The 57,671-nt window shown below is 61.7% G+C and carries 50 protein-coding genes and 1 pseudogene (1 of these 51 running past the window's edge); 13 read left to right on the forward strand and 38 right to left on the reverse strand.

The genetic code is table 11. From position 1 onward, the window contains the following. Positions 1-127 (forward strand): annotated as a pseudogene (locus tag GVL04_RS19545) (lipoyl synthase); the annotation flags it as partial. A gap of 53 nt (positions 128-180) precedes the next feature. Here the strand turns inward: GVL04_RS19545 and GVL04_RS19550 are convergent. The 3 genes from GVL04_RS19550 to GVL04_RS19560 are packed head-to-tail and all read right to left on the reverse strand — an operon-like array spanning position 181 to position 4,938. Further along, positions 181-1,038 carry a hypothetical protein gene (locus GVL04_RS19550; protein WP_159707623.1) on the reverse strand — a complete coding sequence of 286 codons (858 nt, stop codon included), beginning with the start codon at positions 1,036-1,038 and terminating at the stop codon, positions 181-183. Next, on the reverse strand, positions 1,022-2,914 hold the full coding sequence (locus GVL04_RS19555; RefSeq protein WP_159707625.1) for a hypothetical protein: 1,893 nt from the start codon (positions 2,912-2,914) through the stop codon (positions 1,022-1,024). Before GVL04_RS19555 ends, GVL04_RS19550 begins: the two co-directional genes overlap by 17 nt. Beyond that, positions 2,914-4,938 carry a CDP-glycerol glycerophosphotransferase family protein gene (locus tag GVL04_RS19560; RefSeq protein WP_159707627.1) on the reverse strand — a complete coding sequence of 675 codons (2,025 nt, stop codon included), beginning with the start codon at positions 4,936-4,938 and terminating at the stop codon, positions 2,914-2,916. Before GVL04_RS19560 ends, GVL04_RS19555 begins: the two co-directional genes overlap by 1 nt. 313 nt (positions 4,939-5,251) lie before the next feature. On the opposite strand from GVL04_RS19560, the gene GVL04_RS19565 reads away from it, so the two are divergent. Continuing rightward, complete coding sequence (locus GVL04_RS19565) at positions 5,252-6,013, forward strand: DUF4191 domain-containing protein (protein ID WP_159707629.1); 762 nt, start codon at positions 5,252-5,254, stop codon at positions 6,011-6,013. A gap of 85 nt (positions 6,014-6,098) precedes the next feature. Here GVL04_RS19565 and GVL04_RS19570 read toward each other — a convergent pair whose 3' ends face one another. Beyond that, the gene (locus GVL04_RS19570) at positions 6,099-6,536 is read right to left on the reverse strand and encodes an RDD family protein (RefSeq protein WP_159707631.1); all 438 of its coding nucleotides are present in this window, start codon (positions 6,534-6,536) and stop codon (positions 6,099-6,101) included. A gap of 322 nt (positions 6,537-6,858) precedes the next feature. Between GVL04_RS19570 and glnA (GVL04_RS19575) the strand changes: the two genes are divergently transcribed. Then, positions 6,859-8,283, forward strand: a complete 1,425-nt coding sequence (gene glnA, locus GVL04_RS19575; protein ID WP_159707633.1) for a type I glutamate--ammonia ligase — start codon at positions 6,859-6,861, stop codon at positions 8,281-8,283. Positions 8,284-8,995: 712 nt separating this feature from the next. Here glnA (GVL04_RS19575) and GVL04_RS19580 read toward each other — a convergent pair. Further along, complete coding sequence (locus tag GVL04_RS19580) at positions 8,996-9,196, reverse strand: AsnC family protein (RefSeq protein WP_235036368.1); 201 nt, start codon at positions 9,194-9,196, stop codon at positions 8,996-8,998. A gap of 72 nt (positions 9,197-9,268) precedes the next feature. Further along, entirely contained in the window at positions 9,269-9,838 is a 570-nt protein-coding gene (locus GVL04_RS19585) for a GNAT family N-acetyltransferase (RefSeq protein WP_159707637.1), read from the reverse strand. Between the two features lie 61 nt (positions 9,839-9,899). Here GVL04_RS19585 and GVL04_RS19590 point away from each other — a divergent pair, with 61 nt between their 5' ends. Next, entirely contained in the window at positions 9,900-11,387 is a 1,488-nt protein-coding gene (locus GVL04_RS19590) for an arylsulfatase (protein WP_159707639.1), read from the forward strand. Here the strand turns inward: GVL04_RS19590 and GVL04_RS19595 are convergent. Together GVL04_RS19595 and glnA (GVL04_RS19600) are read right to left on the reverse strand one after the other, a co-directional pair. Further along, complete coding sequence (locus GVL04_RS19595; RefSeq protein WP_159707641.1) at positions 11,384-14,395, reverse strand: bifunctional [glutamine synthetase] adenylyltransferase/[glutamine synthetase]-adenylyl-L-tyrosine phosphorylase; 3,012 nt, start codon at positions 14,393-14,395, stop codon at positions 11,384-11,386. The two genes, GVL04_RS19590 and GVL04_RS19595, sit on opposite strands and share 4 nt — an antisense overlap. A 9-nt stretch (positions 14,396-14,404) precedes the next feature. Beyond that, positions 14,405-15,745, reverse strand: coding sequence for a type I glutamate--ammonia ligase (gene glnA, locus GVL04_RS19600; protein ID WP_090825698.1), 1,341 nt, complete (start codon positions 15,743-15,745; stop codon positions 14,405-14,407). Positions 15,746-15,935: 190 nt separating this feature from the next. Between glnA (GVL04_RS19600) and panB the strand changes: the two genes are divergently transcribed. After that, a complete protein-coding gene (panB, locus tag GVL04_RS19605) occupies positions 15,936-16,841 on the forward strand; it encodes a 3-methyl-2-oxobutanoate hydroxymethyltransferase (RefSeq protein ID WP_159707643.1) in 906 nt (301 codons plus the stop codon). Here panB and GVL04_RS19610 read toward each other — a convergent pair. Then, the gene (locus GVL04_RS19610; RefSeq protein ID WP_011774435.1) at positions 16,838-17,002 is read right to left on the reverse strand and encodes an SPOR domain-containing protein; all 165 of its coding nucleotides are present in this window, start codon (positions 17,000-17,002) and stop codon (positions 16,838-16,840) included. The genes panB and GVL04_RS19610 overlap by 4 nt on opposite strands. Before the next feature lie 108 nt (positions 17,003-17,110). Between GVL04_RS19610 and map the strand changes: the two genes are divergently transcribed. From map to GVL04_RS19625, 3 genes are all read left to right on the forward strand, one after another. Continuing rightward, entirely contained in the window at positions 17,111-17,989 is an 879-nt protein-coding gene (gene map / locus GVL04_RS19615) for a type I methionyl aminopeptidase (RefSeq protein ID WP_159707645.1), read from the forward strand. Between the two features lie 71 nt (positions 17,990-18,060). Continuing rightward, positions 18,061-18,864: a polyphosphate--glucose phosphotransferase gene (gene ppgK, locus GVL04_RS19620; RefSeq protein ID WP_159707647.1), complete on the forward strand. Its 804-nt coding sequence runs from the start codon at positions 18,061-18,063 to the stop codon at positions 18,862-18,864. Positions 18,865-18,870: 6 nt separating this feature from the next. After that, positions 18,871-19,638 (forward strand): SDR family oxidoreductase, encoded by a 768-nt coding sequence (locus GVL04_RS19625; RefSeq protein WP_200846908.1) that lies wholly within the window; start codon positions 18,871-18,873, stop codon positions 19,636-19,638. Positions 19,639-19,701: 63 nt separating this feature from the next. Here the strand turns inward: GVL04_RS19625 and nrdR are convergent, their stop codons facing one another. The 3 genes from nrdR to GVL04_RS19640 all read right to left on the reverse strand — a co-directional run bounded on the left by nrdR (position 19,702) and on the right by GVL04_RS19640 (position 22,281). After that, the gene (nrdR, locus tag GVL04_RS19630; RefSeq protein ID WP_159707649.1) at positions 19,702-20,205 is read right to left on the reverse strand and encodes a transcriptional regulator NrdR; all 504 of its coding nucleotides are present in this window, start codon (positions 20,203-20,205) and stop codon (positions 19,702-19,704) included. Between the two features lie 173 nt (positions 20,206-20,378). Next, the gene (hisD, locus tag GVL04_RS19635; protein ID WP_159707651.1) at positions 20,379-21,743 is read right to left on the reverse strand and encodes a histidinol dehydrogenase; all 1,365 of its coding nucleotides are present in this window, start codon (positions 21,741-21,743) and stop codon (positions 20,379-20,381) included. A gap of 4 nt (positions 21,744-21,747) precedes the next feature. After that, positions 21,748-22,281 carry a hypothetical protein gene (locus GVL04_RS19640; protein WP_159707653.1) on the reverse strand — a complete coding sequence of 178 codons (534 nt, stop codon included), beginning with the start codon at positions 22,279-22,281 and terminating at the stop codon, positions 21,748-21,750. A gap of 111 nt (positions 22,282-22,392) precedes the next feature. Here GVL04_RS19640 and GVL04_RS19645 point away from each other — a divergent pair, with 111 nt between their 5' ends. After that, on the forward strand, positions 22,393-22,893 hold the full coding sequence (locus GVL04_RS19645; protein WP_327785620.1) for a flavin reductase family protein: 501 nt from the start codon (positions 22,393-22,395) through the stop codon (positions 22,891-22,893). Positions 22,894-22,912: 19 nt separating this feature from the next. On the opposite strand, the gene dnaE is transcribed toward GVL04_RS19645, so the two are convergent. The 23 genes from dnaE to dinB form a co-directional block, all read right to left on the reverse strand. After that, positions 22,913-26,470, reverse strand: a complete 3,558-nt coding sequence (dnaE, locus tag GVL04_RS19650; protein WP_159707655.1) for a DNA polymerase III subunit alpha — start codon at positions 26,468-26,470, stop codon at positions 22,913-22,915. 56 nt (positions 26,471-26,526) lie between these two features. Further along, positions 26,527-27,453, reverse strand: a complete 927-nt coding sequence (locus tag GVL04_RS19655) for an RluA family pseudouridine synthase (protein ID WP_159707657.1) — start codon at positions 27,451-27,453, stop codon at positions 26,527-26,529. Beyond that, complete coding sequence (lspA, locus tag GVL04_RS19660) at positions 27,446-28,054, reverse strand: signal peptidase II (protein WP_159707659.1); 609 nt, start codon at positions 28,052-28,054, stop codon at positions 27,446-27,448. The genes GVL04_RS19655 and lspA overlap by 8 nt, the downstream gene beginning before the upstream one ends. Before the next feature lie 99 nt (positions 28,055-28,153). Further along, positions 28,154-28,852: a DivIVA domain-containing protein gene (locus GVL04_RS19665; protein WP_159707661.1), complete on the reverse strand. Its 699-nt coding sequence runs from the start codon at positions 28,850-28,852 to the stop codon at positions 28,154-28,156. Between the two features lie 156 nt (positions 28,853-29,008). Next, positions 29,009-29,296, reverse strand: coding sequence for a YggT family protein (locus GVL04_RS19670; protein ID WP_017200850.1), 288 nt, complete (start codon positions 29,294-29,296; stop codon positions 29,009-29,011). A 105-nt stretch (positions 29,297-29,401) separates the two neighbouring features. After that, positions 29,402-29,938: a cell division protein SepF gene (locus tag GVL04_RS19675; RefSeq protein ID WP_159707663.1), complete on the reverse strand. Its 537-nt coding sequence runs from the start codon at positions 29,936-29,938 to the stop codon at positions 29,402-29,404. 85 nt (positions 29,939-30,023) lie between these two features. After that, the gene (locus GVL04_RS19680) at positions 30,024-30,782 is read right to left on the reverse strand and encodes a YggS family pyridoxal phosphate-dependent enzyme (RefSeq protein ID WP_159707665.1); all 759 of its coding nucleotides are present in this window, start codon (positions 30,780-30,782) and stop codon (positions 30,024-30,026) included. Next, the gene (locus GVL04_RS19685) at positions 30,775-31,485 is read right to left on the reverse strand and encodes a polyphenol oxidase family protein (RefSeq protein WP_159707667.1); all 711 of its coding nucleotides are present in this window, start codon (positions 31,483-31,485) and stop codon (positions 30,775-30,777) included. Before GVL04_RS19685 ends, GVL04_RS19680 begins: the two co-directional genes overlap by 8 nt. Before the next feature lie 25 nt (positions 31,486-31,510). After that, positions 31,511-32,731, reverse strand: coding sequence for a cell division protein FtsZ (gene ftsZ, locus GVL04_RS19690; RefSeq protein WP_159707669.1), 1,221 nt, complete (start codon positions 32,729-32,731; stop codon positions 31,511-31,513). 216 nt (positions 32,732-32,947) lie between these two features. Next, a complete protein-coding gene (locus GVL04_RS19695) occupies positions 32,948-33,886 on the reverse strand; it encodes an FtsQ-type POTRA domain-containing protein (protein ID WP_159707671.1) in 939 nt (312 codons plus the stop codon). Further along, entirely contained in the window at positions 33,879-35,249 is a 1,371-nt protein-coding gene (gene murC, locus GVL04_RS19700; RefSeq protein ID WP_159707673.1) for a UDP-N-acetylmuramate--L-alanine ligase, read from the reverse strand. The genes GVL04_RS19695 and murC overlap by 8 nt, the downstream gene beginning before the upstream one ends. Further along, the gene (gene murG / locus GVL04_RS19705; protein WP_159707675.1) at positions 35,246-36,364 is read right to left on the reverse strand and encodes an undecaprenyldiphospho-muramoylpentapeptide beta-N-acetylglucosaminyltransferase; all 1,119 of its coding nucleotides are present in this window, start codon (positions 36,362-36,364) and stop codon (positions 35,246-35,248) included. The genes murC and murG overlap by 4 nt, the downstream gene beginning before the upstream one ends. Positions 36,365-36,370: 6 nt before the next feature. Then, positions 36,371-37,672: a putative lipid II flippase FtsW gene (gene ftsW / locus GVL04_RS19710; protein ID WP_159707677.1), complete on the reverse strand. Its 1,302-nt coding sequence runs from the start codon at positions 37,670-37,672 to the stop codon at positions 36,371-36,373. 2 nt (positions 37,673-37,674) lie between these two features. Beyond that, positions 37,675-39,264: a UDP-N-acetylmuramoyl-L-alanine--D-glutamate ligase gene (gene murD, locus GVL04_RS19715; protein ID WP_159707679.1), complete on the reverse strand. Its 1,590-nt coding sequence runs from the start codon at positions 39,262-39,264 to the stop codon at positions 37,675-37,677. Next, on the reverse strand, positions 39,246-40,355 hold the full coding sequence (gene mraY / locus GVL04_RS19720; RefSeq protein WP_159707681.1) for a phospho-N-acetylmuramoyl-pentapeptide-transferase: 1,110 nt from the start codon (positions 40,353-40,355) through the stop codon (positions 39,246-39,248). Before mraY ends, murD begins: the two co-directional genes overlap by 19 nt. Continuing rightward, complete coding sequence (murF, locus tag GVL04_RS19725; protein ID WP_159707683.1) at positions 40,352-41,842, reverse strand: UDP-N-acetylmuramoyl-tripeptide--D-alanyl-D-alanine ligase; 1,491 nt, start codon at positions 41,840-41,842, stop codon at positions 40,352-40,354. The genes mraY and murF overlap by 4 nt, the downstream gene beginning before the upstream one ends. A 6-nt stretch (positions 41,843-41,848) precedes the next feature. Next, positions 41,849-43,486, reverse strand: coding sequence for a UDP-N-acetylmuramoyl-L-alanyl-D-glutamate--2,6-diaminopimelate ligase (locus GVL04_RS19730; protein WP_159707685.1), 1,638 nt, complete (start codon positions 43,484-43,486; stop codon positions 41,849-41,851). 102 nt (positions 43,487-43,588) lie between these two features. Then, positions 43,589-45,385 (reverse strand): penicillin-binding protein 2, encoded by a 1,797-nt coding sequence (locus GVL04_RS19735; RefSeq protein ID WP_159707687.1) that lies wholly within the window; start codon positions 45,383-45,385, stop codon positions 43,589-43,591. A 42-nt stretch (positions 45,386-45,427) separates the two neighbouring features. Next, positions 45,428-46,093 (reverse strand): hypothetical protein, encoded by a 666-nt coding sequence (locus tag GVL04_RS19740; RefSeq protein ID WP_159707689.1) that lies wholly within the window; start codon positions 46,091-46,093, stop codon positions 45,428-45,430. Beyond that, complete coding sequence (gene rsmH, locus GVL04_RS19745) at positions 46,090-47,088, reverse strand: 16S rRNA (cytosine(1402)-N(4))-methyltransferase RsmH (protein WP_200846909.1); 999 nt, start codon at positions 47,086-47,088, stop codon at positions 46,090-46,092. Before rsmH ends, GVL04_RS19740 begins: the two co-directional genes overlap by 4 nt. Positions 47,089-47,255: 167 nt before the next feature. Further along, positions 47,256-47,687, reverse strand: a complete 432-nt coding sequence (gene mraZ / locus GVL04_RS19750) for a division/cell wall cluster transcriptional repressor MraZ (RefSeq protein WP_159707693.1) — start codon at positions 47,685-47,687, stop codon at positions 47,256-47,258. A 451-nt stretch (positions 47,688-48,138) separates the two neighbouring features. Then, positions 48,139-48,516 (reverse strand): DUF3040 domain-containing protein, encoded by a 378-nt coding sequence (locus GVL04_RS19755; RefSeq protein ID WP_159707695.1) that lies wholly within the window; start codon positions 48,514-48,516, stop codon positions 48,139-48,141. 238 nt (positions 48,517-48,754) lie between these two features. Beyond that, on the reverse strand, positions 48,755-50,017 hold the full coding sequence (dinB, locus tag GVL04_RS19760) for a DNA polymerase IV (RefSeq protein ID WP_159707697.1): 1,263 nt from the start codon (positions 50,015-50,017) through the stop codon (positions 48,755-48,757). A gap of 72 nt (positions 50,018-50,089) precedes the next feature. Between dinB and GVL04_RS19765 the strand changes: the two genes are divergently transcribed. Together GVL04_RS19765 and GVL04_RS19770 are read left to right on the forward strand one after the other, a co-directional pair. Continuing rightward, positions 50,090-50,656 (forward strand): hypothetical protein, encoded by a 567-nt coding sequence (locus GVL04_RS19765; RefSeq protein WP_159707699.1) that lies wholly within the window; start codon positions 50,090-50,092, stop codon positions 50,654-50,656. Beyond that, positions 50,653-51,747 (forward strand): polyprenyl synthetase family protein, encoded by a 1,095-nt coding sequence (locus tag GVL04_RS19770; RefSeq protein ID WP_159707701.1) that lies wholly within the window; start codon positions 50,653-50,655, stop codon positions 51,745-51,747. The genes GVL04_RS19765 and GVL04_RS19770 overlap by 4 nt, the downstream gene beginning before the upstream one ends. A gap of 123 nt (positions 51,748-51,870) precedes the next feature. On the opposite strand, the gene GVL04_RS19775 is transcribed toward GVL04_RS19770, so the two are convergent. Next, positions 51,871-52,224 carry an Rv2175c family DNA-binding protein gene (locus GVL04_RS19775; protein WP_017200830.1) on the reverse strand — a complete coding sequence of 118 codons (354 nt, stop codon included), beginning with the start codon at positions 52,222-52,224 and terminating at the stop codon, positions 51,871-51,873. Positions 52,225-52,483: 259 nt separating this feature from the next. On the opposite strand from GVL04_RS19775, the gene GVL04_RS19780 reads away from it, so the two are divergent. Both GVL04_RS19780 and pknB read left to right on the forward strand, forming a co-directional pair. Then, positions 52,484-53,824: a LysM peptidoglycan-binding domain-containing protein gene (locus tag GVL04_RS19780; RefSeq protein ID WP_159707703.1), complete on the forward strand. Its 1,341-nt coding sequence runs from the start codon at positions 52,484-52,486 to the stop codon at positions 53,822-53,824. Between the two features lie 74 nt (positions 53,825-53,898). After that, a complete protein-coding gene (pknB, locus tag GVL04_RS19785; protein WP_159707705.1) occupies positions 53,899-55,965 on the forward strand; it encodes a Stk1 family PASTA domain-containing Ser/Thr kinase in 2,067 nt (688 codons plus the stop codon). Between the two features lie 61 nt (positions 55,966-56,026). Here pknB and GVL04_RS19790 read toward each other — a convergent pair whose 3' ends face one another. Next, positions 56,027-57,430 carry a class II 3-deoxy-7-phosphoheptulonate synthase gene (locus tag GVL04_RS19790; RefSeq protein WP_159707707.1) on the reverse strand — a complete coding sequence of 468 codons (1,404 nt, stop codon included), beginning with the start codon at positions 57,428-57,430 and terminating at the stop codon, positions 56,027-56,029. Between the two features lie 66 nt (positions 57,431-57,496). Further along, a protein-coding gene (locus tag GVL04_RS19795; RefSeq protein WP_159707782.1) for a 1-acyl-sn-glycerol-3-phosphate acyltransferase crosses the window boundary here: on the reverse strand, positions 57,497-57,671 show its end. Its footprint extends 617 nt past the window's final position; only the last 175 of its 792 coding nucleotides appear in the window; its start codon lies beyond the right edge, outside the window — the gene reads right to left on this strand; it ends in the stop codon at positions 57,497-57,499.

Below are 57,671 nucleotides of genomic sequence, written 5' to 3' on the forward strand. Positions count from 1 at the left end.
GGCCGGGCGTCTTTGGGCCACCGCGATGCGGAAGAAGGGCTGGGAAATCCCGGCCGCCCTGGCCCACATCGAGTCCTCCGGCACCACCCGCCAGGAAGCCTCCACCATCCTCGCCGCCCACGGCTAGAAATCCGGTGCTCAGCCGCGCCGCGAACACTCAGATGGCGCGGCTGAGTTGATTCACTCGATATAGAAGCGGTTTTTGCCGTCCATCTGATCCAGCTGGAAGCACCAAGCCGCCCTTCCTATGCCGGAAGTGGCCGCATCCAATTCGCGCTCAAGCCCGTGTACGTCGGCCACGTGCTCGTCGGCGCCGAAGACGAAATCATCACCGGAATGGATAAGGTTCTGCTCGGTCTGGGCCTTGGTGTAGCCATGCACGGAGGGTCGTGTCCAGAAGATCCCCTTGCTGACTATGCGGCCCGGCACGCCCGCGGCCGTCGAGTTGGACGGAATCTTCTTGGTAATCAAGGCCCGGGCAGCAAGAATGCTGCCTGAACCAACCTTGGCGCCTTTGAGCAGAAGCGTATCTTCCCCCAGCCACACGTGGTCCCCCACCCAGATCGAATCGCTGGGGTTTACCCGTTCGCGGCTTTCCACGGAGTAGATCAAATGGGGATCAGCTGTTCTGAAAGCAACCCGCGACGAGAACATTGCGTCCCGGCCGACGATCACGTGCTTGCGCTCGGTAGGCAGAACCCGCGCTTCCGACGTGAACGTTGCTCCTGGTCCCAGATAGAAGACGGACTCTTCGAACACGGTGGCAATCAACCTGAGGAATCCATGGGACTTTCGCAGGTGGATGACGGCATCGTTCCCCAGGAAGCGCAGCCTCGTATTCCGCAACCGGGTGCCGTCCTCGACGAACAGGACGTTTCCGGTTCCGGCGAATTCAACGGTGGATGAAGAGAATTCGGAGCCGGGCGTGTCCTGTAGATGCACCACGTTGTCCTGAATACCGGATACGTCCGCATAGGAGCGGATGACCTGGATCTTGTTTACCTTGGTTTTGCTTGTCGAATTAGTGCTGTCCGGCAAAGCTGCTGGCCCCCTCTGATTCACGGATGACAATGCTGGTGTCTTCCCATTCCACTGCGGACAGGACTTCGGACGCTGCGGAGTCGTCGGTGTCGTCGGTGTCGTTGGTGTCGTGGACAACGATCAGCAAGCGCTGAACCCCTGCGGCGACAACGAATCGCAAGGCGACAAGATCAGCCATGGACCAGCCGTCAAGGGGTTGGACCACTGCCCTGTAGGAAATCCGCCTGCTGCCGTCCTCGATACCTGCGACGTCCGCTTCGGCGTCGGACACGAAGTGTATTTCCATGGTGTCGCCATCAGCGGCCACGCCGCTGCACCGATAGCGGAATCGGGCAAATGAATCGTCGTTAAGCACCACATAGTCCCGCGCTGTTTCCGCGTGGAGAGTCAGCGTTTGGGAACTCAGCTCCTGTTTTGGTACCCGCGATCCAGGTTTCACGCGTTCAGGCAAGGATCCGGTCCATGTGGTGCCGTTGGCTTCCATGGCGATCAGTTGTGTGAGCTGGCTGATCGGATCGTAGGCCGGAAAGAGGCTCTGCTCGCCGGCAGTGTATTTAACGAAGTCGTAGGAGTGTTCAGTCATTAGCTGCAGGAACTGTGTTCTGCCCGCGCTTCCTCCTATGAACCAGTTGGCCCCGGTCACCCCGGACGCAGCAGGATCTACACGTACTTGCACTTGGAGGTTCTGGCCATAGCGGAAGGTGCGCATCTCTTCGCACTCGAACTGTTCATGAACCGGGCCGCTGAGGAACCTCCGGATGATACCCAGCATGGCAGGCAGAGCCGCCCGGGCAACATCGGAATGCTGGCCGTTGATGCGGTACTTGGAAAGGTTGGCTACGTCGCTAACCAGCTCGATCAGCGAGTGGTTGCTGAGCTCGTCCGAATTCGTATAGAAGTAGTCTATTTTGCGTCCTTCCGCGAAATATCCGCGGAGTCGGTCCTCTGGTTGTTCCGTATTCCGCAAGGCTTGGTTCCGAAAGAGGTTGTCCTTGAAGAACGGCTTGCTGAAGTAATAGGGCAGGTTCATTTGCGGCACTGCAAGCAGCAAGCCGGCGCCGGGATAGTCCTTGGCGTACTGGATGGCGATCGTGCCGCCCTTGGAAGCGCCGAAGAACAGCATTCCCGCCTGATCGATGTGGAAACGGCTCCGAAGCCCTTCAATTGCTCCAACAACGCGGTCGTAAAGCAGCCTCCCCGCGTTGTCTACCATCATGTACGAACCGGCAACCAGGTAGCGGTCCTGGAAGCAGACCATCATGGTGTCCTGCAGATCCGTATCCGTGAGGTCCTTGAGGTAACTCACCGCGTATGAAATCCGGGTGGTTGAGGGACCAAACCCCGGAAAGGTGATGAGCATCTTCTTCGGGTTGGTTGTATTGCCACGCAAGGAGTAGAAGACGTCGCCGTGCTGCTCCACTCCGTACTGGTCATCGTATTTGAGCTGCTGCGGCGTGGTGACGGCCCCTCGTCCGATCTTCAACTCATAGGGGGCGTCGATATCTACGGCGAAGCGGGAGATGTCGTCCGAAGTGACCATGATGTTGCGGTACTCAAGCGGGAAGCCCCGCGCCGGCGGCTCAACCATGTTTCCGTAGACCACTTTGCCATCCTGGAAGAGTCGGAACTGCTTACCCTTCCACCGCTCCCAATCATTGATGGTCAGTTTTGCAAAGTACATACCCTGCGGGAGGCTTTCAGAGGCGATCCGGCGTATCTTCCCCTCCAAGCCCCTTGCTTTGATGAGCCTTCGCAGTGGCGAATCAGTGCGGGATGCCAACAGCGCCCTGGCGAACTCCGATCCGGCCGGCGAGTAGGCAGCCACGCGGCCCGCTTCCGTGATGGTCCGTTTGAATCCGTGTATCAACGTCATCAGAGACTCAACATCCTTTCCACAATTTTTTCGTTGATGCGTGCCGGATCCACGCCCTCGAAGAAGCGTTCGCGCCGGTGCATGAACCGTGGATCGGGAACGGCAAACCTTTCCTGGACAATGTGGTCCACCACCTCGGAGTGCTCGCTGAACACGGGACCCAGGCCGTCGTCGACATAGTCCACGCGGCTTTCGTAGGGCTGATCCCTGAAGAAATCGGCCGCGTCCCAGTGGTAGTACGCGATGGGGGTCCCTACGAAGGCAGCGTCAAGGGCGGCAGAGCTGTAATCCGTCAGGACCAGTTCAGCGGACCGTATGGCCTCCCGGTAACTCAGTTCAGACTTCACAACCCGTTCTGAGAACCTGAACTGGCTGGCGCGCTTTTCCACATTGGGGTGGAGTTTTACGTGCATGATGCGGTCCGTATCCTCGAGGAATTTCAGCAGCCCGGGATCCGAAAGCAGCTTGTCAATGGCACGGAAGTACGCGGACTGGGCAAAGTGCTCCGACGATGACTGATGCAGGTTGAACCGCCACGTGGGCATGAAAAGGAGATGCTGCCCTCCGTGCTCGTCGCGGGACAAGGACTCGTAACGGGGCAGGCCGGAGTTCAGGGTCTCCACCGGTGCCAGCTTGCTCATGTAGTCTGCTTCGATCCGGCCCGTCGCTATGAAGACGTCGAAGTACTTGGAGAGAACCCAATCGGACATGTCATTGAGCTGGATGCCATGCTGGAGGTAGACAAAGCGGGAGTTGGCGAACGACTTTCCCCTGTATCTGATGTTGTAGATCTGTGAAGACACCACGAGGTCCGAAACCAGGAATTTCTCGTAGAACTCCTTCGTGAAGATGGAGATCAGCTTGAAGCCCTTGGCCTCGAGCCGTGCCCAATCAGGCGACTTGGGGTTGATAGCGAAGTACGTGTTGCTGAATTCGGGATGCTTGGTTGTGAAGTACTCGTAGAGGTGCTCGGCATTGTCGTCGGCTTGAAGAGGCCGGTCGAAGAACAAAATCGTGGAGGAAGGATTGATCCTCCGGTTGTAGAAGTTGTAGCTGCCGGGCCTGGCGTGGCCGGACCTGAGGTTGCGTGCCAGATAGCACTTTCCAATCGTGAGAATCTCTTCGTGGAAGAGCAACTCGTACAGGGGCAACTCGATTTCGGCGCTTTCCGTTTTTTGCCGGAACACCAAGTACGCGTCCTTGTCGCTTAGTTGCTTGTAGAACTGTTGGTTGGCGGCGGGTTCATCCAGCCAGCGGATCCAGGCCGCCTCGAATGGTTGCAGCGGTTCCGCCATTCCCAGCAGCTCAATCAGTTCGAAACTGCGAATCAGATCCCGGAGATGGCTCAAGCTGACGGATGTAGCTTTCTGTCCCCGCATGCCTCGGAGGAAGAGGACAACGTAGCGCAGGACCTGTAGCCTGATTTCCTTTGATTCAACGGGGATCACGGGCATCAAGCGGCTTGCGTCTCCAGAAATCTGGAGTCCTGTCGCTGCCTTGGTGTCCGATGCCATGGAGAAGCCCGTGGTCAGTTGCCTGACCTTTGCTATGGACCAGTACATCCGGTAGCTGGTGTAGATGGCCGAGCGATCCAAATCCCCCAGTGCCTCCAGCGCGTCGGACAATCTCCTCGTGTTGTATGCGCTGCCAAAGACGTCGGTATCCCGGCCATAGTGGTAGGCGTCGTCGATCTTGGTTCCGGCAACGTTTTTCGGGATAGCTCCGGTGTAAATCACGGGCTCAGCGAGATAAACCGTCCGCGTCTTGAGGTATTCGAAGAGGGTAGCGACGTAATTCGCGGACAGCAGATGGGAGGTCCGCATGAAGATGACGTACTTGCTTCCGATCTCCTGGCAAAGCCTTGCGATGACAGCCGTCGTCAGCGGCTCCCCTATGTGGAGGACGGCAAATTGCGACTCAAGGCGCAAACGAGCCGCTATCAGGCGTCGATACATGGCTGACTCGCGATCAAGCTGTCCGGTTTCCTCAAGGACGATAGTGAGCAGTGGCGGCAAATCGGGCATTTGGTTCCTATGGGGGTCGAACGTGTAGAAGGCGCGCTGAGGGGGAGGACCCCAACTGGTTTCCTCAACGAAGGGTGCGCATCGCCGAAGCAATTAGTGGCACACAGGATCGAGTCTTCGGCGCGAGGGGACTCACTAAAGGCAAGTGCCGCACGGGGCGGAATCATGACGGGAAATCAAAAAAAGAATCACCATCACTTTGGATTCCCTGCCGGCAACTCCCGTAGTGAGGTCGAACTCCTGCCACCGCGGCCCGATGGCATTGAGCAACGCGTCCAGTGTCCGGGCGTACATCACGTAGAATTGAGGCACTATGGCGAACTCCCCTGATTCCAGCAAATCGACCCCCTCGGCCGACGCACCCAAGCGTGGGCTGTTCCAGCGCAAGCCCAAGGAAGCCAAGGCAAAGAAGCCTAGCCAGCTGAAGCAGATCGCTGAAGTCTTCAAGATGACGCGGCGGAACGATCCTCAGGTCGTGTGGATCATGGTGCTCGCCTTCCTTGCCGTCGTGGCCGTGGCCTTCCTCATCGGCTTCCTCCTGGAAAACTGGGTCACCGGCCTGATCATTGGTATTCCCCTTGGCCTGTTGGCCGCGGTGTTCATTCTTTCCCGCCGCGCGGAAAAGGCGGCTTTCGCGCAAATTGAAAACCAGCCAGGCGCCTCAGGTGCAGCGTTGGGAACCCTCCGCCGCGGTTGGGTCACACAGGACCAGCCTGTGGCCGTCAATCCACGCACTCAGGACGCGGTGTTCATGGCCATTGGCCGAGCCGGCGTGGTCCTGGTGAGCGAAGGACCGACGCACCGTGTCAAGCCCCTCGTGGATGCAGAGCGCAAGCGCTTGGCCCGGATTCTCCCGAACGTCACCATCCACGTTCTCGAATCAGGCCGCGGAGAGGGACAGGTGCCGCTGAACAAACTGGCCAAGACCATGGGCAAGCTCAAGAAGGAGCTCACCAAGATCGAAGTCAACGCTGTCAGCAAGCGCATCAACTCCCTGGGTAACCGCCTCCCCATCCCCAAGGGCATTGACCCCTACAAGGCCCGCCCGGACCGCAAGGCAGCACGCGGACGCTGACGCCCATAACGAAAAAACCGCCCCTCCTCTCATACAGAGGAGGGGCGGTTTCTGTTTGCCGTGCTTGGTGTGTGGACAAAGGACGCTACATCCGGATAAGAATCGTGTTCATGGCTTTGTCATGCAGGCCTCGTTGATCGGGATCGAACACGACGGCCGGAATGACCAGGCACAGGAGGAGTGTCCGCACCACTGCAGCCACCGGGCCTGCCGGGCCGCCGCCCAACCGGACCACATGGATACCCGCGATCCTGTGCCCGATGCTGTAGCCCAGGGTGCCAATCAAAAGAATCTGTTCCGCAGCGAAAATGGCGAGCGTAGCCCACTGGTTTCCGCCGAAGGCAAAGTTGCTGATCACCAGTGCGATCGTCCAATCCACCATGATGCCCAGGATGCGGCGACCAGCCCGTGCAATGGAGCCGGGGCCAGACTCAGGAAGGCCAAGTCGTTCGCCGGGATATTTGGAGATTCCGGATGTGTCCGGACCGCTCAACCAGGAGCCAATGTCTTTTCGATCAACCACACCTCAAGCCTAACGGCTGGCCTGCCTGCTGTCCGACTCACCGCAAACAGGCGCCGGCAGCCAGCGCCCTTGGGACGCGCGCAGTGTTCGCCCATCGGACCGGCTTGGACCAGACACAGGAAAGCCGACTACCGTTTACACAACAGATGATTCTGTAACCTGCCGGAAACAATACTGACACCCCCGGGAAATCCCATCTCCCTAAGGTGGTATGAGTTGCCAGCCACCATGGCAAGGGGACCTTTTGTGTCTCCGGAGCTTTGGTATGGGCTGCACCACGCGGCCTTCCGGGCCTGTTACTTGATATGCATAAGGAGCATAGATGTTCAAGACTGCGGACGAAGTCCTCAAGTTCATCAAAGACGAAGACGTCAAATTCGTCGATATCCGCTTCACCGACCTTCCTGGTGTCCAGCAGCACTTCAATGTGCCGGCCAAGAGCGTTGACCTCGACTTCTTCGTCAATGGTCAGCTTTTCGATGGGTCTTCCATCCGCGGCTTCCAGGGCATCGCTGAGTCCGACATGCAGCTCATCCCGGATGTGACCTCGGCCTTCATCGACACGTTCCGCATCGAGAAGACGCTCGCATTGAACTTCTCCATCGTGAACCCGCGCACCGGAGACCCTTACCACCGCGACCCCCGCGGCGTGGCTGAGAAGGCTGAAGCGTACCTGGCATCGACCGGTATTGCCGACACCGCATTCTTCGCTCCGGAAGCCGAGTTCTTCGTCTTCGACAACATCCAGTACGAGTCCTCCCCGCAGGGCAGCTTCTACAAGATCGATTCCGAGGAAGCACACTGGAACACCGGCCGCAAGGAAGAAGGCGGAAACCTCGGTTACAAGACCCCCATCAAGGGCGGTTACTTCCCGGTCTCCCCCACCGACAAGCAGGCTGACCTTCGCGACGCCATGTGTGTCGAGCTGGACAAGGCCGGCCTTGAGGTCGAGCGCTCCCACCACGAAGTTGGATCTGCCGGCCAGGCCGAGATCAACTACAAGTTCACCACCCTGACCGCAGCTGCCGATGACCTGCAGAAGTTCAAGTACGTCATCAAGAACACCGCTGACGCCTGGGGCAAGTCCGTCACGTTTATGCCGAAGCCGGTCTTCGGTGACAACGGTTCGGGCATGCACTGCCACCAGTCCCTGTGGAGCAACGGCGACCCGCTGTTCTACGACGAGAAGGGCTACGCAGGCCTCTCGGACACCGCACGCTGGTACATTGGCGGCCTGCTGAAGCACTCTTCGGCAGTTCTGGCCTTCACCAACCCGACGGTGAACTCCTACCGCCGCCTGGTCAAGGGCTTCGAAGCCCCCGTGAACATGGTCTACTCGCAGGGCAACCGCTCCGCCGGTATCCGTATCCCGATCACGGGCACCAACCCGAAGGCCAAGCGCATTGAATTCCGCGCTCCGGACCCTTCCTCCAACCCTTACCTGGCGTTTGCTGCCCAGCTGATGGCCGGCATCGACGGCATCCGCAACCGCATTGAACCGCCGGCTCCGATCGACAAGGACCTCTACGAGCTCCCCGCCGAAGAAGCCAAGGATATCCCCAAGGCTCCGGGCTCCCTGGAAGAGGCACTCGAGGCCCTTCGCGAGGACAACGAGTTCCTGCAGGCCGGCGGCGTCTTCACCCAGGACCTCATCGATACTTGGATCGACTACAAGTACGAGAATGAGATCCGCCCGCTGTCACTGCGCCCGAACCCGTACGAGTTCGAGCTCTACTACGGCGTCTAAGCACCAACGCTGCGTTATCAAAAGGCCATCCCCGATCCATATGGACCGGGGATGGCCTTTTTGTCTGCGATGCCCAACGGGTCCAGCCGGAAGTAGACCTTGTGCTCCATGAAGGTCGCATCATCCTTCAGACGAAGTCATTGGGCTGAAAGCTCAATGACCGACCCACGTGGCGCCGGTCCAATGGACCACCGGGCACACTGCCTACGCCGGACCAGCTTGAGCGGTCAGTGTTTGGTTCTGGGTGTTTGACCGGTTACTTCCGGCGCTGCGCAGTCAGCACAAAACACCCGGTCTGTTTCTTCACCGCAGCACTGGCAGCGATGGAGCAGGGCCGCTGGTTCAATCACATACGTTGTCATACCGACAATGCTGCCCTCGCGGCACTGGAGGGGGCACGAGTAGCGTGTACTCGTTTTTTCGGCTGCCGGACGCCCCGACTACTTGGATTCGAGGAATCGTAGCCCCTCAGCGGATGCCGAACCATGGCTATCGATTCCCCCAAGGCCCGCCCCAGGTTCGTGGTCTGAGAAGGTGGCAAAGCAACGTCGACAGGCAAAAGTGCCGGCGCGGCCATGCCGCGAGGACCAGTGAGGCCCCGCCTGCTCACAGCGGAAGCAGCACACATTGGAGAAAGCGGCACCGTCCGAATCCACCATGATTGTCACGGGAGAATCGTAATCGACAGCGCCCGCCGGGGAATAGACCCCTTCTACTGCTTTCCATACTTCTTGTGCACGGCCTGCTTGCTGACGCCGAGGCAAAGAGCTATGGCCTCCCACGACAGGCCTGACTGGCGCGCCGCCCGCACCAGGGAAGCCTCCCGCCGACCCACTTCTTTCTGCAGCTCCGCCACGGCATAGAGTGCTTCGGCCGGCCCCATTTCACCCATTGATCCCACCAGCGTTTTCATTCGGTCCACCTCCATGTCGTCAACAATAGTTGACGCCGGAAGTCTCGTCAACCAAAGTTGACGCGGCCATCGTTAGGCGAAAGCCTTGTGCATGATTCGCTGCGGACCGGAACTCCCACCCTGATACCGACCCGCGTCCACGAATCCGGCTCTGCGATAGGCGGCCTGGCCCGCCGGATTGCGTTCGTTGACGGAGAGCACGACGCCGGCCTGGCCGCCACCCAGCCGGGCCGTCAGCTTGCGCGCTTCCTCCACTGCCGCGCGTGCCGCCCTTGTGCCGAGGCCTCGCCCTTGGCTTCCTGAGTCGATGAGGAACCCCCTGAGAAGCCATGCAGAATTGTCGTCAGGCCACCCGGCCAGTTTCGCAGCGCCGGACTGGAGGGTCAGTACGCCAACGGCCACTCCCCCGGACTCAACGACATACGGCAGCCGAAATTCTTCCTCCAAGCCGATCAGCATCATGCGGAGTGGGTCGCCGACGAACTCACGCTGCCCCTCCTCCACGGACAGCGTAGCCACCGCCCCAAGGTGAATGGCGCGCGAGTCATGGTCCAGAAGTTTGAGCGGGATAAGCCATACGTCACCTACGTCGATCTGATCAATGATGATCGAAAACTCTTCACCTGAGTCATATTCAAGCATTGCAGGGCATCTTCCTACTAAGGTTGTCACAACAGTTCCCTACGTCGAAGGAACCTCCGCGATGAGCCAGCCGAACGTCATACTGATCTGTGTCGATGAATGGAGGGGTGACTGCCTTTCCTCGGACGGCCATCCCCACCTGGAGACGCCCCACCTCGACGAGTTGGCCCGGAACGGTGTCCGGTTTTCCAAGGGCTATTCTGCTACGCCGTCCTGTGTTCCTGCCCGTGCTGCATTATTCACCGGTCAATCGCAGGAACGGCACGGCCGGGTCGGGTACAACGACGGCGTGCCGTTTCACGCAGTCCACCCGGTGACAATACAGGACGAGTTCCGAAAAGGCGGCTACCACACACAGGCCATCGGCAAGATGCATGTGTGGCCGGAACGCTCCCGGCTGGGCTTCGATGACGTCATCCTGCACGATGGCTACCTGCATCACGCCCGGCGGGAACACCAGCAGCACTTTGCCATGTTCGACGACTACGTCCCGTGGCTTCGGCGGCAACCCGGCATGGGTCCGGACGCGGAATACTTCGACCACGGCGTCAACTGCAATTCAATAGTCGCCCGCCCGTGGGACAAGGCGGAGAACCTGCATCCGACACACTGGATAGGTACCCAGGCCATCGAATGGATGCACCGACGCGATCCCGTGAAGCCATTCTTCCTCTACCTTTCCTTCCACCGCCCCCACCCGCCGTACGATCCGCCGTCGTGGGCTTTTGAGCAGTACCTCAACATCCCGGCTTATGAAGCTGTGGAAGGCAATTGGGAACATCACTGGGACGACCACCGGCAGGATGGCGATTACCAGGCCAGCTACGGGAGGATGCCGGATCAGGTGGTCCACCGGGCCAGGGCGGGATACTACGGCCTGATGGCGCAGATCGACCTGCAGATCAACCGGATCAAAGAGTCGTTGGCGGACTTCGGCCTTGCTGACAACACCGTCATCGCCTTTACCAGCGACCACGGTGAAATGATGGGCGATCACCACATGTTCCGCAAGGCCGTCCCCTACGATGGATCAGCCCGCGTACCATTCATCATCGCCAATGCACCCGCAGCCAAGGACTCAGCCCGTGGAACTGTGGTGGACCACGTAGTGGAACTCCGGGACATCATGCCCACGCTGCTGGACCTTGCCGGGCTGCCCATCCCGGACTCCGTAGATGGAAAGACCCTTGCACCACTGGTCCGGGGCCATAGCACCGAAGCAGTCCGGGAAGTCCTGCATGGCGAACACGTGTACTGGGGACAGAACCTGCATTGGTTGACCGACGGCCACCACAAATACATCTGGGGATCCGGCAAGGGGACCGAAGAACTCTTCAACCTCGACGCCGATCCCCAAGAGTGCACAAACCTCGCCGAAGACCCGGCCAGTGAAGTGGAACTGCAATTCTGGCGCGAACGGATGGTGGAAGCGTTAACGGGCCGCGAAGAAGGCTACGTAGTTAACGGCTCGCTCGTGACGGGGGTGCCTGTTGTTGCCATGTTGCAGCATGCCCGGGAAAAGGCCGCCACGGCCATGTCCGACGCCTAGTTTCCGTAGAAGATCTTCTCGAAGACTCCCCTGGCGCGGCGACTTAGCCTCAAGTAGTCCTCTTCGAACTGGCCCGCATGTCCCGGAGCGTAACCGCACCAACGCGCTGCCGCCTCAAGGTCCTTGCGTGACGACGGGAGAAGGTCGGATGCCCGCCCCGTCACGATCACGTTCGCAGAGCGGATACGGCTGGCGAGCCGCCATGCCTCCCGCAAGAGCGCAGCGTCGTCTTCACTGATGAAGTCCAGTTCCACCGCGGCGGCCAATGCCTCAAGAGTCGAACTGGTCCGAAGCTCCTGATGCTTCCCTGCGTGCTGCAGCTGAATCAACTGGACCAGCCATTCAACATCGCTCAGTCCACCGCGCCCAAGCTTGACATGCCGTGCAGGGTCAGCCCCGCGCGGCAAGCGTTCGGATTCCACCCGGGCTTTGATGCGACGGACTTCCCTTACATCCTGCTCGGCCAACTCTTCGGGGTATCGGATGGGATCAATGAGTTTCACGAAATCGGCGGCCAACTCGTCCGAACCGGCCATGGGGCGTGCCCGCAGAAGTGCCTGGGCCTCCCAGATCAGGGACCACCTGCGGTAGTACTCCGCGTATGACTCCAAGGACCGGACCATGGCGCCGTTCTTACCCTCGGGCCGAAGGTCAGCGTCGACCATAAGGACCCGTTCGGCCATGATCGCGGGCTTGAGGGGCTGGGTCAGGAAGCTGGAGACTTTGGAAACGATCGCCGTCGCCTGTTCCTGGGCCTCGGCGTCGGTGAATCCTGGCCGCGAGCGGTGCACGTAGATGACGTCCGCGTCCGAGCCGTACCCTATCTCGCGCCCGCCCTGCCGGCCCATGGCAACAACCAGGACGTCGGTTTTCAGCGGACCATCGGAGGCAATGACGGATTCCGCCACATGTAATGCCCCCAGGACCGCAGCCCGATCGGTCTCGGCCAAGGCGAGTCCCACTGCATCCTGATCGAGCAAGCCGGAGCTGTCCGCGATTGCGGTCCGCAGGATTTCGCGTCGCCGGATCAGCCGGATCAGCCGCATGGCACTTTCGGGTTCCGGATGGCGGGAAAGCTTGGACTGGATTTCCTGCCACTGGGCCTCGAAGCGGATGGGTACCAGTTCTTTGTCGCTGCCCAACCACGCTACGGACTCCGGAGATACCTCCAACAGGTCCGAAATAAGCCGCGAGTTGGCCAGTACCTGGCACAGGCGTTCCGCAGCGGCCTGGGAATCCCGAAGCAACCCCAGATACCAGTGCGTGGTCCCAAGCGCCTCGCTGACCCTACGGAAGGCGAGCAATCCGGCGTCGGGGTCTACGCCTTCGGCGAGCCAGCCCAGCAGGATGGGAAGCAACTGGCGCTGCAACGCCGCACGGCGGCTGACACCCGCTGTCAGCGCCTCGATGTGCCGCATGGCGCCTTGCGGATCCTGGTAACCAAGCGCGGCGAGGCGCCCCTGCGCTGCCTCGGGGCTGAGTTTGGCATCCTCGCTGCTCAGCATGGCCGCTGTATTGAGCAGCGGCCTGTAGAAGATCCGCTCGTGCAATTCGCGCACGGATTTCTTAGTTTTTTGCCACGTCCCCATAAGTTGGTCCGGATGGGGCCGCTCCAGCGAAAAAGGCCCCAGGACGGCTTTGGCAAGGAACCGTTGTGCATCCTCGGTCGCGGGCATGAGGTGGGTACGCCGAAGCTGGAAAAGCTGGATCCGATGTTCCAGCAGGCGCAGGTAGCGGTAGGCGTTATCGAAGGCGGCAGCGTCCGCACGGCCGATGTAACCTCCGGCGGAAAGAGCCGCAATGGCTGAGGTGGTATCCCTGCACCGAAGGGATTCGTCGGATTTGCCATGAACAAGCTGCAGCAACTGCACCGTGAACTCGACGTCGCGAAGGCCACCGCGACCCAATTTGATCTGGCGCTGCTCCTCGGCCGCGGGAATGTAATCTGTCACCCTGCGGCGCATAGCCTGCACGGACTCAACGAAGCCCTCGCGCCCTGCGGAAGCCCAAACGAGCGGCTCCACTGCCTTCTCGTAACGCTGCCCCAGCTCCCGGTCGCCTGCAATGGTCCGGGCCTTGAGCAGCGCTTGGAACTCCCAGCTTTCAGCCCAGCGCGCGTAATAGCTCAGGTGCGAAGGCAGCGTACGGACCAACGGCCCTGACTTGCCTTCCGGACGCAGGTTTGCATCCACCTCCCACAGCCCGGGTTCAGGTGCGGAGGAAGAGATCGCCCGCGAAATCCCTGAAGCAAGCGCTGTGCCGATAGTGGAGGCGCGTGCGTCCTCCAGCTCCCCCGCTTCGATGACGTAGATGACATCGACGTCGGAAATGTAGTTCAGTTCGCGGGCACCGCATTTGCCCATGCCGATGACGGCGAGCCCGACGTCGGCGATTTCCTCAGCAGCGTACTGAACTGCCGCTTCGGCCCGGGATACCGCAAGGGCAGCCTCGATGGCCGCTCCTGCGAGATCGGCCAGCTCCGCTCCGACGGCCGGCATGAAGTCCTGGGGCGAGGCCGCACAAAGGTCCTTGATGGCCAGCTCAGTCAGTCCCCGGCGGTAAGCGGTCCGCAACGCCGCGTAAGCCGGCATTCCGGTGATTCCGGCGACCGGTCGCTGCGCGCCCGGTTCAGCTTTTACCGAGCGGAGAAGCGTTGCCCGGAGCTCCTCGTTGGAGGCCTGAAGAGGCTCCGGACTGACCCGGACATCGAAGACATCAAGATGCTCCGGCCGACGCATGAGGAACTCCCCCAGTGCCTCGGAGGCTCCCAGCAGGCGGTACATGGGCTCGCTGGAGTCCTGATCGGCCGCGGCCAGTTTCTTCAGCTCTGGATTCTTCTCCATGAGCCGCACCAGTGATTGCAGGGCTGTATCCGGGCTGGCCGACATGGACAGTCCGGCAAACAGTGCGTCCTCGTCAATCCCCTCAAGTTCAGGGGCGGCAAGGAAGCGTTCGCCTTTTTCGAGGTCACTGAATCCGGCTGAGATGAGCCGACGTGCAAGGCTCACTGGCCCTGCCTACAGAATGCCGAGGTTGCGCTGCAACTCATACGGCGTGACCTGGAGGCGGTAGTCCTGCCATTCCGCACGCTTGTTGCGCAGGAAGTGCTCGAACACCTGCTCGCCCAGGATTTCAGCTACGAGCTCGGATTCCTCCATTGCACGGATGGCGTCGTGAAGGCTGGCCGGCAGGGGTGCGTGTCCCATGGCCTTGCGCTCCGCGGTAGTCAGCGACCAGATGTCGTCCTCGGCAGCAGCGGGAAGTTCGTAGCCTTCCTCGATGCCCTTCAATCCGGCGCCCAGCAGGACGGCATATGCGAGGTACGGGTTGGTGGCGGAGTCGATGCCACGGTACTCGATGCGGGCCGACTGGCCCTTGCCGGGCTTGTAGAGCGGAACCCGGACAAGTGCGGAGCGGTTGTTGTGGCCCCAGCTCAGGTAGCTCGGTGCCTCGCCGCCACCCCAAAGCCGCTTGTAGGAGTTCACGAACTGGTTGGTGACGGCCGTGAATTCCGGCGCGTGCTTCAGGATTCCAGCGATGAACTGGCGTGCCGTCTTGGACAGCTGGAACTCGGCTCCTGCTTCGAAGAACGCGTTGGTGTCGCCCTCGAACAAGGAGAAGTGGGTGTGCATGCCCGAACCGGGGTGGTCCGTGAACGGCTTGGGCATGAACGTCGCGTAGGTGCCTTGCTGGAGGGCGACTTCCTTTATGACGGTGCGGAACGTCATGATGTTGTCCGCGGTCTGCAGGGCATCGGCGTAACGGAGGTCGATCTCGTTCTGGCCGGGGCCGCCTTCATGGTGGCTGAACTCCACGGAGATGCCTACGGATTCAAGCATGGTGACGGCAGTGCGGCGGAAGTCCTGGGCAACGCCACCGGGAACGTGGTCGAAGTAGCCACCCTCGTCGACGGGAACCGGGGAGCCATCGGGTCCGAGATCCTTGGACTTGAGCAGATAGAACTCGATCTCGGGGTGGGTGTAGCAGGTGAAACCCATGTCCGCGGCCTTGGCGAGGGTCCGCTTGAGGACGTTGCGGGGGTCTGCAGCGGAGGGCTCACCGTCGGGAGTCAGGATGTCGCAGAACATCCTGGACGTCTGTTCCGTCTCACCGCGCCAAGGCAGGATCTGGAACGTCGACGGGTCCGGCTGGGCGAGCATATCGGACTCGAACACGCGGGCAAGGCCCTCGATTGCGGAACCGTCGAAGCCAAGGCCCTCTTCGAAAGCACCTTCAACCTCGGCAGGGGCAAGTGCCACCGATTTGAGCGAACCCACGACGTCGGTGAACCACAAGCGTACGAAGCGCACGTCACGCTCTTCGATCGTCCGCAGAACGAACTCTTGCTGGCGGTCCATAGGGCCTCTTTTCCGATTCAGTGTCCATGCCGCTGGTTCCAATGTTGTGAAGCCACGACAACTCAGCCTTCACTCTACTAAGAGTTCGGTGCTAATGCCGCAGCAGTACTTGCCCGTAACACAGCGTTTACATTCCGTGACGCCGGGCACACTGGTGGCAGGTGCCCCCGGCACCGCTTAGGCTCTACCCATGGCCCCGAGCAACCTTCCTGAGTCCACCACGCCCGCCGAAGTTCCCGCACCCTACGGAACAGGTCCTGCTGCCTCCGCTGCGACGCCCCCGGCGGACGGCAGGAAGCCGATCAGCCGGGTCAGGATTCACCACCTTCAGCAAGCCAAGGACAACGGCGGGCGCTTTGCCATGCTGACTGCCTATGAGCAGTACACCGCGGAAATTTTCGACCAAGCCGGAATCGAAGTCCTCCTGGTTGGCGACTCGGCATCCAACAACGTCTTCGGCAACGAGACGAGCCTTCCCGTCACTGTGGACGAGCTCCTGCCCCTGACGCGGGCAGTGAGCCGGGCAGCCAAGCGGGCCCTGATCGTGGCCGACCTTCCGTTCGGCAGCTACGAAGTTTCGCCCGGACAGGCGGTTGCCACCGGTGTCCGGTTCCTCAAAGAAGGGCTGGCACACGCCGTCAAGATCGAGGGCTCCGCTTACTACGCGGACACAGTCAAAGCCATGGTTCAGGCCGGCATCCCGGTCATGGCCCACATTGGCTTCACCCCGCAAAGCGAACACTCCCTCGGTGGTTACCGCGTCCAGGGTCGCGGAGACGACGCACAACGCCTCATCGATGACGCAGTTGCCCTTCAGGACGCCGGCGCATTCAGCGTGCTGATGGAGATGGTTCCAGCGACAACTGCTGCCGCCGTCGATGCCGCATTGCGGGTCCCCACGGTGGGGATTGGTGCCGGCAACAGCACTACGGGACAGGTTCTCGTATGGCAGGACATGGCAGGATTGCGCGGCGGCAAGATGGCCAAGTTCGTCAAGCAGTACGCCGACCTTCGCACCACCTTGAGCGATGCTGCCGCAGCCTACGGTGAGGACGTCAGGTCCGGGCAATTTCCCGGCCCTGAACATTCCTTCTAGTCGTCGTCCTGGGCATCCCAGGCATCGTTGCGCGCTTTAACCTTCTCCAAGGCGTGCTCGGCTTCTTCCCTGGTTTTGTAAGGGCCAATCAGCTGGGTCCAATCAGACATGGCGTCCTCTTCGATCTCGTGCGTCTTGACGTTGTACCAGTACTCCGTCACGTCTCCTCCTCCATCATTCGTACGGTGGACGCGTAACGTTGGCGGGGTCACAGAAACCGGGCCACGCTTTGTTACTTACGTCTCTTGTGTGCCTTATATGATCAATCTATGCCTTCTCTAGCTTCGACTGCACCCATTGGCGCCCTCACCCCGGGAACCATCAGCCCCGAAAGGCCCGTCCCGGCCTCCATTCCCCGGCCCGAGTACGTCGGCAAGAAGGCACCCGCCAAGTTCACCGGCTCCGAGGTGAAATCAGCCGAGACCATCGAGAAGATCCGGATCGCCGGCAAAATCGCCGCACAAGCGATCGTCGAGGTTGGAAAGCACCTCCAGCCCGGCGTCACCACCGACCAGCTGGACAAGGTCGGCCACGAGTTCCTGCTGGACCACAACGCCTATCCGTCCACACTGGGTTACCGGGGCTTTCCCAAGTCCCTGTGCTCGTCACTGAACGAGGTCATCTGCCACGGCATCCCCGACTCCACGGTGGTCCAGGACGGCGACATCCTTAACATCGACATCACCGCTTTCATCGGCGGCGTGCATGGGGATACCAACTACACTTTCCTGGTTGGCGACGTGGATGAAGAATCCCGTCTGCTGGTTGAGCGTACGCAGGAGTCGCTCAACCGGGCCATCAAGGCCGTGGCCCCGGGCCGCGAAATCAACGTAATAGGCCGTGCCATCCAGTCCTACGCCAAACGCTTCGGCTATGGCGTGGTGCGGGACTTCACGGGCCACGGCGTGGGTGAGGCCTTCCATACGGGCCTCATCATTCCGCATTACGACGCAGCCCCGGCGTACAACACCGTGATCGAGGCTGGCATGGTCTTCACCATCGAACCCATGCTGACCCTCGGCACCATCGAATGGGACATGTGGGCCGACGACTGGACAGTTGTCACCAAGGACCACAAGCGCACGGCCCAGTTCGAACACACCCTGCTGGTCACCGAGACCGGCGCGGAAATCCTTACCCTTCCCTAGCACTTCGGAAGGTCCAAGCAGCCCGGGCGGCTGCGCCTTGCCCATCCCCTCCTGCCATGATCGGAATTGCATTGTCCAAGAAGGATGAGAAGACCCACAAGAACGCACCGCTGATCGGTATCGACATCGGCGGCACCGGCATCAAGGGCGGCATCGTCGACCTGAAGAAGGGCAAGCTGATCGGTGACCGCTTCCGCGTTCCCACCCCCCAGCCCGCAACTCCGGAGGCGGTGGCCGAGGTCGTCGCCCAGATCGTCGAGGAACTCTCCAGCCGGCCTGATGCCCCGGCTGCTGATTCTCCGGTGGGTGTAACCTTCCCTGGAATCATTCAGCACGGCGTGGTCAACTCGGCAGCCAACGTGGACAAGACCTGGCTCGAAACCGACATCGACTCGACGTTCACCAAGCGCCTTGGCCGTCCTGTGGAGGTCATCAATGACGCCGACGCAGCCGGCCTGGCGGAAGCCCGCTACGGCGCCGGCGAAGGCGTGGACGGCACGGTCCTGGTCATCACGTTGGGCACCGGCATTGGTTCGGCTTTCATCTTCAACGGACAGTTGGTCCCCAACGCCGAGCTCGGCCACCTTGAGGTGGACGGACACGACGCCGAAACAAAGGCCTCCGCCGTGGCCCGCGAACGCGATGGCCTGAGCTGGGACGAGTACGGTGTCCTGCTCAACCGATACCTCCAGCACGTGGAGTTCCTGTTCTCACCCGAACTTTTCATCGTTGGCGGCGGCATCTCCAAGCGGTCCGACGAGTACTTCCCGCATCTTGAGCTGCGAACCAAGATCGTCACCGCAAAATTGAAGAACGACGCCGGCATTGTTGGCGCCGCGCTTGAGGTCGCCCTGCACCACAAGCTCGCCAAGTAGGCGCGGTTGGATCACGGCAGAGTCCCGGACATCGGAGTCGCGATCGTCACGGGAGCCAGTCGAGGTATCGGCGCTGCCGTGGCCTACGCTGCTGCACGCGCCGGGTACGCAGTGGTGGTCAATTACTCCGAGGACAGCGCGGGCGCCAAAACCGTTGTCGAGGAAATCATCGGCGGGGGCGGCAAGGCACTGGCTGTCCAGGCGGACGTCAGCCGCCCCGCCGACGTCGTGCGTTTGTTCGACGAAGCTGTAGCCCTTGGGCCGCTGGCAGCAGTGGTCAACAACGCCGCCATCACCGGCAACTTGATCGGCACGCTGGTTGAGGTGCCCGCAGAGACTGTTCAACGGGTTGTTGACGTCAACGTGTCCGGAATGATTTTCATGTGCCAGGAAGCAGTTCGCAGGCTCTCAACGGACAACGCCGGGAGCGGCGGATCCATCGTCAATATTTCCTCCACAGCTACAAAGGCAGGCTCCCCTGGGACGTGGGTTCACTACGCCGCGACCAAAGGTGCCGTGGATGTGTTGACTGTGGGCCTGGCGGCCGAGGTGGCCAAGCAGGGCATACGGGTAAACGCTGTGGCCCCCGGCAGCACCAACACCGGCCTGCATGCAGCGGCCGGAATGCCGGACCGCGTCGAACGACTGAACCCCACCATTCCCATGGGGCGCGGGGCTGAGCCCGAGGAAGTGGCGGCGGCTGTCATGTGGCTGATGTCCACCGATGCCGGGTACGTCACCGGAGCTGTGCTTCCCGTGTCCGGAGGACGCTGACCGGGATAAATGCAGTTCGGTGCCGGTGGCGGTTGCGGCTTCCCCTCCGCACCGCCACCGGGGCTAAAGTTGGCTCTTCTCTGAGCCCTTGGCTTCCTTGGCGCCGGATTTCGCGTGCTCTTCATGCTCGTGACGAAGCAACGAGATAGCCGATTCGAAGTCTTCCAGGGATTCAAAGGCCTGGTAAACGCTGGCAAAGCGGAGGTACGCCACCTCGTCCAGTTTTCGCAGAGGGCCAAGAATAGCCAGGCCTACCTCGTGTGCATCAATTTCCGCTGCGCCGGACGAACGGATGTTCTCTTCGACTTCCTGGGCCAACATGGCGAGGTCGTCCTCGGTGACCGGGCGCCCCTGGCAAGCTTTGCGGACGCCGCTGATGACCTTGATCCGGCTGAAGGGCTCACCGACGCCGGACCGTTTGATGACAGACAGGCTGGTGGTCTCCACCGTGGTGAAGCGTCGACCACATTCGGGGCACTGACGACGGCGGCGAATGGAAGAACCGTCATCAGCCATGCGGCTGTCAACGACGCGGGAGTCGGGATTCCGGCAGAACGGACAATACACGCTGGGCCTCCCTTAACTGCTCCGGCACAAACCGTGCCCGGCGGGTTGCCGGAGACGCAAAAGGTGCCGGAAGTTTCACTTCCGGCACCAGTTTACGTTCGTTTACACCGTAATGACAAGCGTGTAACTACTACATGTAGTGGTGGGCACCCTTACATGTAGTGGTTGACCCCTTATGCGAAGCGGATCCGGACCGCATCTCCGTGCCCAGGAAGGTCCTCAGCACCGGACAAGCTCACGATGTGGCCGCTGACCTGTTCCAGCGCAGCGCGGTCGTAGTTGATGACCTGCACGGCACGGAGAAACGTGGTGACATTCAGGCCTGATGAGAAAGCCGCAGTCCCGCTGGTGGGCAGAACGTGATTGGAGCCAGCACAGTAGTCACCCAAGCTGACCGGGCTGTAGTCACCTACAAAGATTGCGCCGGCATTGCGGATCCGTGATGCAACAGAAGCCGCATCCGCTGTCATGACTTCCAGGTGTTCGGCAGCGTAGGCATTACAGACTGCGATCCCCTGCTCAAGATCATCCACCAGAACCACGCCCGACTGCGGCCCGGACAACGCCTCCAGGACCCGGGCGCTATGTTTGGTTCCGGCCGCCTGCCGTGCCAGTTCAAGCACGACGGCGTCAGCCAGGTCCGCGGAGTCCGTCACCAGGACCGACGCCGCTTTGGGATCGTGCTCTGCCTGGCTGATGAGGTCGGCCGCCACAAGGGGCGCTTGGGCGGTGGCATCGGCAAGGATGGCGATCTCAGTCGTGCCGGCCTCCGAATCTATGCCGACCACGCCTTTGACGAGCCGCTTGGCCGTGGCAACGAAGATGTTTCCAGGTCCTGTGACCACATCCACGGGTTCGATAGGCAACTCCCCGCCCGAACCCGGGATGCCATAAGCAAAGGAGACGATGGCCTGCGCGCCACCGATGGCGTACACCTCATCGATGCCCAGCAGCTTGGCGGCGGCCAGGATGGTGGGGTGCGGCAGACCGCCGAAGTCCTTCTGCGGAGGAGAAGCCAGCGCAATGGACTCAACGCCGGCCGCGACTGCGGGCACGACGTTCATGATCACAGAGGACGCCAACGGAGCGAGTCCACCCGGAACATAAAGACCAACGCGGCCCACCGGAATCCAGTTCTGGCTGACAACGGCGCCGTCGGCCAAGGCCACGTCAACGTTGACCGGGCGCTGCTGATCAGCAAACTGCCTGGCGCGGCTGATCGACTCTTCCAACGCGGCACGAACCACCGGATCCAACCCGGCCAATGCCTGGGTGAGTGCCTCGGCCGGAACGCGCGGGTGCGACTGATCCACGCCGTCGAACTTCTTTGCCAACTCCGCCAGTGCAGCAAAGCCCTGGCTCCGAACGGCGGAAATGATGTCCTGGACCTTCTGCTCAGCGTCGGCCATCGTCTGATGGCGCGCCCTGGGCACGGCAGCACGCAGCTCCGCCAAAGAAAGATGGCGGCCCCGGAAATCGATGCTCCGGAAGTCGAGGGAAGCGGCGGCGCGGGCGGAGGTATCCGAAGAAGTGGTCACCTGACTATTTTACGGGCTTCTTCGATAGAACCCCGAACAGCGCCAGGACGAAGGTGATGAACGATGTGGCAGCGGGCCACAGAACCAGGACAGCATAGGAGCGGAGCGTGAAGCCAAAGCCCGGACCAAGCGCCGGGTCCGGCGCCGGGCCAAACAGTTGCGCTGCCAGCAGGCCGACCAGCCAGGCAATGACGCCGCCCAACGCGCCACCAACAAGCGCGAATACCAACCGCCGCCCCACGCTGGGTCCCTGCAGTTTTCCGTCAAGGGTGACGCCGGTGAAGCACCCTGCCAGCAGCATGAGCGCAGCGAGGACCAAGTCCCGTGGGAGCCAGGACTCGGGATTGGCTGCATTTGCAAGCTCGGGGTTGCCTGAGACCAGGTTGAGCCCTCCGGGCGCAAGCAGCCACCAGACCACCCCGAGAAGGACACCGGAAGCCGCCGGAAGGGCAAGCCAGCGAACCTCCCGGAAACGGCGGGGGCGAGGGGCCGGAGCCGGTTCGGCAACAGCTGGGACGTGCACGGTTGGCTCGGTCATACAACTCACATTAACAAAGGTTCACGCACGCTCAACAAAATGAGGGTCCCACAGTCCTTGAGGAATACCCTGAGGTGAGACGCAGACCCCCAGTCCAGGAGATAGACCCACGTGGCAAGCGAACCAGCCGGCTTTGAACAGACTTTCAGGGAAATGTTCCGCAGGCATGCCGCCGGAGTAGCCATCATTACGGCAAACCTCAATGGGAAGCCCTTCGGCTTCACCGCGACGTCCGTGGCCTCACTGTCCGCCGAACCGCCCCGTTTCACGTTCAATATGGCCAGAAGTTCAAGCTCATGGCCTGCCGTGGCCAACGCCGAATACATCGGAGTCCATATGCTGGGGCTCGAGAACCAAGCACTCGCCAATCGATTCGCACGGACACGCGACCGGTTTGAGGGCGACCACTGGGAGCCGGGGCCCCATGACGTGCCGATCCTCAAGGATGTCAGCGGCTGGCTCGTGGGAAAGATCCAGATGCGCCTTTCGTTCGAAAACAACGCCGTGGTGGTGGTCGAGGTCGTAGATGGACAAGTCGGCGAGGACGGCACTCCCCTGCTCTACCACAGCGGTGGTTACAGCAAGCCGGCGCCGCTCGACTACGAAATCTGAGCGAGCGGCGTCGAGCCTGCTAGTTGTCCAGGCAGGCCGGACCCAACAGGACCTTCAGATCACCAAACAGTGAGGGACTGGGGTTGACCCGCATATGGACCGGCAGGCCCATGACCTCCACCTTGGTATCACCCATCAGCTTCAGCCGGACCTCCGAATTCCCGCGGTGCGTCCGGAGGACATCACGCAGGTCCGTCACCACCGCCTCCGTTGCCTTGAACGTAGGAATGGTGATGACCACCGGTCCGTTCACGCTCTCGCTGAGGTCCGGAACCGAGAGCTCCATGCAGTTCAGTGTCACAGCCCCGTCATCCCGGCGCTGCAGCCTGCCCTTGACCACTACGATCAGGTCTTCCGCCAGGACGGAGGCGATGGGCCCATAAACCTGGCCGAAGAACATGACTTCCATGGAGGCGCCAAGGTCTTCGATCTCCGCGCGGGCATAGGCGTTTCCGCTGGCCTTTGCGATCCTGCGGCTCAACGAGGTGATCATGCCCGCAATGGTGACAATTGCGCCGTCGTGCGGTCCATCTTCAGCGATGATCGAGGTGATGGACTGTTCAGCATGCTGGCTGAGGACGCCTTCCAGTCCTTGCAGCGGATGGTCTGAAACATAGAGACCCAGCATGTCCCGCTCAAAGGACAGCTTGTCTTTCTTCTCCCATTCGGGAAGGTCCGGTATTTCCGTGGTCAGCGATGCTTCCGGCTCCTGGTCCTCAAAGCCGGCAAAGAGATCGAACTGGCCGATCGCCTCGTTGCGCTTCAGGGTGATCACCGAATCGATGGCTTCTTCGTGGATCATCGCCAATGCACGCCGATGGTGGCCCAGGGAGTCGAACGCCCCGGCTTTGATCAGCGATTCGATGGTGCGTTTGTTGCACACCACCGCGGGTACCTTCAAGAGGAAGTCCTTGAACGACGTGTAGCTTCCCTCAGTGCTGCGCGTGGAGACCATGGCATCGACAACGTTGACGCCGACATTGCGGATGGCGCCCATGCCGAAACGGATGTCCGTTCCCACAGGGGTGAAGTTCAACGACGATTCGTTGACATCCGGCGGGAGCACCGTGATGCCCATGCGTCGGCACTCATTGAGGTAGATGGCGGACTTGTCCTTGTCATCACCCACCGAGGTGAGCAAGGCAGCCATGTACTCCGGCGCATAGTGAGCCTTCAAGTATGCGGTCCAGTAGGAAATGACTCCGTATGCGGCCGAGTGCGCCTTGTTGAAGGCGTAGTCGGAGAACGGGAGCAGGATGTCCCACAGTGTTTTGACGGCAGCCATGGAGTAGCCGTTGTCCTGCATGCCCTGGGAGAATCCGGCGAACTGTTTGTCCAGCTCCGATTTCTTCTTCTTGCCCATGGCCCGGCGGAGGATGTCTGCTTGTCCGAGTGAGTAGCCAGCCAATTTCTGCGCCACGGCCATGACCTGCTCTTGGTACACGATCAGGCCGAAGGTGCCGCCAAGGATTTCCTTGAGCGGTTCTTCCAGCTCCGGGTGGATGGGAATGACCTCTTGGATCCCGTTTTTGCGCAAGGCGTAGTCGGTGTGGGCGTTGGCGCCCATGGGGCCGGGCCGGTAAAGAGCCAGAACAGCGGAAATGTCTTCGAAGTTGTCGGGCTTCATGAGCTTGAGCAGGGACCGCATGGGGCCACCGTCCAGCTGGAACACACCCAGGGTGTCGCCGCGGGCCAGGAGCTCGTAGGACGCGGCGTCGTCGAGTTCCAGGTTTTCCAGGTCCAGGTCGACGCCACGGTTCATCTGGATGTTCTCAAGGGCATCCGAAATGATCGTCAGGTTTCGGAGACCCAGGAAGTCCATCTTGATAAGGCCGAGGCCTTCGGACGTCGGGTAATCGAACTGGGTGATGACCTGGCCGTCCTGGAAACGGCGCATGACGGGAATGACATCGATGATGGGGTCCGAGGACATGATGACACCGGCCGCGTGGACACCCCACTGCCGCTTCAGCCCTTCGATACCCAGGGCTGTCTCGAAGACCTTGGCGGCCTCGGGGTCGGTGGCAATGAGCTGGCGGAAGTCCCCTGCTTCGCTGTAGCGCTTGGATTCCGGGTTCTGGATGTCCGACAACGGGATGTCCTTGGCCATGACGGCCGGCGGAAGGGCTTTGGTCAGGGTCTCGCCCATGCTGAACGGATAGCCCAGCACACGCGAGGAATCCTTGAGCGCCTGCTTGGTCTTGATGGTGCCGTACGTGACAATCATCGCCACGCGCTCGTCACCGTACTTCTTCGTGACGTAGTCGATGACCTCGGAGCGGCGGCGATCATCGAAGTCGACGTCGAAGTCGGGCATGGAGACGCGGTCCGGGTTGAGGAAGCGTTCGAAGATCAGGCCGTGCTGCAGGGGGTCGAGGTCGGTAATGCGCATGGCGTAGGCCACCATGGAGCCTGCACCGGAACCACGGCCGGGACCCACACGGATTCCGTTGTTCTTGGCCCAGTTGATGAAGTCCGCGACCACCAGGAAGTAGCCGGGGAATCCCATGGACGTGATGACACCCAGTTCATAGTCCGCTTGCTTACGGACCTTGTCCGGGATGCCTTGGGGATAGCGGTATTTGAGGCCCGTGTCTACTTCCTTGACCAGCCAGGAGGTCTCGTCTTCTCCGGGCGGGCAGGGGAAGCGTGGCATGTAGTTGGCGCCGGTATTGAACGAGACTTCGCAGCGCTCGGCAATCAGCAGCGTGTTGTCGCAGGCGTCCGGGTGATCGCGGAACAGTTCACGCATTTCCTGCGGCGACTTCAGGTAGTAGCCGCTGCCCGAGAAAGCGAAGCGGGATCCGCCGTTGTCGTACGTCGGCTCCAGGAGCGTGGAGCCCGACTGGATTGCCAGCAACGCCTCGTGGGCCTTGGCATCGTGTTCATGGGTGTAGTGGAGGTCGTTGGTGGCCACCAGCGGGAGGTTGAGCTCCTTGGCCAATCGCAGGAGGTCGCCGGTCACACGCCGTTCGATATCCAGGCCGTGATCCATCAGCTCACAGAAGTAATTTTCTGCGCCGAAGATATCGCGGAACTCAGCGGCAGCCTCCACGGCTTCCCGGTACTGTCCGAGTCGCAGCTTGGTTTGAACCTCACCGGACGGGCAACCTGTGGTGGCAATCAAGCCTTCCGAGTAGGTATTCAGCAGCTCACGGTCCAGCCGCGGCCACTTTCCAAAAACAGAATCGAGGGAGGCGATGGACGACGCACGGAACAGGTTCCGCATGCCTACGTTGTTGTAACTGAGCAGCGTCATGTGGGTATAGGAGCCACCGCCGGAGACGTCATCTTTGCGCTGGCTTTCCTCGCCCCAGCGTACGCGTTCCTTGTCGCCCCGGGCAGTCCCCGGAGTGACATAGGCTTCGACGCCGATAATCGGCTTGATGCCCTTGTCCGTGGCCTTGCGCCAGAAATCGAAGGCGCCAAACAGGTAGCCGTGGTCCGTGGTGGCCAGTGCCGGCATCCCCAGCCGTTCGGTTTCGTCGAACAACTCGCCCAAGCGGGCCGCTCCATCCAGCATGGAGTACTCGGTGTGGGTGTGCAGGTGGACGAACGAATCATTGCTGGAAGTCACCACGACAGTCTACCGTCCCGGGTCCGACAGAATTGGGCCACGGACGGCGCAGCTCCCTAGGCGGAGCCGGTGGCGAGCAGGTCCAGGGCGTACTGGAGGTCCGCCGGGTACTCGCTGCTCACTTCCACCCATTCGCCGGTGCGGGGATGGGTGAAGCCCAGCTGGCGGGCATGCAGCCACTGCCGGGTGAGCCCCAGGTTCGCCGCGAGCCGCGGGTCGGCGCCATAGGTGAGGTCTCCGGCACAGGGGTGTCGGAGCGCCGAAAAGTGAACACGGATCTGGTGGGTACGGCCGGTCTCCAGATGGACTTCCACGAGCGTTGCCTTACCGAACGCTTCCAGGACCTCATAGTGAGTCACGGATGGACGGCCGTCCTCTATCACCGCGAACCGCCAATCGTGCCCGGGATGTCGGCCAATCGGGGCATCAATGGTGCCCTCAAGTGGATCAGGCAGTCCCTGCACCACTGCGTGGTAAACCTTCTCCACGGTGCGCTCCTTGAAAGCCCGCTTCAGCACCGTGTACGCGTGTTCGGTCTTGGCTACCACCATGACACCGGACGTGCCGACATCGAGGCGGTGGACGATTCCTGCCCGTTCAGGCGCGCCGGAGGTCGAGATCCGGTATCCGGCGCCGGCGAGACCACCTACCACAGTTGGTCCTACCCAACCGGGAGACGGATGGGCAGCGACTCCCACCGGTTTGTCGATGACAACGAAATCCTCGTCATCCAGCAGGATCTTCAGGCCTTCCACAATTTCCTCCACGACTTCCAAGGGGTCCCGCCGCTCGGGAACGGTAATGTCCAACACCGCGCCTGCGGCAAGCTTTGCCGACTTGCCAAGTGGCACACCACCCATCGTGACGTTTCCTTCTGCAATCAACAGCGCCGCTGCTGACCGGGAAATATCCATCAGTTGTGCGAGCCCGGCGTCTGCCCGTAAGCCTGCCAGCTCTTCAGGTATCACTACGGGATCACTCACCGGCAGTCTCCCCCGTTGAACCGCCGGCAGGCTTGGCCTCATTGGACGCCTTCGGCCCGGCAGGCTGCCGCCTTCCGTCCATGCCGATACCGCGCAGGGTCAGCAGGCAGATGATGACGACGCCGGATACCACCGCGGAGTCTGCGATGTTGAAGATGGCGAAGTTGGGCAACTGGATAAAATCCACCACGTGTCCCATGGCGAAAGACGGTTCCCGGAACAAGCGGTCGGTCAGGTTGCCCAAAGCTCCCCCCAGCAAGAGTCCCAGTGACAAGGCCCACCATGCAGACCCGAGCCGGCGCAGCTGGAACAGGATTGCCACGGAAACGGCCGCCATGACAATCGTGAAGATCCATGTCACATTCTCGCCAATGGAGAAGGCCGCCCCGGAGTTCCGGATGTAATACCAGTGCAGCAGCGGTGGCAGAACAGGAATCCGCTCACCCTCCGTCATGGTGCTGGTCACCCAAAGTTTGGTGAGCTGGTCAAAGGCGTAGGCAAACACGGCGAAGCCGGCAAAGAGCCAGAGCATGGCCGGACGCCACTTACGGCGGGCGGTGGGCGCCGGCTGCGAGGCGTCATCGGTGAAGTCGTCGGTCATAGTGCTTTCATTCGGGAAGCGTGGCGGGGCGCTGTCAGGGTTTTAACAGCAAAAGCCGGTGGCCGAGGAGTCCTCAGCCACCGGCTTTCAGAATACTTGCTAAACGTCTGCGGTTGCTTCGCCGACCTCAGGGGCAGCGACGGAACCACGGGCATCCAGGTCGCGCAACTGGCCTTCGATGTAGGCCTTCAGGCGTGAACGGTAGTCGCGTTCGAAGCCACGGAGCTGCTCAACCTTGCGCTCAAGAACGGAACGCTGCTGCTCGAGTGCACCAAGGATCTTGCGGGACTTTTCCTGGGCATCGTTGACGAGGCTGGAGGCCTCGATCTGAGCCTCGGCGATGATCTTTTCCTTCTGCTGCGCACCGTCGGAGACGTGCTTGTCGTGCATCTGCTGCGCCATGGCCAGCAGGCCTGCAGCGGATTCAGCGGACGGGGTAACGCTGTTGCTTGCAGCGGGAGCCTTGGCAGCTGCAGCAGCGGCTGCGGCCTGCTCGGCTTCCTTCTTCTTGGCAGCGTCGGCAGCTTTGGCTTCGGCTTCCGCCTTGGCTTCGGCTTCCTTGTCGACCTTGACGGGAGCAGGAACCTTCTCAACGACCGGAGCCGCAGCAGTAGCGGCAGGCACAGCCGAACCGGCTTCTCCGAGCTTCTTGCGAAGTTCGTCGTTCTCCTGGTTCAAGCGGCGAAGTTCCACCACGATCTCATCGAGGAAGTCATCTACCTCGTCCTGGTCGTAGCCTTCGCGGAACTTGGTCGGCTGAAAGCGCTTGTTGACAACGTCTTCTGGCGTCAAAGCCATCTGGTCACCTCGTTGGTCTAGTTAGTCAGTAGGCCTTCCGGCCGTTCAAAACTACGGTACCTAAATATCATCTGGTTCCTCCAATTCAACACCATCGTGTTGATTTGGAGAATTTGCGGCCTTTGAACCATCGGTGGTCCGGGTTCCGCTCAGCAGCTAGGCCAAGCTGCTGGTTACTGCCATGGCAATACTGACCGCAATGATCAGGATCAGAAAGCCTAAATCCAAAGAGATTCCGCCTAGTTGGAGGGGCGGTATCAGCCTGCGGAGCCTGCCAAGCGGAGGGTCCGTGACGGAGTAGACCACATGCGCTGTTACCAATGCCACACCCCGGGGCCGCCACTGGCGGGCGAACATCTGAACCCATTCAAAGATGAGTCTGATGATCAGGGCAATGAAGAACAGCAACAACACAATATAGATAAGGCCGAAAACAATGCCCACGAGTTAGCTCAGATCTCCCACTTGTTCCGGAATGCCGATCGGTCCCTACTATTGCAACACAGATGCCAGGCGGGTTGACCCGCCTGGCATCCGCAAAGATCGGTGTCAGCTCTGGTTGAAGAAGCTGGCCTGCGTTTCGCTGGCCTTTTTGTCGTCTCCGATGACCTCGACGTACGACGGCGACAACAGGAAGACCTTGTTGGTCACCCTCTCGATACTGCCATGGAGGCCGAAGACCAGGCCGGCGGAGAAATCCACAAGGCGCTTGGCATCGGCTTCGCCCATGTCGGTGACATTCATGATGACGGGAATGCCATCCCTGAAGCTCTCACCAATGACCTTGGCGTCGTTGTACGAACGGGGATGAACGGTGGTGATCTGCCTCAGGCCCGAGGCATCTTCGCGGCTGGAGGCCGCACGCTTGATGGGTGTCACGGGTGCGCGGTATTCCTCTTCGGCGTCTACAGTGGGCATTTCGCGGACAACTTCCCGGACGGGAGCGGGCGCCCGGCGCTCTTCCCGTTCCTGTGCCTGGGGGCGTTCTTCGTCGTGGTACGAGGCGACGGCCTGCTCAGATTCGTAGTGTTCATCGCCGTCGGCGAGCCCAAGATAGATCATTGTCTTGCGCAGAGCGCCAGCCATGGTGCACTCCTATCGTTTCTGCAGTAGGCGGGCCGCCATGACTTGACATATTGGAACCCCGGCCCGTCATTCCAATACTTTGACGCTACCCCACGGCCGGACGGGATCCGAGAATATCGGAGCCAATTCTCAGGTGTGTCGCCCCGAACTTCACGGCGGCTTCCAGGTCCTGGCTCATGCCGGCAGATATTGCCGCCGCGGCCGGATGAATGGCGCGGAGAGCCTCGGAAATACCGGCAAGCTTCTCGAATGCCGCTTCCGGATCGGCCCCCAAGGGCGCCACGGCCATCAGACCCGAGAGCTGCAGCCCGGCAGCGGATTCGATCTGCGCAGCAAGTACCTCGACGTCGGCCGGGCTTGCGCCGCCGCGATGCGCACCGGCGTCGTCCTCCAAGCTGACTTGAATGAAGCAGTCGAGGTCGGCTCGGCCGGTGGCCCCTTGTTCCCGCATGATGGCCTTGGCCAAAGCGTCAACGACTTGAGGCCGGTCTATCGACTGCACGGAGGCAGCATATTTCGCGACAGACTTTGCTTTGTTGCTTTGGAGCTGCCCAATGAAATGCCAACGGATATCAACGTCGGTAAGCCCGGCACTCTTGGTGGCTGCTTCCTGATCGCGGTTCTCGCCGATGTCGGTAACTCCAAGGGCAGCGAGGCGGCGCACATCCTCCGCCGGATGGAACTTGGTCACCACGATCAGCCGTGGCGGGTCGTTGCGTCCGGCTGCAGCAACCGCTGTATCGATCCGGCGCCCAACCCTACCGAGTCGTTGGGCGAGAACTGCCGTGCGGGCATCGCCTGACAGGCTTTCCTGCTCTTCGTCGCCGTGTCCAAGGCTAGTCATGCGTCCACACCAAACCTGCAAATCGACCGGTCCGGGAGTTCCGGCGGTATGAGAAAAGGGAATCGTTCTCCAGCGTGCACTCTCCCGAGTACTCCACGGGAACATCCAATGCTGCCAGTTGTGCCCGCACACCGGCAGGAAGGTCCAGGGCCGGAGTTCCCCAGGATGTGGTGGACCGTGTGGCCGGGACACGCGCAGCGACGTCGGCCTGCAGTTGCTCCGGCACCTCATAGCAGGACCCACAGATGGATGGACCAAGCCAAGCGCGGATACCCACCGCTCCCCGGCTCCGCATTTCCTCCACGGTGGCTGGAACGATAGCTGACGCGACGCCAGGGCGTCCGGCATGTGCCACCGCGATGACGGGCTCGTTTCCGGCGCCGCTCCCCACGAACACCACCGGCACACAGTCGGCCACCATGACAGCCAGTGGCTGTGCTGCAACGCGGGACGCTGCGGCAGACACCATGGCATCAGCAGTGGGCCCGGGACCGTTGGCGTCGATAAACTCCACAGTGTTGCCATGGACCTGATCCATGTATTGGAACTGATCGGCCGCCAGCCCGGCTGCCCGGTTCAATAGAACGCGGCGCGCCATTACCTCGGCGGGGTTGTCCCCCACATGGAGAGCCAGGTTCCCGGCGTCCGCATCCGTGAAGGCTACGGAAACACCGGGACTAACTTCATTGCGCCACCAAAACACCTGGTACTGACTCTCCGAACGTGGCTTACTTCAGGAAGTCGGGGACGTCGAGGTCATCGGAACGGCTGCCAGAGAGATCCGGCTCGACTACTGCGGGGAGGTCGACGTCGAAGCCGGAGTCGGCAGGCAGAGCCGAGGGACGCTGCTGGCCCCAGTTGCTCAAGCCAGCGGCGCCGATGCCTGCCGTAGCGTGCTGCGGTGCAGCAGCGTTGGACGGTGCACTGCTTGGCTCGGCGGGACGATCCGAGGGCACGGGGTTCTGGGCGGGACGCGACTGGTCCATTGAGGGCGAGGTTGCCTTGACGTCGTCAAAGCCTGCAGCAATGACAGTCACGCGGGCTTCGTCACCCAGGGCGTCATCAATGACGGCGCCGAAGATGATATTTGCCTCGGGGTGGGCTACTTCCTGCACCAATCGTGCAGCCTCATTGATTTCGAACAGGCCCAGATCCGATCCACCCTGGATGGAGAGCAGGACGCCGTGGGCGCCGTCGATGGAGGCCTCGAGGAGCGGGGAGGCAATGGCCAGTTCGGCTGCCTTGACGGCACGGTCCTCACCGCGGGCCGAGCCAATGCCCATCAGGGCCGAGCCAGCACCCTGCATGACGGACTTGACGTCGGCAAAGTCCAGGTTGATCAGGCCGGGAGTGGTGATCAGGTCCGTGATGCCCTGGACGCCTGAGAGGAGCACCTGGTCCGCGGAACGGAAAGCGTCCAGGACGGAGACGTTGCGATCACTGATGGACAAGAGGCGATCGTTGGGGATGACGATCAGGGTGTCGACTTCATCGCGGAGCGCGTCGATGCCGGCTTCGGCCGAGCCTGCACGGCGACGGCCTTCGAAAGTGAACGGGCGCGTAACAACGCCAATGGTCAGCGCACCCAGGGAGCGGGCGATGCGCGCGACCACGGGGGCCCCACCAGTACCGGTGCCACCGCCTTCACCGGCGGTAACGAAGACCATGTCAGCGCCTCGGAGAACTTCTTCGATCTCGTCGGCGTGGTCTTCTGCGGCCTGCTTTCCGACCTCGGGGTTCGCGCCGGCGCCAAGGCCGCGCGTGAGTTCACGCCCAACGTCGAGCTTGACGTCGGCGTCGCTCATGAGCAGCGCCTGCGCGTCAGTGTTGATGGCGATGAACTCGACGCCCCGAAGGCCGACCTCGATCATGCGGTTGACTGCGTTCACGCCACCGCCGCCGATGCCGACGACCTTGATGACGGCCAAGTAATTCTGCGGTGCTGCCACGTTTCGTGCCCCTTGCTTGTGTCCTATAGCGAAACTGATCGAGTCCAACTTGAATCCTTGGACCTTAACCCTCTAGTTGAAGGTTATAGTTATGTCAAGTAACTCTACTGCGACGGTATTTCCTATGGTTCGCACATGCAATCTCCGCTTGCGCGTGTCGTGTGATTGTCCTGAAATAAGGCCACCGCCGGCCGTAGTTTACGTTCTCAAAGCTGCTTATTTTGTGAATGGATGCCGCGGCACGCTGACGTCGTACACGCTGACGGGAACCTTCGGGTCTGCAGGCATCTTGAGCAGCGCTTCCAGTGCCTTCGCCTTCAGCTCCCTGTCTTCGGCATTGCCCCACACTACCGTCTTTCCGTCCACCAATTTCAGTTCCACGGCATCCACGGAGGCCGCCGAAGCTGTTGACATCCTCGCGCGGACGTCGGCCGGCAACGTATCCAGGACGGCGGCAATTGCCTTGAACAACTCCGTGTTGGTTGCCCCGGCTCCCGCGTCGATCAAGGGCAGCGCCACCGCCGACTGGTCCTTCGTAGCCCCTAGCTGCACCCCGTCCACATCCACCATCACGAACGAGTCGCCCTGCTTCAGCAGCGCCACCGGAACCCGCTCGTTGACATGCACCAGCAACTCCGACGGCGGCCTTGCCTCCATAGTGGCGGAGCGGACCTGGACCAGCGGCTTCAAGAGCTCGTTGATCTCCTGTTCGCTGACCTGCGGCAGCGGTTTGCCCTCAAGACCGGCCAAGGCTTTCTGCACGGCCTCAGGCGTCAACAGTGTGGTGCCGTCCACGGTCACGGTCCTGACTGCCAAGACCGGCGAGAAAACCGCCCCGGCGATCAGGGCCGCCACAACGGCGGCCACGATGGAGAGCGTCCACACGATGACCCTGCGCTGGCGTCGGCCCTTGGGCTCCGGAAAGATAATGACGTTATCCGACGCCGAGGCCTTTGTGGACGTGGTGGCCGCGGCCGGCTGGGAACGGGACCCCCGCTTAATATCCGGCTCGATGGAACGCTGCGCGCTGATGACTTCGCCTGATCCGTCAGCCGGGCCTTTGTCCGGCACCGCCTTGGATCCTCCAGAACGGGCGGCGTCGGCCGGGCGCGAGTCCGCTCCCGGCCTGTACGTCGGCTTGCGGGTGCTAGCCACCCAACGCCTCCACGATCACTGGCCCGTAAGCGGTAACGTCCCCGGCTCCGACGGTGAGGACAACGTCTCCGTCGCTGGCGACGGCCATCAGGGCGCCTACGGCCTCCCCTGCCCCCACCAGCCTGCCAGTGGCAAGCTGATCGGCGATCAAAGCGCTGGTGACACCGGGAATGGGATCCTCGCGCGCAGGATAGATGTCCAGGATCAGGGCCGTGTCCGCCGCGTCCAACGCAGCCGCAAATTCCCCGGCGAACTCGCGTGTGCGCGAAAACAAGTGCGGCTGGAACAAGACATGAACCTTTTTGCCCCCGGCTACCGAGCGAGCTGCAGACAGGGCGGCACGAACCTCCGTGGGGTGGTGGGCATAGTCGTCGTAGACCCGTACGCCCCTCCCCTGGCCTTTGAGCTCAAACCGCCGTGACGCTCCGGTGAACTGGCCCAGCGCTGCCGCCGCGTCGTCGGGTTTCACACCAAGTTCGACGGCGACCGCGAACGCGGCTGCCGCGTTCAGAGCATTGTGGCGCCCCGGAACCTGCAGTTCCACCCGGTGGACGTCCGCACCAATGGCCACCGAAACGTCGCCGGGACCGCCGTCGAAAAGGCGGACATCGGCGTCCTCCGATGTCCCGTACGTCAGAACGCGCGTAGTTCCCAGGGACGCTGTCCGCGCGGCCAGGGCGCGGGCACCGGCGTCGTCGGCACAGGCCAGGAGAACGCCGTCAGCGGGAAGGAGCGCCGCAAAGTTGTCAAAGGAGGCGAAGACGGCTTCCGGTGTCCCGTAGTGGTCAAGGTGGTCGGCTTCGACGTTGGTAACAACGGCAATCAGCGGACGGTAATTGAGGAAGGATCCGTCCGATTCATCGGCCTCGGCCACGAAGATATCCGACTCCCCATGGGCCGCATTCACACCCAATGCCGGGACGTTCGCGCCAATGGCAAAGGAAGGGTCAACGCCGGCTTCCTTGAGCAGGACGGCAATCATGGAAGTTGTAGTGGACTTTCCGTGTGTACCCGCCACTGTAACTACGCGATGGCCCGCCATGGTGGCAGCCAATGCTTCGGACCGATGCAGCACGGGCAGCCCGGCGGCCCGCGCCGCCGTGAGCTCGGGATTGTCGGCCCGGATGGCAGAGCCGGCCACAATCGTTTGGGCGTCAGCCAGGTTGTCTTGGTCGTATCCCACCGCGATGCGGGCTCCAGCTGAGGAGAGATCGTGCATGACCGGCAGGTCCTTGGCGTCGGTTCCGCTGACGGGGACACCCCGTGCCACCATGATCCGGGCGACTGCGGACATTCCTACACCGCCAATGCCAATGAAGTGGACGCGGCCCAAGGATTCGAGGGGGGCGATGCTGATGGTCATGCGGATACCGCTTCCAAGACAAGATCAGCCATGCGCTGATCGGCGTTTCTGATACCAAGGGCTTCGGTTTTACGGGCCATTTCGAGGAGCCTGGCCTGGTCCGTCAGGAGCGGAATGAGCTCCCGCTCAAGCCATTCAGGGCTGAGGTCCTTGTCATCAACCAGGAGTGCGCCACCTGCATCGACCAACGCCGCAGCGTTCAGCGCCTGCTCTCCGTTACCGATGGGCAAGGGAACAAACACGGCCGGGACTCCTACAGCTGCCACTTCGCTGACTGTTCCTGCGCCGGCGCGGGCAAGGAGGACGTCGGCAGCCGCATAGACGTTCTCCATCCCATCCACATACTCAACCTGGCGATACCCATCGGCGGTGAGCAGGCCGCCGTCGTCATTGAGAACAGCCTTCCCGTTGCCCGTGATGTGCAGCGTCTGAATCCCGGCCGACGCGAGGGCAGGCAAGGCGGCACTGATGGAACGGTTAATACTGAGAGCGCCCGAGGAACCGCCGGTGACGATCAACGCGGGGCGTTCTGGAACCAGGCCCAAGGAAGCCTTGGCAGCAGGAGCCGCCGATGCCCGGTGGAGCCCCGAGATGGCACGCCGCATGGGCATGCCAACGTGGCGTGCACCCCGTAGCCGGGTACCGGCGAATGCCACGGCAACATGATTGCTGAAACGGGCACCGACGCGGTTGGCCAGGCCGGCCTTCATGTTGGCCTCGTGGATCACGATAGGGATACCGAGTTTCCGTGCGGCGAGGTACATCGGCGTACAGACGTAACCGCCCACGCCCACCAGGACATCAGCGTTGGCATCCTCAAGGATGCGGCGGGCCTGACGGACTGCTCCCATCAAACGGCCGGGAAGCTTGACCAGGTCGACGGACGGACGTCGCGGGAAAGGGACACGGTCTATGGTGGCGAGCCGGTAGCCGGCGGCCGGTATGAGCCGAGTTTCCATGCCCGACGGCGTTCCGACAGCCAGGATTACAGCCTCCGGACGCTTGTCCTTGATGGCATCGGCGATGGCGAGCAGTGGGCTCACGTGCCCGGCAGTACCGCCGCCGGCGAGGACAACGGACAAAGGCATGGACGCGTTGCGGGAGTCAGAAGTCATGAAGTGCTATGTACGCTTTCGTGCGGTTTTCGGAGAACGGCGCGGCAGGAAACGGGGGCGTTGCTGGGGCGGCAATTGGCCTCGGGCCAAGGACAACACTACGCCCACGCCACAGAGGGACATCACGAGGGCTGAGCCTCCGTAGGAGATGAACGGGAGCGGCACTCCGACCACCGGAAGGAGCTGGGTGACCACAGCCATGTTCATACTGGCCTGGCCCAGGAGCCACACCATGATGCCACCGGCCAAGGTTCGCTGGAACGGGTCTGTTTGCCTGACCACCACCCGGAAAATGGCGATACCCAGGATTGCGAAGAGCACCAAAACCACCAGGGTTCCCACAAGTCCCAGCTCTTCTCCGATGATGGCGAAGATGAAGTCATTGTGCGCTTCGGGAAGCCAGTTGTACTTCTGCCGGCTTTGGCCAAGGCCCAAGCCGGTCCAACTTCCCTGAGCCAGGCCGTACATGCCGTTGGTGGACTGGAAGTCGAAGTCGAAGTTTTCGGTACATGAGGCCGACGCTGTGCCCAACCATGACGTGATGCGGCAGATACGGTTCGCACTGCTGATGGTTCCCAGCACGGCACCCACTGCCCCAACAGCACCGGCTATGGCCAGCATCTTCCCCGGCACTCCCGCGAAGTAGAGTCCTGCCGCCGTGATGGCCGCAATGACGATCACTGTCCCCAGGTCGTTTCCGAGCATTACCAGCGCAATCACCAGGCCGGCTCCGGGCACCACGGGAATGATGACATGCCACCAACGGTGCAGGAGCTTTTGCTTGCGGGCGAGTACGGCGGCAATCCAGACGCACAGGACCAGTTTGGCCATCTCCGACGGCTGGAGCGTTATTCCGCCGATGTCGATCCAGTTCTTGTTGCCGTTGACGGTGTTGCCCATGACCTGGACGAGGACCAGGAGCAGAACGACGCCGCCGAGGGCCCACCAGGACAACCTCTTCATCCAGTTCACGTTGGTTCGCGAGATGACATACATGGCTGCTGCTCCGAGCACCCCGAACATCGCCTGCTTCAGGGCATCTGCGTACGGCGACTTCCCTTCGGAGATCGCCTCGACACTCGAGGCCGACAACACCATCATGATGCCAATGGCAGTCAACGCCAGGGCACAGCCCAGGATGAGGTAGTAAGTGGAGCTGTTGGGGGCTTTGCTCTTGCCTTCAAGGCTGTCCCAGAAGCCGCGCAGGTGTCTGCGGAGCCCGGAAGGCTTTTTGGGCGCCCGCACCGGAGCCTTGGGCTTCCCCTCCCGTGGGTCTTTGCCGCGGGTGCGGGTGGGCGTGCTGACCATTGTTACTCCTCGGTGGTCGGTGCCTGCCCTTCCACAAGCTCGCGAACTGCCTGGACGAAAGCATCGCCGCGGTGAGCGTAGGAAGAGAACTGATCCATTGATGCAGCCGCGGGTGCCATCAGGACGGTGTCCCCTGGCGTGGCCATTTCGGCCGCCGACGCCACGGCCTGGCCCATGATGGCCTCGCCGTAGATGGGCGAGGCGGCGTTGCCGGCTACGGTCTGCACCTTCCCAGTGTCGCCCTTGGCTTGCGCTATCACGGGGACATCCGGTGCGTGTCGCTGGAGGGAGCCTTCCAGCGCCTCGGTATCGGTCCCAATAAGGACCACGGCTTTCAGCCGGCGTGCGTGCTCCTTGACCAGGTCGTCGTAGTTGACGCCCTTGGAAAGGCCACCGGCAATCCACACCACCTGTTGGAATGCAGAGAGCGCAGCGGACGCTGCGTGGGGATTCGTGGCCTTGGAGTCGTTGATCCACAGGACGTCGTTGTGGTTGGACACCAGCTGAATGCGGTGGTCGCCGGGCAGGTAGTTAGCCAAACCCTGCTTCACCGCCGATGGCTCTATCCCGTACGCACGCACCAAGGCTGCGGCCGCGAGGGCGTTGGCCACCATGTGGCGCGGCGCCACAGGCCCGAGGTCGGACATTGCGGCGAGCTCCGCGGCGGAGTCTTTGCGCTCGGCAATGAACGCGCGGTCAACCAGCAGGCCGTCCACTACACCGAGCATGCTGATGGCCGGCGTGTTGGTGGTGAACCCAATGGCGCGGCAACCCTCCACGACGTCCGCGTTCTCCACCATGCGTTCGGTTTCGATCTGTTCGGCGTTGTAGATGGCTGCCTTTTGGGTGTTCTCATACACCTTGGCCTTATCCGCAAGGTACGAGGCATAGGATCCGTGCCAGTCCACGTGGTCTTCGGCCACGTTGAGGCAAACACTTGCCACCGGTGACAGGGAATGGCTCCAATGCAGCTGGAAACTGGAGAGTTCAACAGCGAACGCGTCGTAGTCCACCGGATCCCGGAGCGCGTCAAGGATCGGTGTTCCCACGTTGCCGACGGCAATAGCCTTGAGTCCGGCTGCCTGGAGCATGGATTCGGTCATACCCACCGTGGTGGTCTTGCCGTTGGTCCCCGTAATGGTGAGCCAATCAGCTGTCTTGCGTCCGGCGCGGACGCGCAGGCGCCAGGCAAGCTCAACGTCGCCCCACACGGGGATGTGCTTGCGCTTGGCGGCAGCCAACAGGGCCTGGTCCGGACGCCATCCAGGCGACGTGACAACCAGTTCGGGCAAAGCGTCGTCGATCAAGGGAAGGGCATTGACCGCGTCCTCACCCAACAGCACCTCAACGGCGCCCACAATTTTCAGGGTGTCAGCTTGCGCCTTGGCCTTGGGCGTGGTGGCGGCGTCCACCACCACCACTTTGGCACCGAGTTCGATGAGGGTGTCGGCTGCCGAAAATCCGGATACGCCGATTCCCGTCACCACGACGCGCAGGCCGTTCCAGTCAGCGTCCCAGCTGGTGAGTTCGCTGAGCCTGTCGGCGGCCGACGGCATTGTCTCCGGGCTTCCGTTCACAGCAGTACCACCCATTCAGCGTAGAAAATTCCGAGGCCCGCGGCCACGAACAAACCGGCGAGGATCCAGAAGCGGACAACCACTGTTACTTCCGCCCAGCCCTTCAATTCAAAGTGATGTTGAAGCGGCGCCATCTTGAAGACCCGTTTGCCGCCACTGAGTTTGAAGAAGCCCACTTGGATGATGACCGAAAGGGTGATCAGGACGAACAGGCCGCCGATGAAAGCCAGCAGGAGTTCCGTGCGCGACAAAATGGCGAAGGCTGCCACGGCACCGCCGATCGCCAGGGATCCGGTGTCCCCCATGAAGATCTTGGCAGGGGAGGTATTCCACCAGAGGAAGCCAACCAGTGCTGCACTGAGGATCGCTGCCAGCAGGGCAAGGTCCATGGGGTCGCGAACCTGGTAACAACCGCTTCCTGCTTCCCTTGGTGATCCGCAGGCTTGGTTGTTCTGCCAGATTCCCATGATGGTGTAGGCGCCGAAGACCATGATGGACGCTCCGGCTGCAAGTCCGTCGAGGCCGTCGGTCAGGTTCACGCCGTTTGTGGCAGCAGTGATGATCAGGTTGGACCATACGACGAAGAGGATCGCACCGAGCACTGTTCCGCCGAAAGCGAGATCCAGCCAGGGAATGTCCCGCACCAGTGAAATCTGGGTGGATGCAGGCCGAAGTCCGTCCTCGTTGGGAAACTGCAGTACCAGCACCGCGAAGATGATTCCCACCGCAGCCTGGAGGATCAGTTTTGCGCGGGCATTCAGGCCCAGGCTGCGCTTGTTGGAAATCTTGATGTAGTCGTCAAGGAAGCCCACAAAGCCCATGCCCACCATGAGGAACAGCAGCAGGAGTCCTGACGCGGAAGGCCCGGGGGAACGCGGGTTCATCATCCACATGATCAAGTGCGTCACGAAGTAGCTGATGAGCACGGCCGCAACCACCACGGTTCCGCCCATGGTGGGCGTTCCACGCTTGGTGTGGTGCGATGTAGGACCGTCGTCGCGGATGAATTGCCCGTAGCTCTTGGCTACAAGGAACTTGATGAACAAGGGTGTCCCAATCAGGGCCACCAGAAGGGCGACGCCGGCGCCGATCAAAAGTGCAATCACAGCAGCTCGTTCCCTTCGCTTGCGGCAGCTTCGGCCGCGTTGTCTCCGGTGGGCTCGGCCCGTGGAGGTAATGCTATCCGATCACCCAAATGCCGCAGCCCTACCCCATTGGAAGACTTGAACAACACCAGGTCGCCGGGTTCGAGCTCGTTCTGGAGGAGCTCGTAAGCTTCTTCCACATTCTCGGTGAAAGAACATTCGTCGCCCCAGGATCCTTCCTGGATGGCCGAGACGTAGAGGGCGCGGGCTTCGCGCCCCACCACCACTAGTCTGGAGATGTTCAACCGGACTACCTGCGTGCCCACTGCAGTGTGCTCGCGGATGGAGTCCTCCCCGAGTTCGAGCATGGCTCCAAGCACAGCCCAGGTCCGTCGGCCTTGTCCAAGGTCTGCCAGTGTGCGCAGCGCTGCACGCATTGATTCCGGGTTCGCGTTATAGGCGTCGTTGATGATGGTGACGCCGTCTTCGCGTTCAGTCCGTTCCATGCGCCAGCGGCTGGCCGCCGACTGTGAGCTGAGGGAGGACGCAATGTCGGCGGCCGGGATGCCGGCGGCGAAAGCAGCTGCGGCGGCGGCCAGCAGGTTTGTCACATGGTGCCCACCGATCAGGCGGCTTCGCACTTCAACGGCAGGGCCGCCGTCGGGCAAGACGAGATCAAAGTCCGGGAAACCCTGGGCATTGACCACCACGTTGCGCGCTTCGACCTCTTCGGTGGTGGCGGGCGAGGCTGTGAACCCCAGAACCTTGGCCTTGGTGCGTGAGCGCATGGCAGCAACGCGGCCATCATCCAGGTTGATCACAGCCGTGCCGTGCTCGCTAAGGGCTTCAACCAGTTCGCCCTTGGTGGTGGCGATATTCTCAACGCCGCCGAATTCTCCGGCATGTGCCGTGCCAACCACCAGGACAACGCCGATGTCCGGCTTGACCATATCTGCGAGGTACTTGATATGGCCGAGGCCTGTGGCACCCATCTCGATGACCAGGTAGCGGGTATCGGCATCGGCGGCGAAAACCGTCAACGGCACGCCCACCTCACCGTTGTAGGAACCCTGTGGCGCCACGGTCTTACCCGCCACGGCGAGCACACCGGCGAGGAGATCCTTGGTGGTTGTCTTCCCGGCCGACCCGGTGATGCCAATGACCGTAAAGTCCTCGCCGCGCTCTGCGCGTTCAGCGCGGACGCGACGGACGCTTTCCGCTGCAAGGGCACCCATTGCCAGGACAGCGTCATCGACTACGACGGCGGGAAAAGGGCTTCCGCCGGAGTCGGTCACTTCACGTTCGGCCAGGACCAGGACGGCGCCGCGTTCGAAAGCGGCCTCCACGAAGTCGTGGCCATCGGCGTGCTCGCCGGGCTTGGCAACGTAGAGCGAACCGGGCGTCGCTTCCCGTGAATCAGTGACGACGGAGGTTGGCACGACGTCCGTTGCTCCGGTCAATCGGCCATGGGTGATGTCGGCGATCTCCGCCGCAGTAAGTGCAATCATCTCGGTTTAGGACTCTATCCGCTGGTCCGATGAAACGCTGAATCCCTTGGATGTCAAGGCGGCCCGCAACTCGACCCTGTCGTCCAGTGCAAGGTTCACGCCTTTGACCTCTTGCCACACTTCGTGGCCACGTCCGGCGATAAGGATGGTGTCTTTGGCGGTGGCCATCTCCACGGCCAGCCGGATCGCGGCATCCCTTGGGTGGGACTCGATGATGTCGCTGCCCAGTTTTTCGGCATCCCGGGCTGCCCGGGCGCCTTGCAGGACTTCAGCGCGGATTGATGCCGCGTCTTCGTCGTGGGGATCGTCATCGCTGACGATAACCACGTCGGCAAGTCGCGCCGCGATGGCACCCATAGTGGGCCGCTTGCCTTGGTCGCGCTGGCCCGTAGCTCCAAAGACCACGATGACGCGGGACCCTTCCTGAGGCGAGCGTACGGCTTCCAACGCACGCGCCAAAGCATCAGGATTGTGGGCAAAATCAACAACTGCTGCTGGCTCTGTTGAGACCAACTGCATGCGACCGGGAACGGCCACCGTGAAAGGATCGTGGGCGTCCAAGGCCGACTGAAGCGTCAGTTCATCGACACCCGATGCCAGGACCATGATGGTGGCCAGGGCGGCGTTGGCCACATTGAAGGCTCCAGGCAGGCCGGTGTGGACGCGCAGCAACCGTCCGTCGGTGTGCCTGAGTTCGAATGCGGAGCCGAGCCCGCGGGCAGTGATTTCCGCGACGTGCCAGTCAGACCCGCCGGTGGCCTCTTTGGCCGAGAGGGTAGTGACCGGGATATCGGCCAATTCCGCGAGCTTGCGCCCCCAGTCATCGTCCACCGTGACAACAGCGTGACGGGCCCTCCTGGCGGTGAAGAGCTCCGCCTTGGTCCGGAAATACTCGTCCATGCTGCCGTGCAGGTCCAGATGGTCCTGGGTGAGGTTGGTGAAACCCGCGACGTCGAACATCACACCGTCCACGCGGTGGTAGGAGATCGCATGGGACGAGACTTCCATGGACGCGGCTTCCAGGCCGCGTTCGCGCATCAAGGCCAGCAGGGCATGGACGTCCGTGGACTCCGGGGTGGTCAGGAGGCTCGGGATAGGCTCACCGCCCGCCACGATCTCAATGGTCCCTATGAGTCCCGGAGTCTTGCCCAAGGCACGCAGCAGCGAGTTGATGAAGTAGGTGGTGGTGGTCTTTCCGTTGGTTCCGGTGACACCGTAAAGGGACGGGAACCCGCCTTCCGCCGGCTGGCTGCGGTAGATCAGCGCAGCCAAAGGTCCGACGGCGGTACGCGCCTCTTCGACGATAAGCACCGGAACCGGTTGCTCGCCGGCAAGCGCCAGTTGGCGGGCCCCGGCGTCGTCCGTCACAACAGCCACCGCACCGGCGGCGACCGCTTGGGGAACAAAGTCGGCACCATGGCGGGAAGCGCCCGGCAAGGCCATGTAGAGGTCGCCGGCTTCGACGGCCCTGGAGTTGAGCGTTATGCCTGTCACTCCCCTGCCGTGGTTGCCCTCCGGAGCGGCAATTCCAAGTGCCTCCGCAATAGTGGCCAAGGGCACCGCGGCCACGGATTCGGGGCGGAAGACGGACCTGCCGGTATCCGGCGTCGTGGCGCTGTTAGCTGCCTCATTGTGCTCTGACACGTGGTTCTCCGTTGGTGCTCGTGGAACGACCGGCTTGGGGCCAGCGGCGCCCGGGCCGTTAGTGGTTGATCGATTTTTGGCCGAAACAGACGCCCAAGAAGCTTACTTGACGAACTGGGGCAGCCGCGCGGGAGTTCCCGTGGACGGCGCCACGTTGTAGGTCCGCAGCACTTGTGCCATGACCGAACGGAACACGGGCCCGTTGGTGAGTCCGTAGATGTTTCCTTTGGGTCGTTGAAGCACCACCTCGACGATGAAGCGGGGGTCGTCCATGGGTGCCATGCCCACCATGGAGGCCGTGTAGCCGTCGAATCCTGGCAGCCCGTCCTCACGGGGCGCCTGCGACGTTCCTGTCTTCGCGCCGACACGGTAGCCGTCGATTGCTGCGTCCTTGATCTGCCCCTCGGTCACAGCGCTCTCCAGGATGTCGCGGACCTGCTGGGCAGTGTCCTTGGACACCACTTGGCGGGAATCCTTGGCAGCAACCTTCTGTTCCCCACCCTCGGGAGTGATGTAGCTGTCGATGAGCCTGGGCTGAAGCATGACACCGTTATTGGCGATGCTTTGGAATGCACGTACCGTCTGCAAGGTCGACTGGGAAACGCCCTGTCCAAAGAGAACCGTGTACTGCTGGCGGTCGTCCCACTGCTCGGGCTTGGCCAGGATGCCGGTGGCTTCTGCGGGCAGACCAATGTCGGTCTGTTCACCGATGCCGAATTTCTTCAGCCAATCGTACCGTTGCTCCTTGGTCAGCCGGCTGCCGGCCATGACCGTGCCGGTGTTCATGGACCAACCCAGGATCCCGGCGAGCGTGCGTTCCTCCGTGCCGTGTTCGAAGGCATCAGTAAAATTCTGGCCGTCGATGGTGTACGACGGGGGAATCGTGAAGTGATCCAACGGGAAGGACTTGCCTTCTTCAATGACGGCCGCAGCGGTAATCATCTTCTGTACTGAACCCGGCTCATACGCGGCCGTTACGGATCGCACACCACGGTCCTTGGCATCGACCTTTCCGGGATCGTTGGGGTCCGGGGCGTTGGTGTCCGCCAAAGCGATCAGGTTGCCGGTCTTGGTGTCCATAACAACGATGGACCCCCACTCGGCATTCATCTTGTTCACTTGGCTTTGGATGGCCTGCTGCGCGAAGTACTGGATGTCCGTATTGATGGTCAGCTTGACGTCGCTGCCGTCCACGGCGGGAGTCAGCTCGTCAGTGGCCACCGGAATCCGCAGGCCGTCGGCACCAATCTCGAAGACGCGCTTGCCTTCGACGCCACGGAGAATCTCATCCTGGGTTTGTTCGATGCCGGCCTGGCCGGTGGTTCCGTCCTGGAGGAAGCCCACCACTCCGCCGGCAACGCTGCCATTGGGGTAGACGCGCTTGCTGACACCTTCGGGAACGACGCCCGGGATATTCAACTTGGAAATGCGGTCTTCCAGTTCAGGCTTGATGTCCTTGGCAACCACGAAGTACTTCTTGTCGCCGGTCAGCGCCTCGCGGATCTTCTCACTGTCCGACCCAAGCAGCGTTGCGAGTTCCGAGATCCCTTGGTCCCGGGAGACCTCCTCGACCTCTTCGGTCTTCTCGTTATAGCGCTTAAAGCTCGATGTATTCGTGTTCAACACCTGGTCCACCACGAGGTTGTAGCGGATGACGCTGCTGGCCAGGACGGTGCCGTTGGCATCCAAAATCTGCCCGCGTTCTGCAGGCAGAACCTGGGGCGTCAAGCGTTTAGCCAAGGCCGCCTCGGCCATCCCGCCCATATCCAGGCCCTGGACCATGAAGAGCTTGCCGCCCACCACCAGCAGCAGCGTCAGCATGATGCCAAGACCAACCCGCAACCGCTTTCTTGCCGCCGGCGTCTTCGTTTTTTTCGATGTGCCGGGGTTCTGAGCCACGTTGATTCCTTGCTGCTGGCCTTGCGTCAGTGGACTGATGGACTACTGTCCGGGTGCCTTCTGCTGGGGGGCCGGGACCGATCCCCCATTGAGTTCAACCGGCGGTGTTGCTGCCGGAGAAGCAGGTGTTGCTGCCGGAGTCGTCGGTGTTGCCGCCGGCGCCGCCGGAGTCACCGGCTTCAAGTTTTCCAACGGATCCTTGGTAGTCACCGACGGAACGACGTCCAGCATGCCCGCCACGGCAGGAGGGGCAAGCTGCGCCCCGGGATTGTCTCCCTTAACTGCAGGCGTCGCCTTTCCGGTGACAGTCATCGTATTCAGATCGATCTGTCCCTTGACAGTGGAAGGGACCATTCCCAATTCTGCAGCCTTCGCTGCCAGATTCTGGGGAGCCTCGAAGTTCTGCTTCCGCTGTGTCAGGTCCTGGTTTTCCTTGTTCAAGGTGGCTGCCTCGGCCTTGAGCTGCACCAACTGGTACTGGGCAGTGGAAACTGAGATGTTCAAGACGAGCACCGTCAGCAGCGCCGCGGCCATGGCCACGAAGCAGAGCACCACAAAGGGCGTCCGTCGTTTGCCCGGCGCGCTGCGCACTAGTGAAAGCGGGGTGCGGGCCTTGCGGCCGGCGTCGGGCTTGCCTGCGGGAGCGGGCAGCGCGCGGGCTGTATTGCCCACCATGGAGGGCAGTGTCTTCGCTACGGCGTTGCTCATGCGTCTCTCCTTGGTTTGATGCGCTCCACGGCCCTCAATCGGGCGGACGCCGCGCGGGGGTTTTCAGCGATTTCTGCTGCCGTAGGCACTTCCGTGCCTTTGGTGATGGTCTTCAGTTCGGGTTTATGTTCTTCAAGTTCCACGGGGAAACCGAGCGGGGCCGAGGATTTGGAGCCGGCCTGGAAGACTGACTTCACGATCTTGTCCTCCAACGAGTGATAGGACATCACCACGATCCGGCCTCCCATGGCCGTCGCGGCAACGGCTGCAGGGACTGCGCGTTCCAGGACGTCGAGTTCCTCATTGACCTCAATCCGCAATGCCTGGAAGGTGCGCTTGGCAGGATGCCCACCGCTCTTCGCGGCTGCTGCAGGGACCACGCTGCGGATCTGCTCCACAAGTTCGCCTGTGGTAGCGAACGGTTTGTCGGCCCGGGCGTTGACGATCCTGTTGGCGATGCGTCCAGCGAACTTTTCTTCGCCCCATTTACGGATGATGCGAACCAGTTCGTCTTCACTGTAGTTATTGACCACATCGGCGGCGGTCTGGCCTCGGCTGGTGTCCATCCGCATATCCAGAGGGGCGTCGTAGGAGTACGCGAACCCACGTTCGCGCTCGTCCAACTGAAGGGACGACACGCCAAGATCCATCAGGATGCCATGGACCTCGGGAATGCCAAGGTCCGCCAGTACGTCGTCAATTTCGTCGTAGACGGCATGAACCAGGTCCGTCCGGTTCGAAAACGGCTCCAGCCGGGCACCAGCCAAGGCAAGGGCTTCCTCATCACGGTCGATGCCGACGAGGTGCAAGTCCGGAAACCGCTGCAACATCGCTTCGGAGTGCCCTCCCATGCCAAGGGTTGCGTCGATGGCCACAGGTGTCTGGCCACGCTTCGCGGCAGCCTCAAATCCGGGAGCCAGCAGATTGATGCAGCGGTCTTTGAGGACGGGTACGTGGCGCTCCGATGTGGGCTTTGCCGCGTCCTGCTCTTCCACGCTGCCTCCTCTTTCTTCAATCGCTTGCCTGCTGTTTCTTGAATCGGATCCCCATCCGCGCCTATCGTCCCGCCGGCCTGGCTCAGGGGAAGTTGAGCCAGGAAGACTGTTCGATGGGCGGCTGGAGATCCCATTCAAGAAGCGGTACTGCTGCTTCCTCCGACCGGTTAGATGAACCCGGGCAGATTGTCGTCGTCGGTTTCCGAGAAGGCTGATTCCTTCTCGTTGAGGTATTCATTCCAAGCTTCGGCGTCCCAGATCTCAGCCCTGGTACCGGCACCAATAACTGCCAGTTCCCGGTCGAGTCCCGCATACGCCCGGAGCGCCGACGGAATCGTCACGCGCCCCTGCTTGTCAGGCACCTCGTCAGAGGCTCCGGACAGGAAAACCCGAATGTAGTCTCGAGCCTGCTTGGAGGACAGTGGTGCCTCCCGCATGGATTCGTGAATGCGTTCGAATTCTTTCTGGCTGAAGACGTAGATGCAGCGTTCCTGGCCTCTTGTGAGAACCAACCCTTCGGCCAGTTCCTCACGGAACTTGGCGGGGAGAATGATCCGGCCCTTTTCATCGAGACGCGGCGAGTGAGTGCCCAGAAACACTGGCCCCACCGCCCCTCAGTCAAGGTGCCCGTTCATGCCCAACTCTGCCACTACCCTCTTATGCCCTCCACTTTACTCCACAATGCCCCACAGTCAACGCGACACAGGGTGTTTCTCCACCACTTTGAGATTTGCGAGTCCCGAATTGGCGCGGGTTTAGGGGCCATGGCCGGAAGTGGAGGGCAAACGGCATCAGCTACCGTTCGCACAGGCTTGCAGCAGGAAGTCCGGCTGCCGACAGCCGATCCGGGCCGGAAATCGGATCCAGGTGGTGCAAAGTGGAGAAAAGGGAGGGGCGTGGAGGAAAGGGCCGTAGCGGAGGGCTCTCACGAATGCCTCGCGTCCCGCTTAAACGCGAAAAGACCCGCAATGCGGGTCTTCCGTTATCCCTTCCCGGGAATCAGGGGCGCGTCTGAAGCAATGACGCCAGCCGACAGCGAAGCGGTGCCGGTCAGGAGTCGTCGCGCCGCCGTTCGTCCCAGCGTTCTTCCAGGCTGCTCATAAACGAACTCTTGGGCTTGCCCTTTCCCGGCTTGCCCTTGCTGGCCTTGCTGGCCTTGCCAAAGGCTGCACCACGCAACGTGGCGAAGTAGACGCCAGCACCCATGACGACGAAGCCGAGGACACCCACGGGTATCGCCTGCATCGAAACCCCTACAAGCAGTAGGAGGATGCCGGCAATGGCGCCCAGGACGCCGATTATCACATGCCGGGTGGACCAACTGCGGATGGGATCCGAACCCATGGTGTTGGCGAACTTCGGATCGTCCTCATGAAGTTGCTTTTCAAGTTGCTCAAGCAGCTTCTGTTCATGCTCCGAGAGGGGCATCACGACCTCCTTTAGTCAGCCAGCGTCTGGACATAACGCGTCCTGTGCCTCTGTTACCAAAACGATCGGACGAAGAAAATCGTTCCCAAAATTCCCTCTTGGTTCAGCGGGCATCTTAGGGCCGACTGTTCAGGAAACAGTTTGTCCAGACGATCTAAATCTCTGTAATAAATAGGATAGTTTGTCGGACGCCGTTCTGAAAGACGCCCAGAGCCTTGCGGGACCAACCTCACATGCCTTAAGGGCCTGCTGGAGGCTTGCCCGGTTCCAAAAGCCGGGCCGGAAGCAACGTTTTGGACCCGAAGCGTTCGGAAACCCGGTCCAATGCCTGCTCCGCGGCCCGCCAGTTATCGTCCCGGCGATCCAGGCTCAGCTGCAGGGAGGTCTGGCCGGCAGGCTCCAGTTGCTCCGCCCGCACTCCCACGAGGCGGACGCTCATGGACCGGGCGCCCAGAGACTCCAGTAACTGCACGGCCACTTGGTAGATCATCTGCGCACTGTCTACCGGAGAATGGACGGTCCGGCTTCGCGTGACGGTGGAAAAATCCGAGTATCTCAATTTCAACGCCACCGTCCTGGCCAGCATGCCCGAACTGCGCAGGCGGCCGGCCGTTCTGTGCGATAAGCGCAGCAACTCCCTGTGCAGCAGGGCATCATCCCCGGTGTCGACTGAGAATGTCTCCTCCGCTCCGATGCTTTTTTCAAGCCTGGTGGGAGTCACGGGACGCGGATCGACCCCCATGGACAGTCGATGGACATGCTCTCCGCTGGCGCCGAGGACTTTTTTCAAGGAAGCCAAGGGCGTAGCCGCCACATCCGCCACGGTTCGAATGCCAAGACGCGCCAGAACTTCCGCGGTCTTCCCGCCGACTCCCCATAGTGCGTTGACAGGCAGACTGTGAAGATAGGGGACGGAGTCTTCGGCATCGATCTGCAGGATGCCATCTGGCTTGCACCGGGTGGATGCGATCTTTGCCACAAACTTGGTGCTTGCGATTCCTACTGATGCCGTGATGCCAAGTTCGGATTGGACCCTACGGCGGATGAGGTGGCCAATGTCCAGCGGTGAGCCGAGCCGGCGAATCGCACCACCCACATCCAAAAAGGCTTCGTCCACGCTGAGCGGCTCCACCAGGTCCGTAATGGAGGCGAAGACTTCCATCAGTTGGGCGGAGACCTGGTAATACAGCGTGTGCCGGGGTTCGATGATCACCGCTGCAGGGCAGCGCCTCATGGCAATGGACATGGGCATGGCGGACTTCACGCCGGTGGCCCGGGCCTCGTAGGAAGCTGAAAGCACCACCGACCGTTCCGCCGGGAAGCCGACTATCACCGGTTTTCCCCGAAGGTCCGGACGACTGCGGAGTTCAACGGAGACGAAGAAGGCATCCATGTCTACGTGAAGTATGCTGGTTCGCCTCAGTTCCCGCAGGGCGTCTCCAGCACTGCGGGCGGGCTCGTGGCTGGCCCTTTGGGCGCTGCCGAATGCTTCCTGCCTCACATCGGCAATACTATGCCCGGCCACTGACTAAACTGGAGGCACAGTCAGGCTCAGCCCCCGGAAGGATACCCTGTGAAGCTCTTTGGAACTCCTCGATCGCGAGGGTTTGCCCTGCTCGCAGTAAGTGTCGCCGTGGCAGCCTCGGCCTGCACGCCCTCACCCGGAAGTTCGCAGGCTCCCTCACCCACGGATGCTTCCACGGCCTCGGCAACGTCAACCCCGGCCGCATCCAACTCCACGGCCTCGCCCGAATCAACGGCATCGACTGAGTCGGCCACGCCGGCGCCAGGGGCTACGTCCACGGTGAACGCACTGGTTCCGGGCTTCCCTGAGCAGCTGATTCCGGTCATGCCCAAGACATCGGTCCGCTCCAGCAGCTTCGACAAGAGCGCGTCCCTGGCAACTGTGGCGCTGGTGGGGACCATCAAAGCCCCGCCGGAGGGTGTTGTGGACTACTACAAGACCTCGTTGGAGGCGCAGGGCTTCAAACTTGTCCCCGGCCCGGAAGCTGTAGGCAACGTCACTTCCCTGGACTTCATTCGGGGCGACGGCGAGACCGTCAACGTGTCCATTCGGCAGAAGGAAGGCGTCTCGACCTTCACCATCGGCGCCAATGTGGCGTCCGGGTCCATCAAGTGACGGCTTTCGCCCAGGTGACGGCCGAGCAGACGCACTTCATTGACGGCGTTGCCGGCAAATTGAGGGGCTTCCTGTCGGAGCAAGAGGACCTTATGGCAACGGTGTCCCCGGACGTCGCGCCGCTCATCGGATCAATATCCAGTCTGGTCACCGGCGGCAAACGCCTCCGGGCGCTGATGTGCTATTGGGGCTGGAGAGGCGCCGGCGGCCGCGCCGAGGACCCCGACATTGTCACTGCCGGGTGTGCGCTCGAACTTTTTCAGGCAGCAGCGCTGATCCATGACGACATCATTGACCGCTCCGATACCCGTCGAGGTGGCCCCAGCGTGCACAAGCGCTTCGGCCAACTCCACGAGATGAACGGCTGGGCTCTTGACAGTGGCAGGTTCGGGGACGCTGCGGCCATCCTGACCGGTGACCTTTGTTTGTCCTTCAGCGAGGAGTCCTTTACCGAGATAGGTCCACGGGCTGCATCGGGAAGCCCTGCCCGCCGCATCTTCAACGTAATGAGGGCGGAGGTCATGGCAGGTCAATACCTGGACATCCTTGAAGAGGTAGCGGGCCCCGTTCGCGACCGTGCCGGCTCTGTGGACCGCGCAAAATCGATCATCAGGTACAAATCAGCGAAGTACTCCACTGAGCATCCGCTGGCCTTGGGTGGAGCTCTTGCTGGAGCGCCGGACAGGCTTTTGGAGAGTTACTCGCAGTTCTCGTTGCCCCTCGGCGAGGCGTTCCAAATGCGGGACGACGTGCTTGGCGTTTTCGGCGATCCCGAAACCACCGGCAAGCCGGCAGGCGATGATCTGCGTGAAGGCAAACGCACGGTTCTGGTTGGCTTTGCCATCAACCAGGCAACTGCAAGCGAGGCAGATTACCTGGACCGAATGCTGGGCAATCCCGATCTCGGCGAAGCCGAGGTGGCCGAAATCCGCCGCATCATTGTGCAATGCGGTGCCTTGGATGCCACGGAATCCCTGATCGCGGCGCTGAGCAACCAGGCCTTCGAGGCCTTGGAGCGCTTGCCGCTCGAGGAGGTCCCGCTGAAGGCACTGAGCCAGCTCGCCGAAGCCGCCGTTAGCCGCGCAGCCTGACGAAAGTGATACCGCCGGCCCGGACCGGCGCGAGCAGGACATAAGGAGACGACGGCGGTGGGAACCGCCGTCGTCATCGTTTTAATTCAGTTCTTGATACACATCTGCGGCAGGAAGGCGCTGCTACCAGGCCAAAGACTGGGCGCGGCGCCTGATCTCTGTCTTCCGCCCCTCGCGCAGGGCATCAATGGGACGTCCCCGCAGTGATTCGTCGGGCGTGAAAAGCCAGATGATCAACTCTTCGTCGTTGTAACCAGCGTCGCTGAGAACCGCAATGGTTCCCTTCAAGCTGTCCACAACATGCCCATCCTGGATAAACAGGGCGGGGATTGAGCGGATATTCCGTTCTCCCCGCCTGATGGCTACCAGCGCACGCTCATCCAAAAGTCCGTGGACTTTGGTGATGGAAACTTCCAGCAGCTCGGCGACATCCGGCAGCGGGAGCCAGTCGGAAACAAGGCTTTCTACATTACTCACGAATCAAGGTTGCCACGCCGCCCCACCCGGCGCCTAGCCGGAGTCCGACGGCGGCCCTTGGAGTCCGTCGTTAAGCCGCTGTTTTCATTGCCAACAATTTGATTCAAAGAATCCCGAACGGCAGGAATTGTTGTGCCGATTCATTAAGTGTGAGAGATTCACACTGATCACACTTGCACCATTGATAACATCAGTAACATTGGCAACACTGACAACAGCGCGAACAATCAACCCCGCTGTTGAGATGAGGACACTTTTCATGACGACGCCCCGCTCGCCGAAACGAACCATGAGCATGCCGGTCATCGCGGCAACCACGGCTGCGCTTCCCGCCGTGGTTTTGTCCTCGCTTGCCCTGGCTCAGCCGTCCATGGCTTCACCGGCACCGCAACCCCGCAAAGTCCCCGCCACGCTCGCTGCGGCCATGAAAGCCCAGGCCGTCAAGACGGGAACCGTCATTCCCGCACAGGCCGTTGCTGCCACCTTGCCCTCCGCCTTGCGCCCTATGGCCCCCTCGGTTCCGGACACGTACACGATTGTCCGCGGCGATACCATCAGCGCCATCGCCCGCCGCTTCAACCTTGATACCAATGCGGTGCTCCAGCTGAACAAGCTCTCTGCCACCACCCTGATCTACCCGGGGCAGAGCATTAAACTCACAGGCACAGCGACGGCCACACCCACACCCACGCAGCCGTCCGCTCCGGCAGCCCCAAGCGCCCCCAGCAACGCAATGGTTTACACGGTTGTATCCGGCGACACCCTTGGCGCCATTGCAGCCAAGCACGGCGTGCCGCTGTCCAGCATCTTCAGCTGGAACAACCTCAACGGGAGCTCCATCATTTATCCGGGGCAGAAGATCAAGGTCAGCGGTGGATCCGCGCCCTCGACCCCCGCTACCCCGGCTCCAGCACCCGCACCCGCTCCGTTGGCCGCCACGGGCTCGTACACCATCAAGGCCGGTGACACCCTCAGTTCCATCGCTTCGCGACACGGGGTTTCCCTCAGTGCGCTGATGACAGCCAACAATGTCACGGCAACAACCGTCATCTACCCGGGCCAGAAGCTGACCATTCCCGGCGCCAGCCTGCAGCCTGCCGGCGACACCAAGCCTCTGGTGCCCAGCACGTTCCTGGGCTTCACCTACCCGCCCGCAGTTGTCAGCTCCGCCAACGAGAACAAGGCCTTGCTCAACGCTTCTCCGGTGCCAAGCCGCGCTGAAATGAAAAGCATTGTGGCCGACACCGCACGGCGCATGGGGGTCAGCCCGTCCTTGGCTCTGGCATTCGCCGAACAGGAATCCGGCTTTGACCAGCGGGCCGTTTCCCCCGCCAATGCCATCGGCACCATGCAAGTCATCCCGTCGTCCGGCCAGTGGGCCTCGGACCTGGTGGGCCGCAAGCTCAACCTTCTGGACCCTTACGACAACGCCACCGCGGGTGTGGCAATCATCCGCGCCCTCATTGCCACGAGCAAGGACCTGGACACCGCGATTGCCGGTTACTACCAGGGACAGTACTCCGTGAGCAAGTACGGCATGTACGACGACACCAAGCGTTACGTCGAATCGATCAAGGCCCGCCAGCGCACCTTCGGCTAGGTCTCGACAGCACCTCGGAGGGGGCTCGGATCCGATCTGGATTCGGGCCCCTTCCCTGCCTCGTTTAGGATCGTATGGTGCAAGAACCAACGCAGGACCACCTCATTGGGACCATTGTGGACGGGCGCTACCTGGTCCGCTCCCGCCTCGCGAGGGGTGGAATGTCCACTGTTTATCTGGCCACGGACCAGCGCCTGGAGCGCGACGTGGCCCTCAAAGTCCTGCACCCGCACCTGGCAAACGATCCCACGTTCCTGGAACGCCTGAGCCGCGAAGCCAAAGCCGCCGCAAGCCTGTCCCACCCGCATATTGTCGGGGTTCTGGACCAAGGCGAAGACGGCCACATCGCCTACCTGGTCATGGAGTACGTCAAGGGCCACACGTTGCGCGACACCCTCACCGAACAAGGTGCCCTGCCGCCCCGGCTGGCATTGGCACTCATAGATCCTGTCATCGAAGGCCTTGCTGCAGCGCATGGCTCCGGGTTGATCCACCGCGACATCAAGCCGGAGAATGTCCTCATTGCTGACGACGGCCGCATCAAAGTAGGCGACTTCGGCTTGGCCAGGGCTGTCTCGGCCAACACCAGCACCGGGGCCTTGATTGGAACTGTGGCTTACCTTGCGCCGGAGCTGGTGCTGGGCCAACCTGCAGATGCCCGCAGCGATATCTACTCGGCCGGCATCATGCTTTACGAAATGTTGACGGGCAAGCAGCCCTACGCCGGCGACTCCCCCATCCAGGTGGCATACCAGCACGTCAATGCAGCGGTCGGACGCCCCTCGGACGAAGCGCCCGGACTGGCCGAAGACCTGGATGAATTGGTCCAGTGGTGCACGGCAGCAGACGCCGAGAACAGGCCAGTGGACGGAACTGCCTTGCTGGCCGAACTCCGACACATCCGCACCACCCTGACGGACGAGCAGCTGGACCACCGTCAAGGCCCTGCGCCGGTCTCTCCCGCGGTCATGTCCCCAACCACACCCATGGCCAGCACGGCAGGCAACGCCACAGAGGCGCTGTCAACGACGGTGTCGCCCACCGAGTTCATCTCCCACCAAAGCAACCCCACCACCATCATGGCGGCCGGTTCTGCAGCCCTTCAGCAGTCGAAGACAGCTACGACGGGTCCGGATGCCGATCAGGACCAGCGGCAGCCCGGTAAACGGGAACTGAAGCGCCTCGAACGGCAACAGACCAAAGACCGTGCACGCGCTGCAGCGACTCCGGTTCGCCCGCTCAGGGAGGGCAATCCCCGCCGCCGTGGCGTAATCTGGACCATCGTGATCATAGTCCTGGCAATGCTCGCGGCCTCCGCGGGTTGGTTCTTCGGCATGGGGCCCGGATCGCCAGGTACCGTACCCGACGTCAAGAACAAGACGGTTGCGGAGGCTCAACAACTCCTCCGCACTGCCGGATTCCAGTCGGAGCCCCGCGACGTCTTCGACGACGACATCCTGGCCGGACTCGCCGTCGGAACCGAACCGGCGTCCGGCGCCGAAGTACGAAAGTTCCAGCCCATCACTGTCTTCGTCTCCAAGGGGGCCCAGCTTTTCGCGCTGCCCGGGCTGACCGGTGGCACCCTGGCTGAGGCCAAAACGGCCCTTAATGCCGCAGAAATGGCGCTTGGCAACGTTACGGAGGCTTTCGACGAAAAGGTACCCGCCGGCGTCGTGATTTCCCAGGACCCTGCCAAGGGCACCGAGGTGCGGCACGGCACGCCTGTAGCCTTGGCGGTTTCAAAGGGTCCGCAGCCAATCCCTGTTCCCGACGTCCGTGGCATGTCCCAGGACGCTGCCGCCAAAGCCCTCCAGGACGTTGGGCTGAAAGCCGTGATCGCTCCGGAGACCGTCAACGATAAGACAGTCCCCAAGGGCGCCATCGTCTCCCAGGCCCCGCCCAACGGCACGCTCATCAAGGGCGAGTCCGTGACCCTGACCGTCTCCAAGGGACCCAAGATGGTCAAGGTTCCCAGCTTCATTGGCAAGCAAGCCAAGGAGGCAAGGCAGCAACTGGAAGCGCTGGGGTTCGAAGTAAAAGTAAACGAGATCCTGGGAGGTTTCTTCGGTACGGTCCGGGACCAGAATCCGGTGGACAAGGACGTGCCTGAGGGATCTGTAGTGACGCTGACGGTCGTTTAGCACTTCACAAGCAACGACGAAGGCGCGGCCCGGGAATCCGGACCGCGCCTTTGTTGTGTCTCTAGCGCTTGGAGAGGGCTCCGGCCACCAGGAACGCCATTTCAAGGGACTGCATGTGGTTCAGGCGGGGATCGCACACTGACTCGTAGCGGTCCAGGAAGGCGTCCTGGTCGATCGGATCGGCGCCGCCGAGGCACTCAGCGACGTCGTCACCGGTCATCTCGACGTGGAGGCCGCCAGGGACGGTACCCAGCGAGTGGTGGACCTCGAAGAAGCCACGGACCTCATCAATGACGTCGTCGAAGTTCCGGGTCTTGTAGCCGTTCGGCGACGTGACGGTGTTCCCGTGCATGGGATCAGTCACCCACAGCACCTGTGCGCCCGAGGCCGTGACGCGCTCGACGACGGCCGGCAACTTTTCGCGGATGTTCTTGGCACCCATGCGGGTGATGAACGTCAGCCGGCCCGGTTCCCGGTTGGGATCCAGTTTGTCGATCAGTCGCAGGGCGTCATCGCCGCTGGTTGTGGGCCCGAGCTTGACGCCGATCGGGTTCCGCACGCGGGACAGGAAGTCCACGTGAGCGTGGTCCAGTTCACGGGTCCGCTCGCCGATCCACAGGAAATGCGAGGAAGTGTCGTAAGGCAGCCCGGTGCGTGAATCGATGCGTGTGAGGGCGCGTTCGTAGTCGAGCAGCAGTGCCTCGTGGCTGGCGAAGAATTCAACCCGCTTGAGGGCCTCGAAGTCGGCGCCGCATGACTCCATGAAACTGATGGCACGGTCAATGTCGCGTGCCAGCGATTCGTAGCGCGCGTGCGCCGGGTTCTCCGTGAAGCCCTTGTTCCACTGGTGAACGAGGCGAAGATCGGCAAAGCCGCCCTGGGTGAAGGCCCGGATAAGGTTCAGCGTGGAAGCGGACGTGTGGTAAGCCTGCAGCATCCGGCCGGCGTCATGCGCGCGGGACTCGGGAGTGAAGTCGTAACCATTGACGATGTCGCCGCGGTAAGCGGGAAGCGTCACGCCGTCGCGGGTCTCATCATTGGACGATCGGGGCTTGGCGAACTGTCCGGCCATGCGCCCCATCTTGATGACCGGCATAGCCGCACCGTAGGTAAGCACCACTGCCATCTGCAGGATGGTCTTCACGCGGGCGCTGATCTTGTCCGCGGTGGCGGCCTCAAAGGTTTCGGCGCAGTCGCCACCCTGCAGCAGGAAGGCTTTACCTTGGGCCGCAGCAGCAAGCCGCTCACGAAGAACGTCCACTTCCCCGGCGAAAACCAGGGGCGGCACCACGGAAAGCTCCTTGACGGAAGCCTTGAAGACGTCGGCGTCCGACCACGTGGGCTGCTGGGAAATCGGCAGGTCCCGCCAGGCATCGAGCCCGGGATAGTTCGCTGCCCCGCTCTGGGCGGTGCTGGCGAGGGGATCTGCTACGGAGGATGCGGTGTTCGCGGTTAGCTCAGTCACCCTTCAAGAGTAGTAGCCTCAGGCAGGGTTACGGGACTGGCAGCGTAACTGATGCTGCCGTTGGCGTCACAGTTTCCGTGGTGATTCGTCGCCGTCGCTCCTGGGCTCATCCCTGTCGTCCGCGATGTCTTCGGTGGCGTCCTCGGCGACTTCGAGTTTGTGGACAGGTTCCGGGCCTTTACCGGCCAGTTGGGCCTTGACCACGGCGGCGTATTCATCGACATATTCCTGGCCGGAGAGG

The organism is Arthrobacter sp. 18067, from assembly GCF_902706295.1.
GTDB lineage: Bacteria > Actinomycetota > Actinomycetes > Actinomycetales > Micrococcaceae > Arthrobacter.

What these genes read in the sequence shown, in the direction of transcription:
- lspA (WP_159707659.1), bottom strand. Translation starts at nt 28,054, where the DNA reads ATGACCGACGACTTCACCGATGACGCCTCGCAGCCGGCGCCCACCGCC.
- GVL04_RS19560 (WP_159707627.1), bottom strand. Translation starts at nt 4,938, where the DNA reads ATGCCCGATTTGCCGCCACTGCTCACTATCGTCCTTGAGGAAACCGGA.
- murF (WP_159707683.1), bottom strand. Translation starts at nt 41,842, where the DNA reads ATGATTGCACTTACTGCGGCGGAGATCGCCGACATCACCCATGGCCGA.
- GVL04_RS19585 (WP_159707637.1), bottom strand. Translation starts at nt 9,838, where the DNA reads ATGCTTGAATATGACTCAGGTGAAGAGTTTTCGATCATCATTGATCAG.
- murD (WP_159707679.1), bottom strand. Translation starts at nt 39,264, where the DNA reads ATGGGTGGTACTGCTGTGAACGGAAGCCCGGAGACAATGCCGTCGGCC.
- murG (WP_159707675.1), bottom strand. Translation starts at nt 36,364, where the DNA reads ATGACTTCTGACTCCCGCAACGCGTCCATGCCTTTGTCCGTTGTCCTC.
- GVL04_RS19555 (WP_159707625.1), bottom strand. Translation starts at nt 2,914, where the DNA reads ATGACGTTGATACACGGATTCAAACGGACCATCACGGAAGCGGGCCGC.
- GVL04_RS19580 (WP_235036368.1), bottom strand. Translation starts at nt 9,196, where the DNA reads ATGAAAACGCTGGTGGGATCAATGGGTGAAATGGGGCCGGCCGAAGCA.
- murC (WP_159707673.1), bottom strand. Translation starts at nt 35,249, where the DNA reads ATGACCATCAGCATCGCCCCCCTCGAATCCTTGGGCCGCGTCCACTTC.
- ftsW (WP_159707677.1), bottom strand. Translation starts at nt 37,672, where the DNA reads ATGGTCAGCACGCCCACCCGCACCCGCGGCAAAGACCCACGGGAGGGG.
- GVL04_RS19780 (WP_159707703.1), top strand. Translation starts at nt 52,484, where the DNA reads ATGACGACGCCCCGCTCGCCGAAACGAACCATGAGCATGCCGGTCATC.
- GVL04_RS19675 (WP_159707663.1), bottom strand. Translation starts at nt 29,938, where the DNA reads ATGGCTGGCGCTCTGCGCAAGACAATGATCTATCTTGGGCTCGCCGAC.
- pknB (WP_159707705.1), top strand. Translation starts at nt 53,899, where the DNA reads ATGGTGCAAGAACCAACGCAGGACCACCTCATTGGGACCATTGTGGAC.
- GVL04_RS19740 (WP_159707689.1), bottom strand. Translation starts at nt 46,093, where the DNA reads ATGAGCAACGCCGTAGCGAAGACACTGCCCTCCATGGTGGGCAATACA.
- GVL04_RS19680 (WP_159707665.1), bottom strand. Translation starts at nt 30,782, where the DNA reads ATGACTAGCCTTGGACACGGCGACGAAGAGCAGGAAAGCCTGTCAGGC.
- GVL04_RS19590 (WP_159707639.1), top strand. Translation starts at nt 9,900, where the DNA reads ATGAGCCAGCCGAACGTCATACTGATCTGTGTCGATGAATGGAGGGGT.
- GVL04_RS19755 (WP_159707695.1), bottom strand. Translation starts at nt 48,516, where the DNA reads ATGCCCCTCTCGGAGCATGAACAGAAGCTGCTTGAGCAACTTGAAAAG.
- GVL04_RS19640 (WP_159707653.1), bottom strand. Translation starts at nt 22,281, where the DNA reads ATGACCGAGCCAACCGTGCACGTCCCAGCTGTTGCCGAACCGGCTCCG.
- glnA (WP_090825698.1), bottom strand. Translation starts at nt 15,745, where the DNA reads ATGGACCGCCAGCAAGAGTTCGTTCTGCGGACGATCGAAGAGCGTGAC.
- panB (WP_159707643.1), top strand. Translation starts at nt 15,936, where the DNA reads ATGGCCCCGAGCAACCTTCCTGAGTCCACCACGCCCGCCGAAGTTCCC.
- GVL04_RS19565 (WP_159707629.1), top strand. Translation starts at nt 5,252, where the DNA reads ATGGCGAACTCCCCTGATTCCAGCAAATCGACCCCCTCGGCCGACGCA.
- GVL04_RS19665 (WP_159707661.1), bottom strand. Translation starts at nt 28,852, where the DNA reads ATGGCTTTGACGCCAGAAGACGTTGTCAACAAGCGCTTTCAGCCGACC.
- map (WP_159707645.1), top strand. Translation starts at nt 17,111, where the DNA reads ATGCCTTCTCTAGCTTCGACTGCACCCATTGGCGCCCTCACCCCGGGA.
- glnA (WP_159707633.1), top strand. Translation starts at nt 6,859, where the DNA reads ATGTTCAAGACTGCGGACGAAGTCCTCAAGTTCATCAAAGACGAAGAC.